At 66.0% G+C, this 55658-nt stretch carries 58 protein-coding genes, 1 tRNA gene and 1 pseudogene (2 of these 60 cut by a window edge); 30 read left to right on the top strand and 30 right to left on the bottom strand.

The features are described 5' to 3' along the window. Together AC1D2L_RS19895 and AC1D2L_RS19890 are read left to right on the top strand one after the other, a co-directional pair. Positions 1–286 carry the 3' portion of an RBBP9/YdeN family alpha/beta hydrolase gene (locus AC1D2L_RS19895; protein ID WP_476847631.1) on the top strand. Its footprint begins 269 nt before the window's first position, so only the last 286 of its 555 coding nucleotides appear in the window; the start codon falls outside the window, past its left edge; it ends in the stop codon at positions 284–286. Between the two features lie 68 nt (positions 287–354). Continuing rightward, positions 355–1071 (top strand): carbonic anhydrase, encoded by a 717-nt coding sequence (locus AC1D2L_RS19890; RefSeq protein WP_476847630.1) that lies wholly within the window; start codon positions 355–357, stop codon positions 1069–1071. An 89-nt stretch (positions 1072–1160) separates the two neighbouring features. Here AC1D2L_RS19890 and AC1D2L_RS19885 read toward each other — a convergent pair whose 3' ends face one another. The 8 genes and pseudogenes from AC1D2L_RS19885 to AC1D2L_RS19850 all read right to left on the bottom strand — a co-directional run bounded on the left by AC1D2L_RS19885 (position 1161) and on the right by AC1D2L_RS19850 (position 9408). Further along, a complete protein-coding gene (locus AC1D2L_RS19885; RefSeq protein ID WP_476847629.1) occupies positions 1161–2276 on the bottom strand; it encodes a branched-chain amino acid ABC transporter substrate-binding protein in 1116 nt (371 codons plus the stop codon). Positions 2277–2405: 129 nt separating this feature from the next. Further along, positions 2406–2780: a DUF6867 family protein gene (locus AC1D2L_RS19880; protein ID WP_476847628.1), complete on the bottom strand. Its 375-nt coding sequence runs from the start codon at positions 2778–2780 to the stop codon at positions 2406–2408. 1 nt (position 2781) lies between these two features. Further along, positions 2782–3513, bottom strand: coding sequence for an ABC transporter ATP-binding protein (locus AC1D2L_RS19875; RefSeq protein WP_476847627.1), 732 nt, complete (start codon positions 3511–3513; stop codon positions 2782–2784). Between the two features lie 26 nt (positions 3514–3539). After that, a pseudogene (locus AC1D2L_RS19870) lies at positions 3540–4364 on the bottom strand (ABC transporter ATP-binding protein); the annotation flags it as partial. Beyond that, positions 4364–5746, bottom strand: a complete 1383-nt coding sequence (livM, locus tag AC1D2L_RS19865) for a high-affinity branched-chain amino acid ABC transporter permease LivM (protein ID WP_476847626.1) — start codon at positions 5744–5746, stop codon at positions 4364–4366. The pseudogene AC1D2L_RS19870 and the gene livM, both read right to left, overlap by 1 nt. Positions 5747–5750: 4 nt before the next feature. Beyond that, a complete protein-coding gene (locus AC1D2L_RS19860) occupies positions 5751–6668 on the bottom strand; it encodes a branched-chain amino acid ABC transporter permease (RefSeq protein ID WP_476847625.1) in 918 nt (305 codons plus the stop codon). Between the two features lie 437 nt (positions 6669–7105). Beyond that, on the bottom strand, positions 7106–8116 hold the full coding sequence (locus AC1D2L_RS19855; RefSeq protein ID WP_476847624.1) for a 4-hydroxyproline epimerase: 1011 nt from the start codon (positions 8114–8116) through the stop codon (positions 7106–7108). A gap of 59 nt (positions 8117–8175) precedes the next feature. Then, positions 8176–9408, bottom strand: coding sequence for an NAD(P)/FAD-dependent oxidoreductase (locus AC1D2L_RS19850; protein ID WP_476847623.1), 1233 nt, complete (start codon positions 9406–9408; stop codon positions 8176–8178). A 364-nt stretch (positions 9409–9772) separates the two neighbouring features. On the opposite strand from AC1D2L_RS19850, the gene AC1D2L_RS19845 reads away from it, so the two are divergent. Together AC1D2L_RS19845 and AC1D2L_RS19840 are read left to right on the top strand one after the other, a co-directional pair. Next, on the top strand, positions 9773–10477 hold the full coding sequence (locus AC1D2L_RS19845; protein ID WP_476847622.1) for a GntR family transcriptional regulator: 705 nt from the start codon (positions 9773–9775) through the stop codon (positions 10475–10477). Between the two features lie 184 nt (positions 10478–10661). Then, the gene (locus AC1D2L_RS19840) at positions 10662–11180 is read left to right on the top strand and encodes a flavin reductase family protein (RefSeq protein WP_476847621.1); all 519 of its coding nucleotides are present in this window, start codon (positions 10662–10664) and stop codon (positions 11178–11180) included. Between the two features lie 5 nt (positions 11181–11185). On the opposite strand, the gene pcaC is transcribed toward AC1D2L_RS19840, so the two are convergent. Genes pcaC through pcaB form a run of 5 tightly spaced genes read right to left on the bottom strand, consistent with a single transcriptional unit; the run spans position 11186 to position 15424 of the window. Then, on the bottom strand, positions 11186–11584 hold the full coding sequence (pcaC, locus tag AC1D2L_RS19835) for a 4-carboxymuconolactone decarboxylase (RefSeq protein WP_476847620.1): 399 nt from the start codon (positions 11582–11584) through the stop codon (positions 11186–11188). Positions 11585–11596: 12 nt separating this feature from the next. Continuing rightward, positions 11597–12376, bottom strand: a complete 780-nt coding sequence (gene pcaD, locus AC1D2L_RS19830) for a 3-oxoadipate enol-lactonase (protein ID WP_476847619.1) — start codon at positions 12374–12376, stop codon at positions 11597–11599. Positions 12377–12394: 18 nt separating this feature from the next. Continuing rightward, on the bottom strand, positions 12395–12808 hold the full coding sequence (locus tag AC1D2L_RS19825; protein ID WP_476847618.1) for an aconitase X swivel domain-containing protein: 414 nt from the start codon (positions 12806–12808) through the stop codon (positions 12395–12397). After that, complete coding sequence (locus AC1D2L_RS19820; RefSeq protein ID WP_476847617.1) at positions 12799–14058, bottom strand: aconitase X; 1260 nt, start codon at positions 14056–14058, stop codon at positions 12799–12801. The genes AC1D2L_RS19825 and AC1D2L_RS19820 overlap by 10 nt, the downstream gene beginning before the upstream one ends. After that, positions 14051–15424, bottom strand: coding sequence for a 3-carboxy-cis,cis-muconate cycloisomerase (pcaB, locus tag AC1D2L_RS19815; RefSeq protein ID WP_476847616.1), 1374 nt, complete (start codon positions 15422–15424; stop codon positions 14051–14053). The genes AC1D2L_RS19820 and pcaB overlap by 8 nt, the downstream gene beginning before the upstream one ends. 176 nt (positions 15425–15600) lie before the next feature. Between pcaB and AC1D2L_RS19810 the strand changes: the two genes are divergently transcribed. Next, positions 15601–16053, top strand: coding sequence for an SRPBCC family protein (locus tag AC1D2L_RS19810; RefSeq protein ID WP_476847615.1), 453 nt, complete (start codon positions 15601–15603; stop codon positions 16051–16053). A 12-nt stretch (positions 16054–16065) separates the two neighbouring features. On the opposite strand, the gene AC1D2L_RS19805 is transcribed toward AC1D2L_RS19810, so the two are convergent. After that, positions 16066–17421 carry a methyl-accepting chemotaxis protein gene (locus tag AC1D2L_RS19805; protein WP_476847614.1) on the bottom strand — a complete coding sequence of 452 codons (1356 nt, stop codon included), beginning with the start codon at positions 17419–17421 and terminating at the stop codon, positions 16066–16068. Between the two features lie 338 nt (positions 17422–17759). On the opposite strand from AC1D2L_RS19805, the gene AC1D2L_RS19800 reads away from it, so the two are divergent. The 10 genes from AC1D2L_RS19800 (at position 17760) to AC1D2L_RS19755 (ending at position 28077) form a co-directional block, all read left to right on the top strand. Continuing rightward, positions 17760–18272 (top strand): (2Fe-2S)-binding protein, encoded by a 513-nt coding sequence (locus AC1D2L_RS19800; RefSeq protein WP_476847613.1) that lies wholly within the window; start codon positions 17760–17762, stop codon positions 18270–18272. An 85-nt stretch (positions 18273–18357) separates the two neighbouring features. Next, a complete protein-coding gene (locus tag AC1D2L_RS19795; protein WP_476847612.1) occupies positions 18358–20721 on the top strand; it encodes a xanthine dehydrogenase family protein molybdopterin-binding subunit in 2364 nt (787 codons plus the stop codon). Between the two features lie 130 nt (positions 20722–20851). Beyond that, positions 20852–21655 carry an FAD binding domain-containing protein gene (locus tag AC1D2L_RS19790; RefSeq protein ID WP_476847611.1) on the top strand — a complete coding sequence of 268 codons (804 nt, stop codon included), beginning with the start codon at positions 20852–20854 and terminating at the stop codon, positions 21653–21655. Positions 21656–21747: 92 nt separating this feature from the next. Beyond that, positions 21748–22677 (top strand): AAA family ATPase, encoded by a 930-nt coding sequence (locus AC1D2L_RS19785; protein ID WP_476847610.1) that lies wholly within the window; start codon positions 21748–21750, stop codon positions 22675–22677. A 110-nt stretch (positions 22678–22787) separates the two neighbouring features. Beyond that, positions 22788–23165 carry a nuclear transport factor 2 family protein gene (locus AC1D2L_RS19780; RefSeq protein ID WP_476847609.1) on the top strand — a complete coding sequence of 126 codons (378 nt, stop codon included), beginning with the start codon at positions 22788–22790 and terminating at the stop codon, positions 23163–23165. Positions 23166–23462: 297 nt separating this feature from the next. Then, positions 23463–24656 carry a vWA domain-containing protein gene (locus AC1D2L_RS19775; protein WP_476847608.1) on the top strand — a complete coding sequence of 398 codons (1194 nt, stop codon included), beginning with the start codon at positions 23463–23465 and terminating at the stop codon, positions 24654–24656. A gap of 160 nt (positions 24657–24816) precedes the next feature. After that, a complete protein-coding gene (locus AC1D2L_RS19770; protein ID WP_476847607.1) occupies positions 24817–25140 on the top strand; it encodes an XdhC family protein in 324 nt (107 codons plus the stop codon). After that, on the top strand, positions 25140–25769 hold the full coding sequence (locus AC1D2L_RS19765; protein ID WP_476847606.1) for a LysE family translocator: 630 nt from the start codon (positions 25140–25142) through the stop codon (positions 25767–25769). The genes AC1D2L_RS19770 and AC1D2L_RS19765 overlap by 1 nt, the downstream gene beginning before the upstream one ends. 4 nt (positions 25770–25773) lie before the next feature. After that, entirely contained in the window at positions 25774–26466 is a 693-nt protein-coding gene (locus AC1D2L_RS19760) for an XdhC family protein (RefSeq protein WP_476847605.1), read from the top strand. A gap of 9 nt (positions 26467–26475) precedes the next feature. Continuing rightward, the gene (locus tag AC1D2L_RS19755; RefSeq protein ID WP_476847604.1) at positions 26476–28077 is read left to right on the top strand and encodes an NTP transferase domain-containing protein; all 1602 of its coding nucleotides are present in this window, start codon (positions 26476–26478) and stop codon (positions 28075–28077) included. Positions 28078–28086: 9 nt separating this feature from the next. On the opposite strand, the gene bcsS is transcribed toward AC1D2L_RS19755, so the two are convergent. Beyond that, a complete protein-coding gene (bcsS, locus tag AC1D2L_RS19750) occupies positions 28087–28833 on the bottom strand; it encodes a cellulose biosynthesis protein BcsS (RefSeq protein ID WP_476847603.1) in 747 nt (248 codons plus the stop codon). A 159-nt stretch (positions 28834–28992) separates the two neighbouring features. Between bcsS and AC1D2L_RS19745 the strand changes: the two genes are divergently transcribed. After that, complete coding sequence (locus AC1D2L_RS19745) at positions 28993–29262, top strand: usg protein (RefSeq protein ID WP_476847602.1); 270 nt, start codon at positions 28993–28995, stop codon at positions 29260–29262. Positions 29263–29377: 115 nt separating this feature from the next. After that, on the top strand, positions 29378–29974 hold the full coding sequence (locus tag AC1D2L_RS19740) for an exopolysaccharide biosynthesis protein (RefSeq protein ID WP_476847601.1): 597 nt from the start codon (positions 29378–29380) through the stop codon (positions 29972–29974). A 9-nt stretch (positions 29975–29983) separates the two neighbouring features. Here the strand turns inward: AC1D2L_RS19740 and AC1D2L_RS19735 are convergent, their stop codons facing one another. The 7 genes from AC1D2L_RS19735 to map form a co-directional block, all read right to left on the bottom strand. After that, the gene (locus tag AC1D2L_RS19735) at positions 29984–32125 is read right to left on the bottom strand and encodes a putative bifunctional diguanylate cyclase/phosphodiesterase (protein ID WP_476847600.1); all 2142 of its coding nucleotides are present in this window, start codon (positions 32123–32125) and stop codon (positions 29984–29986) included. A 152-nt stretch (positions 32126–32277) separates the two neighbouring features. After that, entirely contained in the window at positions 32278–33024 is a 747-nt protein-coding gene (locus tag AC1D2L_RS19730) for a proteasome-type protease (protein WP_476847599.1), read from the bottom strand. Between the two features lie 45 nt (positions 33025–33069). Beyond that, positions 33070–33897, bottom strand: a complete 828-nt coding sequence (locus AC1D2L_RS19725) for a transglutaminase family protein (RefSeq protein ID WP_476847598.1) — start codon at positions 33895–33897, stop codon at positions 33070–33072. An 82-nt stretch (positions 33898–33979) separates the two neighbouring features. Continuing rightward, positions 33980–34921, bottom strand: a complete 942-nt coding sequence (locus AC1D2L_RS19720) for an alpha-E domain-containing protein (protein ID WP_476847680.1) — start codon at positions 34919–34921, stop codon at positions 33980–33982. Positions 34922–35012: 91 nt separating this feature from the next. Further along, entirely contained in the window at positions 35013–36428 is a 1416-nt protein-coding gene (locus AC1D2L_RS19715) for a circularly permuted type 2 ATP-grasp protein (protein WP_476847597.1), read from the bottom strand. Between the two features lie 120 nt (positions 36429–36548). Beyond that, the gene (radC, locus tag AC1D2L_RS19710; protein ID WP_476847596.1) at positions 36549–37313 is read right to left on the bottom strand and encodes a RadC family protein; all 765 of its coding nucleotides are present in this window, start codon (positions 37311–37313) and stop codon (positions 36549–36551) included. Then, positions 37310–38134 (bottom strand): type I methionyl aminopeptidase, encoded by an 825-nt coding sequence (map, locus tag AC1D2L_RS19705; protein WP_476847595.1) that lies wholly within the window; start codon positions 38132–38134, stop codon positions 37310–37312. The genes radC and map overlap by 4 nt, the downstream gene beginning before the upstream one ends. 125 nt (positions 38135–38259) lie before the next feature. Here map and AC1D2L_RS19700 point away from each other — a divergent pair, with 125 nt between their 5' ends. The 5 genes from AC1D2L_RS19700 to gpt all read left to right on the top strand — a co-directional run bounded on the left by AC1D2L_RS19700 (position 38260) and on the right by gpt (position 43237). Continuing rightward, positions 38260–38736, top strand: coding sequence for a CinA family protein (locus AC1D2L_RS19700; RefSeq protein ID WP_476847594.1), 477 nt, complete (start codon positions 38260–38262; stop codon positions 38734–38736). A 68-nt stretch (positions 38737–38804) separates the two neighbouring features. Beyond that, positions 38805–39656: an FkbM family methyltransferase gene (locus AC1D2L_RS19695; protein ID WP_476847593.1), complete on the top strand. Its 852-nt coding sequence runs from the start codon at positions 38805–38807 to the stop codon at positions 39654–39656. A gap of 127 nt (positions 39657–39783) precedes the next feature. Then, positions 39784–40545 (top strand): competence/damage-inducible protein A, encoded by a 762-nt coding sequence (locus AC1D2L_RS19690; protein ID WP_476847592.1) that lies wholly within the window; start codon positions 39784–39786, stop codon positions 40543–40545. Positions 40546–40772: 227 nt separating this feature from the next. Beyond that, the gene (locus AC1D2L_RS19685) at positions 40773–42596 is read left to right on the top strand and encodes a methyl-accepting chemotaxis protein (RefSeq protein WP_476847591.1); all 1824 of its coding nucleotides are present in this window, start codon (positions 40773–40775) and stop codon (positions 42594–42596) included. A gap of 134 nt (positions 42597–42730) precedes the next feature. Then, positions 42731–43237, top strand: a complete 507-nt coding sequence (gpt, locus tag AC1D2L_RS19680; protein ID WP_476847590.1) for a xanthine phosphoribosyltransferase — start codon at positions 42731–42733, stop codon at positions 43235–43237. A gap of 6 nt (positions 43238–43243) precedes the next feature. On the opposite strand, the gene AC1D2L_RS19675 is transcribed toward gpt, so the two are convergent. Further along, positions 43244–44188, bottom strand: a complete 945-nt coding sequence (locus AC1D2L_RS19675) for a DMT family transporter (RefSeq protein WP_476847589.1) — start codon at positions 44186–44188, stop codon at positions 43244–43246. 316 nt (positions 44189–44504) lie between these two features. On the opposite strand from AC1D2L_RS19675, the gene AC1D2L_RS19670 reads away from it, so the two are divergent. The 7 genes from AC1D2L_RS19670 (at position 44505) to AC1D2L_RS19640 (ending at position 49972) form a co-directional block, all read left to right on the top strand. Further along, on the top strand, positions 44505–45209 hold the full coding sequence (locus tag AC1D2L_RS19670) for a glutathione S-transferase N-terminal domain-containing protein (RefSeq protein ID WP_476847588.1): 705 nt from the start codon (positions 44505–44507) through the stop codon (positions 45207–45209). Between the two features lie 165 nt (positions 45210–45374). Beyond that, entirely contained in the window at positions 45375–46955 is a 1581-nt protein-coding gene (locus AC1D2L_RS19665) for an AMP-binding protein (protein WP_476847587.1), read from the top strand. A gap of 10 nt (positions 46956–46965) precedes the next feature. After that, positions 46966–47646, top strand: a complete 681-nt coding sequence (locus AC1D2L_RS19660; RefSeq protein WP_476847586.1) for a DUF1190 domain-containing protein — start codon at positions 46966–46968, stop codon at positions 47644–47646. 58 nt (positions 47647–47704) lie between these two features. After that, positions 47705–47792: transfer RNA gene (locus AC1D2L_RS19655), tRNA-Leu, on the top strand. Positions 47793–47911: 119 nt separating this feature from the next. Further along, positions 47912–49384, top strand: coding sequence for a S1C family serine protease (locus AC1D2L_RS19650; RefSeq protein WP_476847585.1), 1473 nt, complete (start codon positions 47912–47914; stop codon positions 49382–49384). A 109-nt stretch (positions 49385–49493) separates the two neighbouring features. Continuing rightward, a complete protein-coding gene (locus AC1D2L_RS19645) occupies positions 49494–49820 on the top strand; it encodes a hypothetical protein (RefSeq protein ID WP_476847584.1) in 327 nt (108 codons plus the stop codon). Beyond that, positions 49817–49972: a hypothetical protein gene (locus tag AC1D2L_RS19640; protein ID WP_476847583.1), complete on the top strand. Its 156-nt coding sequence runs from the start codon at positions 49817–49819 to the stop codon at positions 49970–49972. Before AC1D2L_RS19645 ends, AC1D2L_RS19640 begins: the two co-directional genes overlap by 4 nt. 10 nt (positions 49973–49982) lie before the next feature. Here the strand turns inward: AC1D2L_RS19640 and AC1D2L_RS19635 are convergent, their stop codons facing one another. Both AC1D2L_RS19635 and AC1D2L_RS19630 read right to left on the bottom strand, forming a co-directional pair. Continuing rightward, positions 49983–50657: a DUF2161 domain-containing phosphodiesterase gene (locus AC1D2L_RS19635; RefSeq protein ID WP_476847582.1), complete on the bottom strand. Its 675-nt coding sequence runs from the start codon at positions 50655–50657 to the stop codon at positions 49983–49985. A 111-nt stretch (positions 50658–50768) separates the two neighbouring features. Then, positions 50769–51437, bottom strand: a complete 669-nt coding sequence (locus tag AC1D2L_RS19630) for a DUF938 domain-containing protein (protein WP_476847581.1) — start codon at positions 51435–51437, stop codon at positions 50769–50771. Between the two features lie 139 nt (positions 51438–51576). Between AC1D2L_RS19630 and AC1D2L_RS19625 the strand changes: the two genes are divergently transcribed. Continuing rightward, positions 51577–52839, top strand: coding sequence for a hemolysin family protein (locus AC1D2L_RS19625; protein WP_476847580.1), 1263 nt, complete (start codon positions 51577–51579; stop codon positions 52837–52839). Between the two features lie 33 nt (positions 52840–52872). Here the strand turns inward: AC1D2L_RS19625 and AC1D2L_RS19620 are convergent, their stop codons facing one another. The 5 genes from AC1D2L_RS19620 to AC1D2L_RS19600 all read right to left on the bottom strand — a co-directional run. Further along, on the bottom strand, positions 52873–53187 hold the full coding sequence (locus AC1D2L_RS19620) for a hypothetical protein (protein ID WP_476847579.1): 315 nt from the start codon (positions 53185–53187) through the stop codon (positions 52873–52875). 91 nt (positions 53188–53278) lie between these two features. Next, the gene (locus tag AC1D2L_RS19615; RefSeq protein ID WP_476847578.1) at positions 53279–54460 is read right to left on the bottom strand and encodes an FAD-dependent monooxygenase; all 1182 of its coding nucleotides are present in this window, start codon (positions 54458–54460) and stop codon (positions 53279–53281) included. A 43-nt stretch (positions 54461–54503) separates the two neighbouring features. Next, positions 54504–54698, bottom strand: a complete 195-nt coding sequence (locus tag AC1D2L_RS19610; protein ID WP_476847577.1) for a hypothetical protein — start codon at positions 54696–54698, stop codon at positions 54504–54506. After that, on the bottom strand, positions 54695–54943 hold the full coding sequence (locus tag AC1D2L_RS19605) for a zinc-finger domain-containing protein (RefSeq protein WP_476847576.1): 249 nt from the start codon (positions 54941–54943) through the stop codon (positions 54695–54697). The genes AC1D2L_RS19610 and AC1D2L_RS19605 overlap by 4 nt, the downstream gene beginning before the upstream one ends. A gap of 75 nt (positions 54944–55018) precedes the next feature. Then, positions 55019–55658, bottom strand: the 3' portion of a protein-coding gene (locus AC1D2L_RS19600) for a heparan-alpha-glucosaminide N-acetyltransferase (protein WP_476847575.1). The gene runs 344 nt beyond the window's last position; the window shows 640 of its 984 coding nt (coding positions 345–984); its start codon lies beyond the right edge, outside the window; it ends in the stop codon at positions 55019–55021.

Below are 55658 nucleotides of genomic sequence, written 5' to 3'. Positions count from 1 at the left end.
CGCCTTTCTCGTCGCTCCGGCATCGGAGACCGCCAAGCGGGCGATCCCCGGCATGGAGGAGGACTTCACCGTCCATCGCCGGGAGAAGCTGCCATTCCCGGCGGTCCTGATTTCGAGCGCGACGGATCCCTACTGCACGCAGGACGAGGCGAGGACGCTGGCCGAAGTCTGGGGCGCCGACTTCGTCGATGCCGGCGACAGCGGACATCTCAACAGCGAATCCGGCCATGGTCCCTGGCCCGACGGGTTGCTGCAGTTCGCGGGCTTTTTGCGGAAGCTTCCCTAAGGTTACTGCGGTAAAGTCGCCTGCCGCGGCGTACGGGCGGTCGGGCGACTGGCGCGGGGGGCTATAGGATGCTTTCGAGACGGATGTTTTGCGGCTGCCTGTCGGCAGCCGCCGGATTTGCCGCGACCAATGCTTTCGCACAGATGGCGCCCGGAAGCGCCTGCGAGGTGTTCTCCCGGGAACGGCAGGAAGCAAAGACGCCGGAGGCAGCGCTGGAGCGACTGCGCGAGGGGCAGGAGCGCTTCCTCGCCGGGAAAACCATCAACTGCGACCTGATGAGCCAGGTCAGGGCCACGACAGCGGCTCAGGCGCCGATTGCCGCGGTCGTGGGCTGCATCGATTCCCGCGTGCCCGTGGAACTCGTGTTCGATCAGCGGATCGGTGATCTCTTTGTCGCGCGCATTGCCGGCAATTTCGTCAACACCGACATCATCGGCAGTCTCGAATTCGCCACCAGGGTTTCGGGCGCCAAGCTTATCGTCATCCTCGGACATAGTGATTGCGGTGCGATCAAGGGGGCAGTCGACAATGTCCGCATCGGCAATCTCGGCGCGACGCTCGCCAACATCACTCCCGCCGTGCTGGCCGTGTCCGATGTCGGGGGGCCGCGCTCATCGAGCAACGCCAGGTTGGTGCAGGCTGCGGCGGAGATGAATGTTCGCATTGCCGCGCAGGCATTGATGGAGCGCAGCGTGATCCTGCGCGAGATGGTCGCGGCGAAGGATATCTCGATCGCGGCGGCGATGCATGACCTCGCCACGGGCAAGGTCACCTACCTCGCCTGAGCCGACCACAGGTATCGAGACATGAAAAAACCGCCCTGGAGCAAGCCGGGGCGGTTCCTAGTTCCTAGAGGCTGCGAGCGGCCCCGGGATCAATTCTCGACATAGGTGATCTTGCCGTCGGCGCCCTTCTTCCAGGTGTAGACGGTGTAGTCGGGACGGGTGATGTCGCCCTTCTTGTCGAAGGAGATATCGCCGATCACGGTCTTCACGGCCTGGCCGCCCTGGAGAGCGGTCGCGATCTTCTTGGGATCGACCGAATTGGCGCGCTTGGCGCCCTCAGCCATGATCTGCACGGCGGCGTAGCTGTACAGGGTGTAGGCTTCGGGCTTGAACTTGCGGGCTTCGAACTTCGCAAGCACGGCAGCGGCTTCCGGGCGCTTCTGCGGGTCCGGCGGGAAGGTCATCAGGGTGCCTTCGACGCCGGGGCCGCCGATCGTGGCGAACTCGTCGGTGGTGATGCCGTCGCCGGAAACCAGCACGGTCTTCAGGCCCTGGTCGCGCATCTGGCGCACGATCAGGCCGCCTTCGGTGTGCAGGCCACCCCAGTACAGATAGTCGGCACCGGCTGCCTTGATCTTGGAGACGAGCGCCGAGAAGTCCTTCTCGCCGGCATTGACGCCTTCATAAAGCACTTCCTTGACGCCGCCGGCGTTCAAGCCCTTCTTGGTCTCGTCGGCGAGGCCCTGGCCATAGGTCGTCTTGTCGTGGACGACGGCGATCTTCTTGTCCTTGAAGTTCTTGATCAGGTAGGCCGAGGCGACCCCGCCCTGCTGGTCGTCGCGACCGCAGGTCCGGAAGGTGTTCCAGAGACCGCGCTCGGTGACCTTCGGGTTGGTGGCCGAGGGCGAGATCATCAGGATGCCGTTCTCGGCATAGACCTCGGAAGCCGGCATGGTGACGCCGGAGTTGAAGTGGCCGAGCACCCATTTGACGCCGTCGCCGACGAACTTGTTGGCGACCGAGACGCCCTGCTTGGGATCAGAGACGTCGTCACCGAGCGAGATCGTGATCTTCTGCCCGAGGACGCCGCCAGCCGCGTTGATGTCCTCGACAGCCTGCTCCGCGCCGTTCTTGAGCTGTGCGCCGAAGGCAGCGTTGGGGCCGGTCAGCGGGCCGCCCACGCCAAGCTTTATCTGAGCATTGGCCACGCCGGAAAAGGCGAGGACCGCGCCGAGCGCGATGCTGCTCAACAGCAGTTTCTTCATGAGATGAGACTCCCCTGCATTGTCATATGAACGGGCTGGAAGGTCCGCCCGTCTCGGCGCGTGGTGCCACCGTGAAACGCAGTCTTGCGCTTTTTCAGGAGTCTGTCACGCGTCAAGCTTGATGCCTTTTCAGGCTAGTTTCGGCGAAATTCGAGCACCTTCGCGCGGCTTCCAACTGAATGGGCCGGTGCGCTCGAACAGCCAGCGATACTGCGTCGTCATCTGCCTGGCGCGGTTGTAGCGCCAGCCGGCAAAGCCGAAGGCCATGAGCACGACGGTATCGATGACGTAGTAGTGCAGTGTCAGCAGGGTCGCCTGGAACAGGGCGAAATGGATGAACCGCACGAAGAGCCCCAGGGCGAGCATGTAGAGCACGAGCTGGAAGTTCGGGCGCCAGGTCAGTGCGATCGCGCGGCCGGCCATCCATGCCAGCCAGCCGCCCATCACGACGGTGACGAGCAGGAAGAGCCAGACCGTCGGTTCCTCGTAAAGGATGCCTTGCATGTCAGTGCCTCCCGCCTTCGAGATAGGCTGCCCGCACCTGCGGATTGGCCAGGAGTTCCTGGCCGCTGCCGCTCATCGTGACGAGGCCGTTGACCATGACGTAGCCGCGATGGGCGAGCTTGAGCGCATGGAAGGCGTTCTGCTCGACGAGGAAGACGGTGAGGCCCTCGCTACGGTTGAGTTCGCGGATCGCCTCGAAGATCTGCTTCACGATCAGCGGCGCGAGACCCAGCGACGGCTCGTCGAGCAGGAGCAGCCTGGGGCGCGCCATCAGGGCGCGCGCGATCGCCACCATCTGCTGCTCGCCGCCCGAGAGCGTGCCGCCTCGCTGCTGCAGGCGCTCCTTGATGCGCGGGAACAGCACGCAGATCTTCTCGAGGTCCTGGTCGAAATGGGCGAGGTCGCCGACAGCGGCGCCCATCTGCAGGTTCTCGAACACGGTCATGCGCGGGAAGATGCGGCGCCCCTCCGGGGACTGCGCGATGCCGAGCCTTGCGATCTCGTGGCTCGGCATCTTCGTGATGTCACGACCCTCATAGGTGATGGTGCCTTCTCGCGCCTGCGGGTTGCCGAAGATCGTCATCATCAGGGTCGATTTGCCGGCGCCGTTGGCGCCGATCATGGTCACTATCTCGCCCTGCCGGACGTCGATATCGACCCCCTTCAGCGCAATGATCTTGCCGTAATAGGTTTTGACGCCGCGAACGGCGAGGAGAGGGGCTGCTTCGGTCACGCGATTCCGACCTCCGCTTCGACTGCCGCGACCTCTTCGTCGTCGACGCCGAGATAGGCTGCGATCACACGCGGGTCTGCCTGGACTTCGGTCGGCGTGCCGTCGGCGATCTTGGTGCCGTAGTCGAGCACCACGACATGATCCGAAATTTCCATCACCACCGACATGTCGTGCTCGATCAGCAGAAGCGCAGTGCCGATATCCGCCCTGATCGAGAGCAGCAGCGTGTTGAGGTCATGGCTTTCGCGCGGGTTGAGGCCGGCGGCCGGCTCGTCGAGGCAGAGCAGGACCGGGTCGGTGCACATCGCCCGCGCGATCTCCAGCCGTCGCTGGTCGCCATAGGGCAGGTCCGCAGCGGGGTCGTCGGCGCGGTCGATCAGGCCGATCTTGTCGAGCCAGAACTTGGCCTTCTCGATGGCCTCCTTCTCGCGGGCCCGGTAGCCGCCGATGCCGAGCACGCCGAGGAAGGTGAAGCCCGAGGCGATCATCAGCGGGTTGTGCTGCGCGACCAGGAGGTTCTCCAGCACGGTCATGCCGCCGAAGAGCCGGATGTTCTGGAAAGTGCGCGCCACGCGGGCCTTCCAGGAAATGCGGAAGTCCGGCATGCGTTCGAGCAGGTAGCTGTCGCCGCTGTCCTGGGTCAGCGTCATCATGCCTTCGGTCGGCTTGTAGAAGCCGGTGATGCAGTTGAACACGGTGGTCTTGCCGGCGCCGTTGGGCCCGATCAGCGCCGTGATGTCGCCCTTGCGCGCCTCGAAGGAGAGGTCGTTGACGGCGGTCAGCCCGCCGAAGCGCATGGTGACATGCTCGACCTGGAGGAGGGTCGGCGTCTCTGGAAGAGCTTGCGTCATCAGCCGTGACCCTCCTGGACCATGTCGGCCGAAATTGTCTTCTTCTCCTTCAGGAAGGCGGTCGGTTCGCGCGTCGAGATCAGGCCGCGCGGCTTCCAGATCATGATCACAACCATGGCCAGGCCGAAGATCAGCATGCGGTACTTCGTGGGATCGAAGTCGTTGCCGAAGACCGCCTTGAGCCATTCGAGTTCGCGCAGCAACTCGGTGCCGCCGATCATGGCGATCGCTGCAATGGCGCAGCCCCAGAGCGAGCCCATGCCGCCGAGAACGACGATGGCCAGGATGATCGCCGATTCCATGAAGACGAAGGATTCCGGCGAAATGAAGCCCTGCCGCGCCGAGAAGAAGGCGCCGGCGAACCCGCCGAACATGGCGCCGATGGAAAAGGCGGTGAGCTTGGTGTTGGTGGTATTGATGCCCAGCGAGCGGCAGGCGATCTCGTCCTCGCGCAGCGCTTCCCAGGCACGCCCGACCGGCAGGCGTCGCAGCCGCAGCGTGACGAAGGCGGTCAGAAGGGCCAGGCACAGGATCAGGTAGTAGAGGAAGATCGTGCGGTAGAGGGGCGAGAACTCCAGCCCGAACACAGCCGCGAACCCGTTGTCGCTGGCGTTGAAGGGAATGCCGAAGAAGCTCGGGCGCGGAATGCCGGAGATGCCGGCATAGCCGTTCGAGAACTCGACCCAGTTGATCAGCACGAGGCGGATGATCTCGCCGAAGGCCAGCGTCACGATGGCGAGGTAGTCGCCGCGCAGCCGCAAGACCGGGAAGCCGAGCAGCATGCCCCAGAACGCCGCCAGAATGCCCGAGAGCGGGAGCAGCACCCAGAAGGACAGCCCGAAATTCTTGGCCAGAAGCGCGTAGGAATAGGCGCCGACCGCGTAGAAGGCGACATAGCCGAGGTCCAGCAGGCCGGCGAGCCCGACGACGATGTTCAGCCCCCAGCCGAGCATGACGTAGATCAGGATCTGGACGCCGAAATTATCGATCCATTTCAGCGCGCCGCCCCAGCCCGCGAGATTGATCGCGATGATCGGGAAGGTGACGAGGAAGCCGAGCCCGACGAGCGAGAAGGTCCGCGAATGGCGCTGGAAGAAGGCGAAGGTGCCGTGCGGCAGGAAGCGCACGAGCGATTTGCGGTTCGCAGCGCCCTGCTGGCGCAGGGCCACCAGGAAGCGCCCGACGAAGACGATGGCCACGGCCCAGGCTACGGCGTCCCAGCGCTGGTCGAGCACCAGGACATTGTCCATGTTCTGGCGCGTGCCCCAGGCGATGATTGGGATGCACAGCCCGAAGGTGACGAGCGCTGCGAAGGCGGCTTCCTTGAGCGCGGCCTTGAGGTCGCGTTCGCGGGCGGCGGGAGGCGAGATCGACGCTGCCATCGGCTCAGACCTTCTCGACTTCCGGGCGGCCCAGAATGCCCGAGGGCATGAAGACCAGCACGATCGCCAGGATGCAGAAGGCTGCGACGTCCTTGTAGTCGATGGTGAAATAGGCCGACCACATCACCTCGATCAGGCCGATCAGGAGGCCGCCTATCACGGCGCCAGGCAGAGAGCCGATGCCCCCCAGGACCGCGGCGGTGAAGGCCTTCACGCCGGGGATGAAGCCGTCATTGAAGGAGACCACGCCGTAGAGCACCAGGTACATGACGCCAGCGACGGCCGCGAGCGCCGCACCCATGACGAAGGTGATCGAGATCGTGCGGTCGACGTCGATGCCGAGCAGGGCGGCCATCTTGCGATCCTGCTCGCAGGCGCGCTGGGCGCGGCCAAGCGGCGTCTTCTGGACGATGTACCAGAACGCTGCCAGCAGCACGGCGGTCGTCGCGATGATGACGATCTGCTTGTAGGAGATCTGGACGGAGTAGGTCGCGCTCTCGATCAGCGTGATCGACTTGTTGAGCATCGGGGGGGTCGACTTGTTGCGGGGGCCCTGCACGACCTGCACGAAGTTCGACAGGAAGATCGACATGCCGATGGCGGAAATCAGCGGCGCGAGGCGAAACGAACCGCGCAGCGGCCGGTAGGCCACGCGCTCGATCGCCCAGTTCCACAACGAGGTGAACAGCATCGCCAGCACAAGCACCACGATCAGCGCGACCACGATCAGCCCCGCCCCGAACCAGGAGGCGATCAGCATGAAGAAGATCAGAGCGATGAAGGCGGAGAGCATGAAGATGTCGCCGTGAGCGAAATTCACCATCCCGATGATGCCGAAGACCATCGTGTATCCGATGGCGATGAGGCCGTAGATCGACCCCAGTGTCAGCCCGTTGATGAGCTGCTGAAGGAATACTTCCATTGACGACGCCTGACCCCTCGAACCCGCTCCCATTCTCTCCGCTGGCATGACGTCAGCGCATGCGGGATGCGATCTCTGTGCAGAGCTTACAACGGCTCGCTGCTTGGACAATCGCCCCGAGCCATCTTTCTGTCAAAAGCAATCTGTGGTGTCTTGCTAAAGGATTAGGCAGTGGAGTTTGTCGCCGCGAAGCGATTTCGCGCAATGAGATTGTTCGATGAGCAGCGCAGCAATCCTGGGACTGGCACCGATTGCTGCCCGCCTGCGCCACGGATGCTCCCGAATTAAGCCGGCGCGCAGGCGGGCGAGGCCTTCCAGGCGACCCAAGGGAGCCCGCAAGGCGATTCGCCCTGGATCTGCGTCTTCACACGCCTGGCGCCCGGGTTTGACAGAATGTGACCGAGCGTCGTCACAGGCGACGACAGTAACGAGGCTGCTCAGCTCCGGTCGGAGACCTGGAAGCCATGGGCCAGCGGATCGCGGTCGTCGATGAAGATCGTGTTGTAGCCGGTCATGCGGGCCCAGCCCTCGATCGAGGGGATGATCGCGTCATGTGTCCCGACCTTCGTGGCGGCTTCGACGCGCCCCTTGAACAAGGTCCCGATGATGCTCTCATGCACGAAGTCGTCGCCGACCTTGAGCTTGCCCTGGGCGGCCCACTGCGCCATCCGCGAGGAGGTTCCGGTGCCACAGGGCGAACGGTCGAGCGCCTTGTCGCCGTAGAACACCGCGTTGCGGGCATGAGCCTCGGGCTTTGTCGGGGCGCCTGTCCAGAGCGCGTGGCTCAGGCCGTTGATGGCCGGGTTTTCCGGATGCACGAACTTGTACTTCGCGTTGAGGGCAGCGCGCAGCTTCGGGCTCCAGCGCAGCAGGTCGGACGGATTGACGTCGGCAATGTCCTTGAAGGCACTCTGCGGATCGACGATCGCATAGAAATTGCCGCCATAGGCCACGTCGACCGTGACCTCGCCAAGGCCCTCGACGTCAGCCGTCAGGCCGGTGGCGTGCAGATAGGACGCGATGTTGGTGATGCGGACGCTGTCGACATGAGCGCCGTTGCGGACATAGGTCGCGGTGACGAGGCCGGCGGGGGTGTCAATCTTGAGGACGCCCTCCTGGCGCGGCGTCACCAGCCCGCGCTCGAGCGCCATGGTGACGGTTCCGATGGTGCCATGGCCGCACATCGGCAGGCAGCCCGAGGTCTCGATGAAGAGGAAGGCGATGTCGGCGTCGTCGCGCGTCGGCGGATAGAGGATCGCGCCCGACATCATGTCGTGGCCGCGGGGCTCGAACATCAGCCCTGTGCGGATCCAGTCGAACTCGGCCAGGAAATGCGCGCGCTTCTCGACCATGTTGTCGCCCTTGAGGGCGGGGCCGCCGCCGGCAACGAGGCGCACCGGGTTTCCGCAGGTGTGGCCGTCTACGCAGAAGAAGGTGTGTGTGCTCATGGGCTTGGCTCTGCTGGCTGAGGATCTGATTCAAATACCGTGCGCGCGGCGTCCCGGCTTCAGAAGCGCTGCGGGCTGAAGGGGCTGATATCGATCCGGGGCGGACGCCCGGCAACGAGGTCTGCGATGAGGTCCGCCGTCACGTTGGATTGCGTCATGCCGTAATGGCCGTGGCCAAAGGCGTAGAGCACGTTCCTGTTGCGGCTGGCCGCCCCGATGACGGGGAGGGAATCGGGCATCGACGGACGGAAGCCCATCCAGAGCGTGCCGCTCTCGAAGGGTGGAAGCCCGTCGACCAAAGTCGAGGCCTTGTCGTAGAGCACTTTCGTCCGGGCATGGTTGGGCGGCGCATGCAGGCCGCCGAACTCGACGGCTCCGCCGATGCGCAGCCCCGACTCCAGCGGCGTCATGACGAAGCCGTGGCCCTCGAAGCTGACGGGCCTCGAGGTCAGGCCGGTCATGCCGGGGAAACTGACATTGTAGCCGCGCTCGGTGTCGAGCGGCACCCGGTCCCCCATCGCCGAAGCCAGCGGTTTGGACCAGGCTCCTGCGGCGACGATGGCGCGGTCGACCACGCGCTGCCAGCCATCGCGGCCCACGAGGGCAGGGCGCTCGCCCATCGAGATGGCCTGGACCTCGGCCTTCTCGAAGCGCGCCCCGCGAGCGAGCGCCGCGTCGAACAGCGCGAGGGTTAATTCGAGGGGGTCGCTGATATGGGCGGTGTCGGGGTGCCAGGCCGCGCCGACGAAGCGCTGCTTCAGCGCCGGCTCGAACTGGTGGAGATCCTCGGGACCGATCATCTCGACCCGGATGCCAAACTCCGCCTGGCGCCGCGCGATGAGCTTCGCCTGGGCGAAGGCTCCTGCGTCGTCGAAGACGTAGAGCCCGCCCTTGCGATGGATGTGATGCATCAACCTGGCGGACTGCGCGCGCGCAAGCCAGGCCGGCAATGCGCGCTGCTGCAAGGCGCCGAGGCCACGGATCGAGCGCTCATAGGCCTGCGGACGCGCAGCGAGTGCAAAGCGAGCGAGCCAGGGCAGGAGCTTTGGCAGGTAGGCCGGGCGGATCGACAGCGGCCCGAGCGGGTCCATCAAGAATTTCGGCACCTGCCGCATGATCTTGGGGCTGGCGATCGGCAGGATATCGGTATGGGCAATCCAACCGGCATTGCCGCGCGAGGGACCGAACGCCGGTCCCTCCTTGTCGATGATCAGGACGTCGTGCCCCTCGTCGAGCAGGGCGTGCGCGATCGCCGATCCGACGATGCCTGCACCGACCACGGCAATCTTCATGTCTGAGCCATTTCGTTACGGGTTGCGGGACGCCCGGCAGGGATCGCGAATAGGGCGACCGTCGGAATGGTGAAGGTGAGGGCCATCTCGTCTCCCGTCACAGAACCCGCTCGCTCAGCCTCAATGCGACGTGCGTCCGGGCGCCGCCTGAGGTTGTTTCCGGCCACGCCATCCGCCGTTTTGCGCCAGCCCGCCGACGCCGTCGAGACCGAATGGCGGACTGCCGCTCCTGTCACAATCTGCCTTGCGGGCGATCCGTTTCACTTGCAGATTGAACGAGCGTGTCCGCAGACCGATCCAGCGAGATTGATATATCTATGGCGAGAAATGCGTCAATCCAGATCTGCCGGCCTGGGATGGCGGGATGAGCTTGCGCGCCCCGACCGACAGCGATCCCGAACCCGACGTACCCCCGCGCACCCAGCCCTCAGCCGCGCCCAGCCTGTCGGAGACAGCCTATCGCCGCCTCGAGGAGGCCATCGTCACCTTGTCGTTGCGCCCGGGCGCGATCCTGACCGAGGCTCAGCTGATCGAGCTTGTCGGTGTCGGGCGCACGCCGGTGCGTGAGGCGCTGATCCGGCTCGCACAGCAAGGACTGGTCGAGATCCTACCGCGCAAGGGCGTCGTCGTGACCGGGATCAACGCCATCGACATCATGTCGGCGCTTGATGCGCGCGAGGTGCTCGAACGGCTGATCGCATCCGATGCCGCCAGGCGCGCCAGCCCCCGGGAGCGCATCTCGATCATCGAGAAGGCGCGGGCGATGCGCGCGGCGGCCGAGCAGGGCGATGCCAACGCCTATATGCGCCTCGACAAGGAACTCGACGCCACTGTGGCCTATGCAGCCCGCAGCCCCTACGCGGCGCGGGCTGTCGAGCCGCTGCAGGCGCTGATCAGGCGAGCCTGGTATCACTTCGACCGGCAGGATGACCTGCTGCCCGCTGCCAACCACCATGTCGCGTTTGCGCAGGCTCTGGCGGCCGGTGACAGCGCCGCGGCCGTGATCGCAAGCGACGCGCTTATGCTGCATCTCCGCAATGGCCTGCTCGCGACGCTCAGCCGCGACTAGGTCTCGGCGTGCGTTCCTGTGAGGAGTGATATATCTAGGTATGGGCGTGCCGACTGCCGGACCTCGCCTGCACTGGCGAGGCGTCTTGCATAGGGACCGGCGGCATTCGCAAGACGCCTGTTCTAGCCATCAGGCCGATAAGTCCTTACATGAGCCCAACGTTCCTTCCCGCAGATCGGGGCCGATGACCAAGACAATTGAATCCGTGCGGGGGCTCGCAACGGGGCCCGACGCCGCAGCGTTTCGCGACGCGATGGCGCAGGTCGCCAGCGCCGTGCATGTCGTGACCACCATGGGCGCCGCAGGGCGCGCGGGGCTGACCGCGACAGCAGTCGCGTCGGTCTCCGATTCGCCACCGATGGTCCTGGCCTGCATCGAGGCGCGGAGCCGCACGCTGGCCGCGATCAGGGCGAACGGCATCTTCTGCATCAATACCCTGTCGGGCGATGACAGCGATCTCGCGGAGATATTCGCCAGCCGTCGCGGCATCGAGGGTGAGGCCCGCTTTACTTCCGAGCGCTGGGGTACGCAGGCGACGGGGGCGCCGGTGCTGGAGGGCGCGGTTGCAGCTTTCGACTGCCGGCTCGTCGCGATCCATGAGGCGGCGAGCCATCGCATCCTGATCGGCGAAGTCGTGGGCCTCGGCGCTGGTGCGCCGGGTTCGGGGCTGATCTATCGCGGCAGGCGTTTCGAGGCGATCTGAAGGGCTCAGCCCGCAGCCGCACCTTCCGCGTCGATCTCGGCGAAGACGCTGGCTGCTTCCTTGAAGGCGTGGTTGGCAGCGGGCACGCCGGCATAGATTGCCGCCTGCATCAGCACCTCCTTGATCTCGTCGCGGGTCAGCCCGTTGTTCAGCGCGCCGCGCACATGGATGCGGAACTCGCCCCAGGCACCGAGAGCTGCCGCAATCGAGATCACGATGATCGAGCGCTCGCGCCGCGCCAGGCCCGGACGGTTCCAGATGTCGTTCCAGGCGCTGCGGGTGATGAACTCCTGAAACTCGGCGTTGAACGGCGTGACGTTGCCCACGGCCTTGTCGACATAGGCGTCGCCGAGCACCGCACGGCGGGTCTTCAGGCCTTCGGCGTAGCGGGTCTTCTCATCCATGGCATTCGTCCTTCAGGCTGTGAGGAAATCGAGCACGGCCTTGGTAAAGGCGGCTGGCTGTTCGAGATTGGAGAGATGGGCCGCTTCGAGCTCGACGAGCTTCGCGCCGGGAATCGTGTCCGCGATGAGCTTGCCGGCGGCAGGCGGCGTTGCCGGATCGAGCGTGCCAACGATGACCAACACGGGATTGGTGACGGCGCGGATGGCTTCGCGCTGGTCCATCTCGCGGATCGCCGCGCAGCAATTGGCGTAACCCAGCGGCGGCGTCGTCTCCAGCATGGCGCTGACCTTCGCCACAGTCGCGGTATCGCGCGCGACGAAGCCCGTGCTGAACCAGCGTTCGAGCACTGGCCGCACCAGCGGCGCCATGCCCTGGTTGCGCGCCGTAGCAATCCGGTCATCCCAGAGCGATGGCGGGCCCATGAAGGCTGCGGTGTTGGCGAGCACGACGCGGTCGAGGCGCTGGCTGGCATTGCAGGCGAGCCATTGCCCGACCATTCCGCCTTTGGACAACCCGCACCAATGCGCCCGCTCGATGCCGAAATGGTCGAGGATGGCGAGAGCGTCGCCCCCGAGCTGCGCGATCGTATAGGGCGTGTCCGGTGCCGTGGACCGGCCGTGGCCTCGGGAATCGTAGCGCAGCACGCGGAAGCGTTTTGACCATTCGGGGATCTGCGGATCCCACATCGAGAGATTGGTCCCGAGCGAGTTCGACAGCATCAAAACAGGGGCATCCGCCGGGCCGTCGATGCGGAGATGGAACGGCTCGCCCTTGATGGTCTCGATCGGCATTGGTGGTTCTCCCTCGTCTTAAGTCGTTGTGAGCGCGCCCTCGCGCGACAGCCGCACCGTTTGCCCATCGAACTCCTGCTGCCGGGAGGCGGCGAGGCGGAAGGCCGGCGGCGTGGTCCAGCCCATCTCTCGGGCGACGATGATGCCGAGCAGCAGGATCGCGTCCGGCTCGTCCAGCAGCAGGGCGGCGGGCGCGCGACCGGCATGGACGAGTTCGAGCAGCACGGCGGAGGCCGATGAGGAGCCGATGGTGCCCGGCAGCGCCAGCACCGTGCCGGCGATGTTGCGTCCACGCTGCGGGTGACGGGCGTCGATGATGTCGCCGGTGCGGGGATCGACGCCGCCCCAGAAGCTGATCGGCGCGGTGAGGGCCAGGCACGGACCGGCGACGGCATCGCCCGCGGGGATCAGCACCTCAATGGTCAGTGCCATCCTTGCGCCTCCCGGACGAGGCGGCCCGCGACCGCGCTCTCGACGCATTCCGAGAGCGAGCCATAGGTCACGGCATAGCCGGTATTGCCCGGGGCATAATGCGCGAACTTGCCGGAATTGGTCATCAGCACAGCGCCGTCGATCTCAGGCAGGATCGGCGTGACGACGACGCAGGTGTCGACCACGAAGAGCACGCCGGCGGCCTCCAGTGCGGCGCGGCGGCCGTTTTCGCCCAGCGGCCCAACCACATGACGCCCGGTATTGGCATAGAGCGGGACTGCGAGCCTGCGCCCCGCCAGCAGGCGCTCGACCTCCGTGATCTCGTCCAGCGAAAGATGCGGGGAGCCGATCGCGACCGCGTCGATACGGCCGCTGTCTCCGGCGGTCGATAGCCGGGCGAGCGCCGCCTGGACCTCCTGCGCGGTCAGCACGATCCGCTCCTGCGGCGGCAGGTGACCGAGTGCGGTGGCTGAATCGGGAGCTTCCGGCGTCACGCCTGCGACGTGGAATAGCCCGACACCGCCGGCAGAGGCCGCAGCCGCGCCGAGCGCCTTCAGCCGATCCTCGTTGGTGCAGCCCTGCAGGCCCTCGATAACGGCTACCGCCGTCCCGGCCGTACGGCCCAGAAAGGTGCCGAGCACGGGATAAAACACATCGGAGGCGCGCAACATTGGCGACAGGCCGCCGACATCGATGAGCAGCGTCGCGCGCCGGTTCTCCGGCCGATGCAGGCCGTAATCTGGAGCGCGGCCGCTGAGCGCACAGGCGATGTCGAGGAAATCTCCATAGCGGTTGGTGCGGGCGCCCAGCACGGAATTGCAGAAGACCACCGCGTTGGATTCGCCCCAGGCGACGTCAGTTCCCGTCGCCGGGCGGTGGCCGGCCTGATAGGGCGCGCAGGTCCATGAGGGTTCGCAGCCCATCGCCTCATAGGCACGCATCATCCGGCGCGCCATGTCGCGCTGATAGGCCGGCAGCCGGATGGCCGCGCAGCCCGCGGGCGACAATGAACCGACGTTCAAGGTCGCGCGAATCGCGACCCGGGCGCCGCCGGCAACCAGTTTCTCGGCGAAGAGCGTGCCGGAATCGCCGTGATAGAGCGCTCCGTCAATATGGGCCGACGCGACCGGGATAAGCCGTGGCGCCCCCATCAGCCGGGCCGCCTCGGCGACGATGCGCATGGCCATCGCCGCGCCTTCGCCCTGCGCGCCGGATGCGATGTCGCGTTCGTCGGCGGTCAGCTCAAGCATGGATCGTCATGTATTGCCGCTCGTCCTCATAGCGGGCGAGGGCGCGATCGATGATCGCATCGCTTGCGCCGCGGTAGGTTGCCGGATCGAAAAGGGCGTTGAGGTCGATCCGGTTCAGTGCATCCGCGAGCGCCGGCGTCTCAGACAGGACGGTCTTGAGATGGCGCCCGCTGGCGACGCATGTCCTGCTTGCTTGCTCCAGGACATGATGCGCCTGCTCGCGCCCCATGGTCTCGGCAAGTGCGAGCGAAACCCTCTCAGCCATGACGAGGCCATTGGTCAGGTCCAGATTGGCCTTCATCCGCTCGGGGAACACCTGCAGGCCCTCGATCAACGCGACGGTTTGCGCGAGAGCGCAATCCACGACGCAAAAGAGTTCGCGCAGGGTTCGCCATTCGGCGTGCCATCCACCCAGAGCGCGTTCGTGCTCCTGAGGCATGGCGGTCAGCATGGTGGACACCAGCCCCGGGGTGCGCTTGGCAGCCGAGGCTATGAGAGTGCACAGCACCGGATTGCGCTTGTGGGGCATCGCGGACGACCCGCCCTTGCCGGGCGCTTCGGGTTCCGCCAGTTCCCCGATCTCGGTCTGCGCCATCAGTCCGATGTCGAGCGCGATCTTGCCGAGGTCGCCTGCCAGAATTCCGAGCTGGGCAGCCATCAGGGCAAGGCGGTGGCGCTGCGCATGCGACGGCGTCAATGTCGCGCCGATCGAAGGCATGGTGCGGATGAAGGCGTCGAGTACAGGTACCGCTTGCTCGCCCAGCGAAGCGAGTGTTCCCGCAGCGCCGCCAAGCTGGTGGGTGGGTGTGCCCCAGATCTGGAAATGATCGTGGAAGACCACGATCGGGTCGAGCCATTGCGCGGCCTTGACGCCGAAGCTGATCGGCACTGCGTGTTGCAGGAAGGTGCGGCCGATCATCGGTGTGTGGCGATGGGCCTGCGCCAGCCGGGCGAGCGCATCAGCCAGCCTGGCTGCGCGTCCAAGGACGAGTTCCTGAGCGGCGCGATATTGCTGGGCGTGGCCGGAATCGATCACGTCCTGGCTGGTTGCGCCATAATGGACCCATTTGGCGGCCTCGGGGTCGACTGCGGCAACGCGGGCGGTCAGCGCCTTGACCAGCGGGATCGCTGGATTTCCCGCCAAGGTTGCCGCGCGCCCGATCGCTGGAATGTCGTAAAGCTCCGCCCGGCATTCGGTCTCGATCGCCGGCACTGCCTCCCCTGGGATGACGCCTGCCTCTGCCTCTGCTCGTGCCAGCGCCGCCTCGAAATCGAGCATGCCCTGGAGGCAGGTGCGGTCGTCGAAGATGGACGCCATCTCGGCATCGACAAACAGCTCGCCGAACAGGCCGTCCGAGCCGCTCATGTGCCGGAACGTCGCGACGCTGGGGCCATGTCGGGAATGCAGGTCACGTCTGGCCTCTTGTGCGGCGGATGAGTTTGCGATCATGGATAGATTGCTGCACGTCTTGGATAGACCCGAGGCGAGCCCGGCCGCAACAGCGCTGCGCGGCATCGTGCCGAGATCTATGGAGTTGAACTATGGCGATGACGATGAATGGCGAGGTCACCTTGCCGGCCTCCAGGGACGTGGTCTGGGCCAAGCTGAACGATGCCGAGGTGCTGAAGGCCTGCATTCCCGGTTGCGACGCGCTCACCAAGGACGACGACACGCATATGTCCGCCGTGGTCAAGGTCAAGCTCGGGCCGGTGAAGGCCACGTTCCGGGGCAAGGTCGAGCTCGTCGATCTCGATCCGCCGAACGGCTATCGCATCCAGGGCGAGGGCGAGGGCGGGATCGCCGGCTTCGCCAAGGGCGGTGCCAAGGTGATGCTGAGCGATGCCGAAGGCGGCCAGACCCTGCTGCGCTACGAGGTCGAGGCGCAGGTCGGCGGCAAGCTGATGCAACTCGGCGCAAGGCTGATCGATTCGGTCTCCAAGAAGCTCGCCGACGAATTTTTCGCGAATTTCGCCAAGGCGTGCAGCGAAGCCTGAGCCTGACCTCTCTCAGGACGCCTGACGGAGCGAGGCCAGCGCCGCGCTGACGGTGGCTTCTGCTGCGCCGACCTGCCGGGCGATGCCGGCGGCGGCCGCATTGGCGCGCTCCAGAACCTGCGCCGTGCGCGCAAGGCTGTCATTGACGGCGTTGGCGCTGGCAATCGCCTCGTCCGAGCTCTGGGCGACATCGGAGGCATCGCGCGCGATGGCGCTGGTGACCTGGCTCTGTTGCGAGACCGCGTCCGAGATCGCCTCGGAATCGAGCCTGATTTCACCGATCGTCGCGCCGATCGAGGCGGCGTGCTCGCTGCAGAACTGGGCACTGGCGGCGAGCTGCGCGATCTGGCTGGCGATATCCTGGGTCGCGCTGGCGGTCTGGGTCGCCAGAGACTTCACCTCTGAGGCGACCACGGCGAAGCCGCGACCGGCTTCGCCGGCCCGAGCGGCCTCGATGGTCGCGTTCAGGGCCAGCAGATTGGTCTGCGCCGCGATGCTGGCGATCATGCCCACGACGGTGCCGATGCTGTCGGTGACCGTGCGCAGGCGTGCGATCGCCTGGTTCATCTGGTCGGCGTCGAGCACCGCGCGGTTTGCGATGGTCAGGCTCTGGCGCGCACGGTGGCCGATCTCCGAGATGTTGGCGGACATCTCCTCAGTCGCTGCAGCGGTCTGGATCGAGCGCTCGCGCACGTGGACCGAGGCACGGGCGAGTGATTCGACCTTGTCCTTGATGAAGTTCGTGGCGTTGCTGGTCTCGCCTGCAGTCGCCATGAACTGCTCGACTGCGCCGCTGATGGTGGCGTCGAGCCCGCTGAGGCGGTTCTTCAGCGTGAGCGCGGCCTCATCCAGTGCAGCCTCGCGCCGCTTGGCTTCGCCGGCCTCTGCGTCCTGCGCGATCGTGATCGCGGTATTGATGTCGTAGGTCAGGATGCGCTCGATGATGTAGAGGTCGCGCGCCAGCCGGCGCGGCGACAGCAGGGAAGCCCGGCGGCTTTCGAGCAGGATCTCCTTGAACAGCGTGATCGCGATCGAGACGCGGGGACGCGAACCGACCTGCGCGACGCGTTCGACATGGGAGAGCCGTTCGGTCGAAGTGCAATAGTCGGCGTCGAAGGCGCCATCGAAAATCAGCCTGAAATGCTCGGCCTCGAGCCCGTAGAGCTCGGCTGCGACGGGTTCGACCGCGATCCGGAGCTGTGGGTGGATCGAAAAGGCGCGTTCGAAATCCTCCGCGACGATGCGCTCGATCACCCGTTCGACGAGGGGGCCATAGATCTTCAGGCGCAGTCGCTGGCTGGGGCCATAGCCGATCGCCTTGAGGCGGCGCTGGATCTGTTCGTCAATCGACAGCACGAGATCACCCATGATCGCGGCCAGGTGCGACCTGGGCGGATCTGCAGCATGGCTACGGCTTGTTAAGAATCCGCCAACGCAGCCGCGACGATGCAATCCGCCCGGAGTGAGGCGGTTGGGAGCGACTTGGACGCGATACGGCGAAAACTCCGCTCAAACGGGATGAAACGCGGCTCTCCGGAAATGAGGCTGCCGCTTGACCTCGCAAAAACGCGGGTCCACATTCGATTTCGAGCTATTCCAATGAATGGCTGTTTCGCGTGACCGTGGGGCTGCGCGAAGCGGCCAACCAACGGCTACGAGATGTCTTAGCCGGGCGTCAGACCTGGGTTGCAGGGGAGGAAGTTACCATGGCCGCCGTCTCGATGACGGTGAACGGCAAAGCCGTCACCGCTACAGTCGATCCCCGCACCCTTCTGGTGCAGTTCCTTCGCGAAAACCTGCGCCTGACCGGCACGCATGTCGGCTGCGACACCAGCCAGTGCGGCGCCTGCGTCGTCCATGTCGATGGCAAGGCCATCAAGGCCTGCACCACGCTCGCCGTCTCGCTCGAGGGCGCCACCGTCACCACGATCGAGGGGCTTGCGACCAACGGCACGCTGCACCCGATGCAGGAAGCCTTCCGTGAGCATCACGGCCTTCAGTGCGGCTTCTGCACGCCGGGCATGATCATGTCCGCCGTCGATATCGTGAACCGGCGCGGCAACGTGCTCGACGAGCACACGATCCGCGAGGACCTCGACGGCAACATCTGCCGCTGCACCGGCTACCACAACATCGTGAAGGCGATCGCCGCCGGCGCCGAGGCGATGGGTGGTGCCGCGATGGATCGCAAGGATCCGCCTCGCCAGGCCGCCGAGTGACGCATTCAGCCCGCGCCATACCGCGCGGGCTTTTTCTCATGTCATGACGCGCCCGCCAGAGGCGCCGTGCGAGGAGGGGAACACGATGTCCGCTACCGGGATCGGTGCAAGTCCGCGCCGCAAGGAAGACCACCGCTTCATCACTGGGCAAGGCCGCTACACCGACGACATCAACCGCCCAGGCCAGGCTCATGCCTATTTCCTGCGCTCGCCGCATGCCCATGCCAATATCAAGTCGATCGACTACACGGCTGCGACCCAGATGCCCGGCGTTCTCGGCGTCTTCACGGGTGACGACCTCGCTGCCGACAAGATCGGCGGGTTGATCTGCGGCTGGATGATCCACAACAAGGATGGTTCGCCAATGCGCGCCGGTGCCCATCCGGCGCTGGCGCAGGGCAAGGTGCGCTATGTCGGCGACCATGTCTGCGTGATCGTGGCCGAGACGCTGGCTCAGGCGCGCGACGCCTCCGAAGCGATCGTGGTCGACTATGAGGTCCTGACAGCTGTCGTCGACACCGGCAGCGCCGCCAAGGCCAAGACCGTCGTACATGCCGAGGCGCCCGACAACACCGTGTTCAACTGGCATCTCGGCAACAAGGACGAGACCGAGAAGGCCTTCGCGGCCGCCAAGCACGTCACCAAGCTCGACATCGTCAACAACCGGCTGGTGCCCAACCCGATGGAGCCGCGGGCTGCCGTCGGCGACTACGACCAGGGCGAGGGAGCCTATACGCTCTACACGACCAGCCAGAACCCGCATGTCGCGCGCCTCGTGCTCTCGGCCTTCATCGGCATCGCGCCGGAGAACAAGCTGCGCGTGATTGCGCCCGACGTCGGCGGCGGCTTCGGCTCAAAGATCTTCATCTACGCCGAGGAGACGGTCTGCGTCTGGGTGGCCAAGAAGGTCGGCCGGCCGGTGAAGTGGAACTCGGATCGCACCGAGGCCTTCCTCTCCGACGCGCATGGCCGCGACCACGTCACCCATGCCGAACTCGCCACCGATGCCGATGGCAAGATCACCGGCCTGCGGGTGCACACGACAGCCAATCTCGGCGCCTATCTCTCGACGTTCTCGTCCTCGGTGCCGACGTATCTCTATGCGCCGCTGCTGTCAGGCTCCTACGACATCCCGGCGATCTATGCCGAGGTCGACGCCGTCTACACCAACACCGCACCGGTCGATGCCTATCGCGGCGCGGGACGCCCCGAGGCGACCTTCGTGGTCGAGCGGCTGATCGAGGTCGCGGCGCGCGAACTCGGCAAGGATCCGGCCAAATTCCGGATCCAGAACTACATCAAGAAGTTCCCGCACCAGACGCCCGTGATCATGATGTATGACACCGGCAATTACGGCGCCTCTCTGAAGAAGGCGCTGGAGATCATCGACTACAAGGGAATCGGCAAGCGCAAGCGCGACTCCGCCCGCAACGGCAAGCTGCGCGGCATCGGCTTCTCCTCCTATATCGAGGCCTGCGGCATTGCGCCGTCGGCAGCGGTGGGCTCGCTTGGCGCCGGCGTCGGCCTGTGGGAGTCGGCAGAGGTGCGGGTCAACCCGATCGGCACCGTCGAGGTCCTGACAGGCTCGCACAGCCACGGCCAGGGTCACGAGACGACGTTCGCTCAGCTCGTCAGCGACAAGCTCGGCATCCCGCTGGAGAACGTCTCGATCATCCATGGCGACACCGACAAGGTGCAGATGGGCATGGGCACCTACGGCTCGCGCTCGGGCGCGGTCGGCATGTCGGCGATCTTCAAGGCGGTCGAGAAGGTGATCGCCAAGGGCAAGAAGGTCGCGGCCTATGTGCTGGAGGCCGACGAGGCCGACATCGACTTCGTCGATGGCAATTTCAAGGTGAAGGGCACCGACAAGACGCTCGATTTCGGCTCCTGCGCCCTGCAGGCCTATGTCGCGCACAAGTTCAACGGGCAGGACCTCGAGCCCGGGCTGAAGGAGGGCGCGTTCTATGATCCGACCAACTTCACCTTCCCGGCCGGCGTCCACATCTGCGAGCTGGAGATCGACCCCGAGACCGGGATCACGAAGATCGAACGCTGGGCCGCGGTCGACGATTTCGGCAATGTCATCAACCCGATGATCGTCGAGGGGCAGGTCCATGGCGGCATCGCCCAGGGCGTCGGCCAGGCGCTGCTGGAAGGTGCGCGCTACAATGCCGACGGCCAGCTGCTGACCGCGAGCTTCATGGACTACACGATGCCGCGCGCCGACGACCTGCCGTCCTTCGACGTCGGCATGACGGTGACGGCATGTCCGTCCAACCCGCTCGGGATCAAGGGGTGCGGCGAGGCCGGGGCCATCGCCTCGCCGCCTGCCGTGATCAACGCCATCACCGACGCGCTCGGCCATGAGGATATCGCGATGCCCGCGACGCCGCAGGCCGTCTGGCGCGCGGCCCAGAAGGCCGTGAAGCGGATGGCAGCCGAGTAAGCATCAACACACACGTCATGGTCGGGCTTGATCCGACCATCTTTTTCCGGCGAGGCGGCATCAGCGCTTTCCGGACGAGATGCCCAGGGGGCCCTGAGCATGACGGTTCTGGAAACAAGCGGAGAACGACATGTACGCTTTCACCTATCACCGCCCCGCGACGGCCCGTCAGGCTGCCGGCCTCCTCGCCAAGAAGGAAGAGGCCAAGCTGCTTGCCGGCGGTCACACGCTGCTGCCGACCATGAAGCAGCGGCTTGCTTCGCCCAGCGCCCTGGTCGACCTCGCCGGCTGTGTCGAGCTCAAGGGCATCGAGCGCAAGGGCCGCAATATCGTGATCGGGGCGATGACGACCCATGCCGAGGTCGCCAATTCGGCCGAGGTGAAGGAGGCCATTCCGGCGCTCGCCTGGCTCGCCGGCAATATCGGCGACCCCCATGTGCGCCATCGCGGCACCATCGGCGGCTCGGTCGCCAACAATGACCCGGCCGCCGACTACCCGGCTGCCTGCCTGGCGCTGGGCGCTACCATCGTCACCAACAAGCGCAAGCTCACGGCCGATGACTTCTTCACCGGGCTCTACGAGACCGCGCTGGAGGAAGGCGAGATCATCACCAAAGTCAGCTTTCCCGTGGCGTCCAAGGCGGGCTATGCGAAGTTCCGGAACCCGGCCTCGCGCTATGCGCTGGTCGGTGTCTTCGTGGCCAAGCGCGGCAGCGATGTCCGCATCGCCGTGACGGGTGCAGGCGAGGGGGGCGTCTTCCGCTGGCCGGAGGGCGAGGCGGCGTTGGCGGCGCGGTTTGCACCGAAGTCGCTGCTCGGGCTCAAGCACACCGCCGAGGGCATCAACGGCGACATGCATGCCGATCCGGAATATCGCGCCCATCTGATCGGCGTGATGACCAAAGACGCAGTTGCGCGCGCAATCGGCAAATAGAAGGTCCCACGGTGGTCGGGCTTGACCCGAGCATCCCGGTCGAGACTAGCTGATCGCTCATTTTCCGAGAGATGCCCGGGTCGAGCCCGGGCATGACGCGAGTTGTCATGCCAACTGCCCTTCCAGCTTCCATCGACGCCACGCTGAGCCTGCTGCAATCGCAGGGCTATGTCGCCGACCGTTCGCTTGCGACGGTGCTGTTCCTGGCGCTGCGGATGAAGCGGCCGTTGCTGCTCGAAGGCGAGGCCGGCACGGGCAAGACCGAGATCGCCAAGGTCTTATCCGCGGCGCTCGGCCGAAAACTGATCCGGCTGCAATGCTATGAGGGGCTCGACCTCGCCTCCGCGGTCTATGAGTGGAACTATCCCGGCCAGATGATGGCGATCCGCCTGGCCGAGGCCGGCGGCGCCTCCGGCGACCGCGACCGGCTCGAGGCCGATATTTTTTCGCAGAAATACCTGGTGAAGCGTCCGCTGCTGCAGGCTCTGGAACCGCAGGATGGCGGGCCGCCGATCCTGCTGATCGACGAACTCGACCGCACCGACGAGGCGTTTGAAGCCTTCCTGCTCGAAGTGCTGGCGGATTCGCAGGTCACGATCCCCGAACTCGGTACCATCAAGGCCGCCGAGCCGCCGATCGTGATCCTGACCTCGAACCGCACCCGCGAGATCCATGACGCGCTGAAGCGGCGCTGCCTCTATCACTGGGTCGGCTATCCCGACGCCGCCCGCGAACTCGCCATCCTGAAGGCACGTGCGCCTCATGCGCCCGCAAAACTCTCCAAGCAGGTGGTCGCCTTCGTGCAGGCGATCCGCAAGGAAGAGCTCTTCAAGGCGCCCGGCGTCGCCGAGACGCTGGACTGGGCCAGTGCATTGGTCGAACTCGACGCGGTGGCGCTCGATCCCGCTCTGGTCTCCGACACGCTGGGTGCGCTGTTGAAGTATCAGGACGACATCCAGGCGATGCAGGGATCGAAGGTGCGGGAGCTGCTCGACCAGGTGAAGTCCGAGGCGCGCGCCTGACGAGCCGTCATGGGCGACGCTTGTGTCGTCCATCCGCGTCTCACTGGTATCGGCGTCGTAAGCCGCCGATCGCCGGGACAAGCCAGAGAACGACGGGGAGGAACCACACCATGAACACCGACATCAAGGCAATCGAGGCCGCGACTCGGATGTATCTCGACGGTCTCTATGAGGGCGACGCCGGCAAGCTGGAGCACGTGTTCCATACCACCAGCGCGCTGACGCACGCGCAGGAGGACGGCATGATCAAGATCGTGCCCCGGGCCGAATGGCTCGACGCCGTGCGCAATCGCCCGTCGCCCAAAGCTGCCGGGCTGGCGCGCGAGGACCATATCCTGACGATCGATCTGGTCGGGCCGACGCTGGCGCTGGTGAAGGTGAAGTGCCAGATGCCGCCGCGCTATTTCACCGACCTGCTGTCGTTCCTCAAGGTCGATAGCAAATGGCAGATCGTGCAGAAGGTCTTCATGACAGAGACGGCGGCGTGAGCCTGTCAGCCCTCATCCTGAGAGTCTGGCAGGTGATGCAGCGAGCAATGTCAGCCGGCGTTACCATGGGTTCCAACCGCGAGGTCATCCCGGGCGACCGCAGGGAGACCCGGGATCCATTCCGGAACCTGACAGGCAAGCGCTCCGGAATGGATCCCGGATCTCCGCTGCGCTGCGTCCGGGATGACCGCGCGCCTTTTGGTCGGGACCATGCCTTGGTGATGGGGCGATGATCGTCCGCGACGCATCGAGATGTGAGCATAGCTTGCTCCTCGGGCTGAGGACTCGCTCTGCCAAATGACCGGAAAACTCCCCGAAAACATCGCCTATTTCGCCCGTGCGCTGAGGATCGCCGGCCTGCCCGTCGGTCCCGGCGCGGTCGTCGAGGCCGTCGATGCGCTGGCGCAGGGTGCGCTCGGCGGGCGCGACGACATCTACTGGACGCTGCACGCGATCTTCGTGAAGAAGCATGAGGACAGCCTCGTCTACGATCAAGCCTTTCGCCTGTTCTGGCGCCGGCGCGGGCTCATCGAGAAGCTGATGGCGCAGATGTCGCCGGTCTCGCCCGGCGCCGACAGCCAGCCGCAAAAGGAGGAAGCCGGCGCATTGCGCGTGGCCGAAGCCTTCACCCCGCCGAAGGACGAGGCGCTCAGCGAGTTGACCGAGCTTTCGGCGGCGATGAGCCTGTCGGATCGCGAGACGCTGAAATCGCGCGATTTCGCTCAGATGAGCGCCGTCGAGATCGCGCGCGCCAAGCGGCTGATCTCGAGCCTGCGGCTACCTGACGACACAGTGCCGATGCGGCGATTCCAGGCTTCACATCACGGCCACCGCATCGATCCGCGCCGGACCTTTCGCCAGTCTCTGCGGGGCGGGGGTGGGTCGATCGATCTCGCCTTTCGCGAGCGCGCGCAGGTGCACCCGCCGGTGGTGGCGCTGGTCGATATCTCGGGCTCGATGGCGGAATACTCGCGCATCTTCCTGCACTTCCTGCACGCGATCACCGAGAACCGCCGACGCGTGCATTCCTTCGTCTTCGGCACGCGCCTGACCAACATCACGCGCTCCTTGCGCGCCCGCGATCCCGACGAGGCGCTGGCCTTGGCGGGGAGGGCTGCTCCCGATTGGGAGGGCGGCACGCGCATCTCGACGGCGCTGCATACGTTCAACCGGATCTGGTCGCGCCGCGTGCTGGCGGGCGGGGCGGTCGTGCTGCTGTTCACCGACGGGCTCGAACGCCATCTCGACGGCGAACTGGCGTTCGAGATGGACCGTCTGCGCCGCTCGTCGCGAAAACTGGTCTGGCTCAACCCGCTTTTGCGCTTCGACGCCTTCGAGGCGCGCGCCAGCGGCATCCGGGCGATGCTGCCCCATGTCGACTCCTTCCGGCCGATACACAACCTTGCGGCAATGTCGGAACTCTGCGCTGCCTTGTCGCCGGATGCAGACCGGAAGAGCGATCCGCGCCAGTGGTTGAAGAAGGCCGGTTGAGGCATGATGTTGATCACGTATACGACGTCGTCATTGCGAGCGCAGCGAAGCAATCCAGCGGGGTGTAGCGCTGTCCCCCTGCATTGCTTCGTCGCTGCGCTCCTCGCAATGACGGGACAGATGTCGTCTACGCCGCGTGAGTGAGCTTCGAGGTCGCACCATGATCAGCACCGACACAGACATCCTCGCCACTGCCGAGGCTTGGGCCAAGGCCGGCCGCGGCGTCGCGCTCGCCACCGTGATCGAGACCTGGGGCTCGGCCCCGCGCCCGACGGGTTCGCACCTCGTCATCGACGATCTCGGCAATTTCCAGGGCTCGGTCTCCGGCGGTTGCGTCGAGGGGGCTGTGGTCGAGGAAGCGGTCGACGTGATCGGCGACGGCCGGGCGCGCACGCTCGAATTCGGCGTCGCCGACGAGACCGCGTGGAAGGTCGGGCTGTCCTGCGGCGGTCGCATCCGCGTCTATGTCGAAAAGGTGAACTGATGGCCTCCTGGGAGACCCTCCTGGCGTTCGCGACGCTGACGCTGCTCGTGGCCTATTTTCCGGGGCCGGCGCTGCTCTACACGGCGGCGCAGACGATCTCGCATGGTCGCCGCGCCGGCTTCATGGCGATGCTCGGCATTCATCTCGGCTGCTACCTGCATGTCTTCGCGGCGGCCTTCGGGCTTTCGGCCGTGTTCAAGCATGTGCCCGAGCTCTACATGGTGGTGAAGCTCGCCGGCGCGCTCTACCTCGTCTGGCTGGGCATTGGCATGATCCGCACGAAGCTGGCGGCGGGCGACGTGGCGGCTGCGCCGGCCAAGACTGTCAAGCGGGCGCTGCTCGATTCCTTCATCGTGGAGGTGCTGAACCCGAAGGTTGCGTTGTTCTTCATCGCGCTGCTGCCGCAGTTCGTCGATCCCGCCGGCTCGCTGCCTGTCTGGGCGCAGCTGCTTATACTCGGCGTGATCGTCAATTTCGCCTTCTCCTCAGCCGATTTCTTCACGGTGCTTGGGGCGTCGGCCGTGGTGCAGACCATGAAGAAGACCAAGGCTGGCTTCGCCTTCGGGCGTTGGCTCGGCGGTTCGATGATGATCGGGCTCGGCGTCAAGCTCGCGACGGACAAGGGTTGAGACGGTGAAGCTCGAAACCCTCGCTGCCCTCAATACCGAGCGTGCCGCGCGACGCGCGACCGTGCTGGTGACCGCCATCGCCAGCGGCGAGCAGCGGCTGGTCAAGGCTGCCGACATCGTCGCCGACCCGCTGGGCGAGGTGCTCGACAAGCAGCTGCGCATGGCCAAGAGCGCCATGGTGGAGGTCGGGGGAGCCCAGTATTTCCTTACCGTTCAGGCGCCGCCTCCACGTATCGTCGTGACCGGCGCGGTTCATATCTCGCAGGCGCTGGCGCCGATGGCGAAGCAACTCGACCTCGATGTCGTGATCATCGACCCTCGTTCGGCGTTTGCGACTCCAGAACGCTTTCCCGACGTGAACCTGCTCGCGCAGTGGCCCGACGAGGCGCTGGCGGACGTGCCGCTCGATGCCTACACCGCCTTCGTGGCGCTGACGCATGATCCCAAGATCGACGATCCCGGACTGGAGGCGGCGCTGCGCTCGGACTGCTTCTATATCGGTGCGCTCGGCAGTCGGAAGACGCATGGCCGCCGTATCGAGCGCCTCTCGGACGCCGGCTTCGATGCAGCAATGACCGCGCGCATCCATGCACCGATCGGGCTCGATATCGGGGCGGTGTCTCCGGCCGAGATCGCGCTCTCGATCCTGGCAGAGATCGTCAGCACCTTGCGCGGACCGCGCCGCGCTGCGGCCTGAGTTGACCCCATGAAATTTGGTCCCGTCGCCATCTCCGAGGCCGCCGGCTGCATCGCGGCCCATAGCGTGCGCGCCGGCGACATCATCATCCGCAAGGGCGCGACCATCACGCCGGAGGATGCGACAAGGCTGGCGGGGGCCGGGGTGACCGAACTCGTGGCGGTGCGGCTCGAGACCGGCGACATCGGCGAGAACGCCGCCGCGACGCGTCTTGCCGAGGCGATGGCCGGCGCGGGCGTCGTGATCGAGGCGCCCTTCACGGGGCGGGTCAATCTCTTCGCTGAGGCTGCCGGCGTCCTCACGCTCGATACCGCGGCGCTCGACGTCATGAACCGGGTCGACGAGGCCATCACCATCGCCACACTGCCGGCTATGAAGGCCGTGGTCGCCGGCGAGATGATCGCGACCGTGAAGATCATCCCCTACGGTCTGCCGCAGGCGCTGGTCGACGAGGCGCTGGCGGCGCTGGGCGGCGTCCGGCCGGTCGCAGTCGCAGCCTATCGGCCGGCGCGTATCGGTGTCATCTCGACGTTGCTACCGGGCTTGAAGCCCTCGGTCGTCGACAAGACCCTGCGCGTGATGGAAGAGCGCTTGGCGCCGTCCGGTGCAACGCTGTCCGAGGAGGTCCGGGTTACGCACGACGCCGGCCCGCTCAGCACGGCAATCGCCGCGATCGCGGCAAGCCCAGTGGAGATCATCGTCGTCTTCGGCGCATCGGCGATCACCGACCGACGTGACGTCATTCCGCAGGCGCTGCTCGCGGCAGGCGGGCGCATCGAGCACCTCGGCATGCCCGTCGATCCCGGCAACCTGCTGTTGATCGGCGAGCTTGCCGGCAAGCCGGTAATCGGAGCGCCGGGCTGTGCGCGCTCGCCTAAGGAGAACGGATTCGACTGGGTCCTGCAACGCCAGTTGGCGGGCATTCCGGTCAGGCGCGCCGATATCCAGGCCATGGGTGTCGGCGGCTTGCTGATGGAGATCATCTCTCGTCCGCAGCCGCGTGCGCCGGGCCACGCCAAGGCAGCTCCTGTGGCCGGGCTTGTGCTGGCGGCCGGGCGCTCGACCCGCATGGGTGAGGCCAACAAGCTGCTGCAGATCGTTCGCGGCAAGCCGATGGTGCGTCACGCCGTCGAGGCGCAGCTTGCCTCCTGCGCGGCTCCGGTGGTCGTGGTGACAGGGCACCAGCAGGGCGAGGTCGCGGCGGCGCTGAGCGGGCTCGATGTCCGGATCGTGCATAATCCCGCCTTCGCCCTGGGGCTTGCCGGTTCGGTGAAGACGGGGCTCGCGGCGTTGCCGCCGGAGACACCGGGCGTAGTGGTTTCGCTGGGCGACATGCCCAATGTCACCCCCGGGGTCATCGACAGGCTGGCCCAGGTTTTCGCCGAGCGCGGCGAGGCGCTGGCGGTGGTTCCGACCCTGTTCGGGCAGCGCGGCAACCCGGTGCTGCTGGCGCGCGCGGCCTTCCCGGCTGTCGCGACGCTCACAGGCGATCAGGGTGCGAGGCGGCTGCTCGACGATGCCGGCGACGCCGTGATCGAGGTGCCCTTCGACGATCCCGCGATCGCGCTCGACATCGATACGCCGGAAGCGCTGAAGGCGCTGGTCGGCTGAGATGACCAGTCAGCGGCGCCAGTACAGCCCGACGGTCGCGTAGGCGTCCGAGGGCCGGTCGCTGGTGCGCTGCCACCCTCCGGCGAGCCGCCAGGTCAGCCCGAGCAGGTGCAAGCCGGAGAGGTGCAGCCCGAGGCGCAGCTTGCCATAGCTGCGCTCGCTGTAGCCCTCGAGTTCCGGGCCCATGAAAAGCGGCTGCGCCTGGAATCCCTGCGGCACGAGCCAACCCGGCGCGATCCGGCCCCAGAGGCGCCGGTCCAGCGTCGAGGCATAGGCGCTGGCCTGCAGCATCATGCCTGGCATCGGCGTGGACCACAGGTCGGCCTGTATACGCTGGCCGAAGCGGGTGGTTGTCACCACCCCGCAGGCGCATGGGCGCTGCTCGCTCTGATAGTCGGTGCCGGCATAGAGGGCTATAAAGGTGTCGCCGAGGCGCCACTCGTAGCCGATCAGCGTCTGCGCTTCGGTCTTGTAGGCAGTGCCATGCGGAGGGTTGCGGTTGGCCTGCTCGCGCGAGGCTCCGAGGTTGATGAGCGCGCGAAAGCCGCTGGTGTCGAGCCCAGCCGTGCCGAAGGCCCGCTTCATGCCGACCGATGCGAAGGTCTTCGCGGGGCCTGCTTCGAGCGAGCCGAACAGCACCATTGCGATAGACTTGCGCTCCGGCTTGTCTTCCTCGGCCCAGGCCGGCTGCGACAACAGAAGGCTGGCGAAGCCAGCGAGACGGGTCAACCCTTGTGCCACGCCACGAAACGCCACGAACGCTCCCGCGCTCTCGTCGCCGGTCAACGACCCGCGAACCCCCGGTTCTGATTGCAGCAGCTTGGCAGGAGGCTTGCAAGCCTTTGTTAACCAACGCGGAGCAGCCTAAGGTACTCGTTTCAGCTTTCATCGCGTCATGACGTAGGGGAGGTGGCAATGATTTCGGAGGAATTCACCCGTCAACTTGCGGGATATGGCCTGACGACGGCGACGATCCTGTACCGCATGCCCGACCATCCGAAATTGCTGCAGACCTATATCTGGCAGCAATATGATCTGGCGCCGCGCTTCCCGGTCCTTCATGATTTTCTCGCCTTCTGGCGGCGCGAACTGGAGGGGCCGCTGCATTCGATCACGGTCGCGCATTCGCGCCTGATCCGGCCGGCCGAGATCACCAATGTCAACGGTGTGCTGACGCTGCACTGAAGCTGGCCCGCGGGACGCTGTCATCGGTCGCGCCGGCGGGTTGCGTCTGGGGCGCTTGTTGGGGCCTATCGCCCCATGCTAGGCCGCAATCCCGTCCCGGCGCTGGCCTATCCGCTTGTCATCTCCTCTTCGCACCTCCGGACTTCTGACGGCGCTGGTCGAATTGCCCGGAGAGCGCGTCAGCGTCGGTGCGATCATGACGGCGCTGGAAGACCGGGCCTATGCGCTGCTCGTCGTTCTTCTCGGCCTGCCCAATTGCCTGCCGATGCCGCCACCGATCCCGCTGGTCTGCGGCTTCGTGCTCGGCTTCGTCGGATTGCAGATGCTGGCCGGCCGAGCGGTTCCCTGGCTGCCCCGCGCCCTGTTGAGCAAGAGTATCGGCAAACCCGAACTGAGCCGCGCCGTCTCGCGCGCGCTGCCTGTACTGATCCGCCTGGAGCGGGTGTCCCGCCCGCGGCTGACGGGGCTCGGGGGCGCCTGGGCGATACCGCTTCTGGGCGTCCTGATCCTGGCGCTGGCGCTCGGCCTCGTCGTCGCTGCGCCGTTCATCGGGCAGATCCCGCTTGGCATCGCCGTCTGTCTGGTAGGGTTAGGGCTGGTCGAGCGAGACGGCCTGTTCATCATCGCCGGCGCTGTCGTCGGGGCAGGTGGGCTGATCCTGAGCGCTGGGTTCGCCTACGCGATCTTCAGCGGTCTCTCGGAATTGTTCTGACGCAGCGGTTCAGGCCGCGGCAAGGATCGCGGCGAAGGGCGCGTCGAGCTGCAGCAGCCGATCGAGTTCGTCGGCGGGGACTGCCTTCGAGAACAGGAAGCCCTGCAATTCGTGGCAGCCGATCGCCTGCAGGAAGCGATGCTGCTCTGCCGTCTCGACGCCTTCGGCGCAGACACGCAGGCCCAGAGCGCGGCCGAGATGGGCGATCGAATGGACCAGGATCGCGGACTCGCCCGTGGTCTCCATGTATTCGAGAAACGACCTGTCGATCTTGATCTTGTCGAAGGCGAATCGTCGCAGATAGATCAGGCTGGAATAGCCCGTTCCGAAATCGTCGAGCGCCAGCCCGATGCCATGGCCGCGAAGGTCCATCATCGCCGCTTCGGCCGCGTCCGCGTCCTCGACGACGACGCCCTCGGTGAGCTCGAGTTCGAGTTGCGAGGGGTCGTAACCGGTTTCCTCGAGGATGCGCAGGACATTGGCCACGAAGTCGGTGTGCCGGAACTGGATCGGCGAGACATTGACCGAGAGGCGGATGCCCTCCCAGCGCTTGGCCTCGGTGCAGGCACGCCGCAGAACCCATTCGCTGAGCGGCACGATCAATCCGCGCTCCTCGGCGATGCCGATGAACTCGGAGGGTGGCACCATACCGTGGACGGGGTGCGGCCAGCGCACGAGCGCCTCGACACCGATGATGGTCGAGCCGTCGATGGAGACCTGGGGCTGGTAGTGCAGCTGAAGCTGGTCGTTGAGGATCGCGTTGCGCAGGTCCTCCTCCACCATGCGCTTGAGCTGTAGGGACCGGTTCATGTGCGCCTCGAAGAACGAGTAGCGATTGCGACCCTCGTTCTTCGATTGGTACAGCGCGGTATCGGCGAGCTTCATCAGGCTCACGCGATCCATGCCGTCGGTGGGCGCAAGCGCGATGCCGATCGAGCAGCCGACGGTCGTTTCGACGCCGAAGATGCTGAACGGCTTGCTCAGCGCCTGCAGGATGCGTTCGCACAGCCGGACGCAGCCCGTGGGATCGCTGATATGGGTCTGGATGATGCCGAATTCGTCGCCGCCGAGCCGCGCAACGGTGTCGCCGAGGCGCATCATGCCCGAAAGGCGCTCGGCAACCTGGCGGATCAGTTCGTCGCCGGCTGTGTGGCCGTAGGTGTCGTTGACCGCCTTGAAGCGATCGAGGTCGAGCATCAGGACGGCCAACGCGGCGCCCGTGCGGTCGAGCTGGGCCAGTTCCTGGTCGAGGCGCAGGTCGAAGGTCCGACGGTTGGGCAGGAGCGAGAGTTCGTCCTGCCCTGCGAGGCGCTGGATCTGGCGCTCTCTCGTGGCAATCTCCTGGGCGGCGATGCGCAGGCGGTAGACCACCAGGGCAAAGATTGCGGCGAAGAGCAGGCCGACGGCGGCGAGACCCCAGATGAACTGGTGAAGCACCGCGTCGCCCGGTCGATCGGGCGTCCAGCTCAGCCAGGCCATGACGGAGCCGTCGGGCGCACGGACCTCGCGGCGGGAATTGACGTCGCTCGGCGCCTTGCTGGTCAGGTGCATTTCGGAGACACGGTAGCGATTGGCCACGTCCGCGAGCATCGAGCTGGTGAGGCGCCGGTACCCGACGAGCTTCAGAGGACCCAGGACACGGGCGACGACGGGTGCTGCCGAGGCGTCGAGATCGACCACGAGCATGGCGATCGCCTCATGGCCATCGTGGACAAGCATGCTGGTCGCGGCGGCCGTACCGGTGGCTGGGGCGGGCGCATCGGATGCGCCGGGAAGCCTGCTGTTGAAGTGCTTAAGTCCCTCATAGCCGGTCTGGCCAGCTGTGGCCCCGGACTCGACCCCGGCAAGGACGCGACCGGCGCTGGTCACGATGTAGGCGCCGTCGAATTCGAGGAACCTGCTGGCCAGCCGCGTGAATGCGGACTGGAGGGCTTCAACGGGGTTGGGCGCGGTGAGTGCGAGCTGCAACTCGCCGGTCCCGTTCATGTTGTCGAGCCGCAGACGTCGCAACCTGGTCTGGCTGTCGATCGCCGCTTCTATCCGGTCGCGCTGGCGGATGGCCTCGATCAGATTCGCTTCGTTGGTGATCGAGAGCACGACGGCCGCGGCCGCCGCAAGGACCAGCAGAAAGGCGCAGCCAAGCGTCGTCACGGTGCTCCTCAGCATCCGCGCCGATGAGTCAGCGTTGGTTAACTTCGCCAAAGCAGGCGCGCGCATTAATGGTCCCAAAGGCATCACGAGCTACAGGATGCGCGGCGAACCTTGACATCCCGTTGCCAAATCCTGCGACACCTGCGGAAATCTCAGATGCCCGGTTCGTAGGGTGGACGCGGAATCGCGGTATGCGCGGCCCGTAGCGCGGCCGACCAGCGCTCCCTCAGGTCGTGGAAATACGGCTCGCCCGCGTCGATCCGGCGGTTGAGCTCGGGCGCGTCGGCGTCGCGGCGCATCACGATGAGGTCGATCGGCAGGCCGACGCCGAGATTCGAGCGCATCGTCGAATCCATCGAGATCAGGCCGACCTTGAGTGCGTCGTAGAGATGCGTGTTGTAGGTCACGGCGCGGTCAAGGATGGGCTTGCCGTATTTGTGCTCGCCGATCTGGAGGAAGGGCGCGTCCATGCCGCATTCGATGAAGTTCCCGGCGCCATAAATCATGAACAGGCGCATCGGCTGGCCCTTGATCTGCCCGCCGAACAGGATCGAGATGTCGAACTTGACGCCGGCCTCCTTCAGCGCCGTGCCATCGAGATCGCGTACGGTCCGAATAGCGCGCCCGACGAGTTGGGCCGCGCGAAACATCGACGGCGCATTGAGCAGCGTGTCCATCGCGCCGGTTTCAGCGTTGGGAAGCCCCTCATGGAGCATACTGATGACCGACTGGGTGACGGACAGGTTGCCGGCCGTCATCAACCCGAAGGTCCGGTCTCCGGGCCAGGAAAAGACGTGGAGCTTGCGAAAGGTGGAGACGTCATCGAGCCCCGCATTGGTGCGGGTGTCGGCGATCATAACGAGACCATCCTGCACAAGGATTCCGGCGCAATAGGTCAATGGGTCAGTCCTTGCATCGTCGGGCCGTACCCAAAAGTGGGCCGGCTACTGGTTGGTCTGGCGCTCGCCCGCGGCAACCGCGCTGACGCGGACGGCGAGATGCTCGTCGCTGCCGCCCTTGCGCGCGCCGCGCACGGGTGCCGCCTCATAATAGTCCAGCCCTGCCGCGATGCGGACATGGGTGTCGATCGGGCACAGGCCGTTGGCGCAGTCGAAGCCGATCCAGCCATACTCGTCCAGAAAAACCTCGGCCCAGGCGTGCGCACCGTTGTGGTGGGGCAACTGGTCGCTCTGCGCGACATAGCCTGAAACATAGCGGGCGGGATGGCCGAGCTGGCGGGCACAGGTCATGAAGACATGTGCGACGTCCTGGGCGATGCCGGCGCGGGCGGCAAAAGCCGCCGCCGCGCCGATGCCGGTACGGTCGGCTGTCTCCAGACAGGTCAAGTCCTCATGCAGCGTGTTCATCAGCGCATGAAGCGAGGAAAGCGGCGTTCCCGCGCCCGTTGTCACGTCGTGCGCGTAAGCGCGCATGGCATCGTCGGGCGTGGTCAGCAGGGTGTCGCGGCGAAAGACCTCGGGCGGAACGCGCTCGACGCCGCCATGCACGACGCCGGCGAGATCGTTGGTCTCTATCAGCCCGCTGACCTGGATGGCGATGTTGGGCACCGGGCCGTCGAGCGAGAAGGTATGGGTGATGTTGCCGTAGGGGTCCTGGCCGACGCGCATGCGTCCGTCGACCGTGGGCTCGATGCGCCACGACATGACGTGCTGGCCGTCATGGTCACGGGGCGTCAGCCGCAGGATCTGCGTGATGTGCCGGGCAGGCTCGGCATAGGCGTAGGCGATCGAGTGGGCGATCCGGATCCGCATGACGATCTCAGGCTTTCAGGCGCAGGGCGTATCGGCTGTGTTTAGCGGTCCGCCGGGCTCGAAGCGAGCCCGCAGGGCCGGTTCATTGCAGATACTGCTCGATGATCGTCCCGCCGAGCCGGTTGTTCTCGGTGATGAAGTCCGAGATGAACTCGTGCAGGCCATGCTGGAAGACATCGTCGATGCGCGTGTTCGAGAGGTTGGCGAGCGTCCTGCGGGCCTGTCGCTGCGCGGGGCCCTGTCGGCCATAAGCGTCGCCGAGCAGATCGAGAAAGCGCGATATGTTCTCGTAGCAGGCGGCCAGCGAGCGCGGCATGCGGCGGTTCAGGATCAGCAAGTCCGCGATCAGCAGGGGCTTCACGGCCTCGCGATAGACCCAGTGATACGCTGTCAGCGCCGAGACCTCGCGCAACACGGTGGTCCACTGGAAGTAGTCGAGCGAGCCGCCGACCTGCTCGTTGGCCGGCAGGAGCACATGGTACTTCACGTCCAGGATGCGGGCCGTGTTGTCGGCGCGCTCGATGTAGACACCGAGCCGCGAGAACCAGTAGCCGTCGTCGCGCAGCATGGTGCGGTAGGCCGAGCCGTCGAAGACCAGCGACACGTTCTTCACCCAGTCGAGAAAGCGAGCGAATTCCTCGCGATCCATGCGCTTCTTCTCGAAACGCTGCAATTCGAGCCAGGCGCCGTTCAGCGCATCCCACATCTCCGAGGTCAGCGCGGTGCGCACCGCGCGCGCATTCGAGCGGGCGAGCGCGAAGCAGTTGCGGATCGAGGAGGGGTTGTCCGGGTTGAAGCTCAGGAAATCGCAGACATTGCGCTCGTTCGCCTCGCCATAGGTCTTGGCGAAGGTCTCGTCGCAGCCGGCCGTGGAGACCGCGCTCTGCCATTCGGTACCGGCGCCGCCATAGGAGGAGGGCAGGTTGGTCAGCCGCATCGTCGCGTCGAGGATGCGGGCGAGGTACTCGGCCCGCTCGACATAGCGGGAGACCCAGTAGAGGCTGTCGGCAGTGCGCGAGAGCATGGTCAGATCGGGCCTTTTCGCGACGAGGCGGGACGGGTCGGAGGCTGCTGGAGAGCCCTGAAGTTGGGTGGAACCGGAACTGCCTGAGAGATCACGCATCCAGCACCCAGGTGTCCTTGGTGCCGCCGCCCTGGCTGGAGTTCACCACAAGCGAGCCTTCCTTGAGGGCGACGCGGGTGAGACCGCCCGGCACGCAGGAAATGCCGTTCGCACCGCTCAGCACATAGGGGCGCAGATCGACATGGCGGGGCGCTACGCCCGAGGCCACGAAAGTCGGGCAGGTCGAGAGCGCCAGCGTCGGCTGCGCGATGAAGCCCTCGGGCTGGGCCTTGAGCTTGCGGCGGAAGGTCTCGATCTGCGCCTTGTTGGCATGGGGGCCCACTAGCATGCCGTAGCCGCCGGAGCCGTTGACCTCCTTGACGACGAGCTTCTCCAGGTTGTCGAGCACATAGGCGTTGTGCTCGGGCTCCCGGCAGCGCCAGGTCGGGACGTTCTTCAGGATCGGCTCCTCGCCGGTGAAGAATTTCACGATCTCCGGCATGTAGCTGTAGACAGCCTTGTCGTCGGCGACGCCGGTTCCCACGGCATTGGCGAGCGTGACGTTGCCGGCCTTGTAGGCGCCGATCAGCCCGGGCACGCCCAGGACCGAATCCCCGCGGAAGACGAGCGGGTCGATGAACTCGTCATCGATCCGGCGGTAGATCACGTCGACGCGCTTGGGACCCTGCGTCGTCCGCATGTAGACGATGTCGTCCTTGACCAGCAGGTCCGACCCCTCGACGAGTTCGACGCCCAGCTTGTCGGCCAGGAACGAGTGCTCGTAGAAGGCCGAATTGAACTGGCCGGGCGTCAGCAGGCAGATCGAGGGATCGCTGGGCGCGCTGCGCGGCGCGACCGAGCGCAAAGTCGCCAGCAACTGATCGGGGTAGTTGTCCACGGGTGCGACGCGATGCGTGGCGAACAGCTCGGGGAAGAGCCGCAGCATCACCTCGCGGTTCTCCATCATGTAGGAGACGCCAGACGGGGTGCGGGCATTGTCTTCCAGCACATAGAAGGTGTCGGCATCGACACGGACCACGTCGATGCCCGCGATATGGCAATAGATGCCGTGCGGCACCTGGAAATCGACCATCTCGAGCTGGTAGCAGGCGTTGCGATAGACGAGGTCGGGCGGGATGATGCCGGCCTTGAGGCATTCCTTGGGGCCGTAGACGTCCGCCAGGAACATGTTCAGCGCGGTGACGCGCTGGCGCAGGCCCTTCTCCAGCTTTGTCCATTCCGGCTTGGTCAGGACCCGGGGAATGATGTCGAAGGGAATCAGACGTTCCGTCGATTCCTCGTCGCCATAGACGGCGAAGGTGATGCCGATCCGGCGGAAGAAGAGCTCGGCCTGGCTGCGCCGCAACGCCAGCATCTCAGGCGGAGCCTCCTTCAGCCATCGATCGAGCTCGGCATAAGCCGGTCTCAGATCAGAGCCACCCCCCAGCATTTCATCGAACGCGACCATTGCAGGCGTTTTCCCCATTTCGGGTAGCCTATGCCTAATCGCGAGCGTTCGGAAAGGGGGCTCCTGCCACGCTCTTTGGCTAAGCTGCCTAATCGTTAGGCGACTGCCAAACGGACTAGTTCAGATCAATCCAAGCCCCTTGAGGCTTTTGTGCCCGTGCCGGCCGATCACGACGTGATCATGCACCGCGATGCCCAATGGTTTCGCGATATCAACGATTTGGCGAGTCATGCTCACATCGGCGTCCGAGGGAGTAGGGTCTCCCGAGGGATGATTGTGGACAAGGATCAGTGCCGAGGCCGAAAGTTCGAGCGCGCGGCGAACGACCTCGCGCGGATAGGCCGGGGTGTGGTCGACCGTGCCGGTCTGCTGCTTCTCCGCGGTTATCACGGCGTTCTTCTTGTCGAGGAACAGGATGTGGAACTCCTCGCGCTCGCCGAAGGCGATGGTCGTGCGGCAATAGTCCAGCACGGCGGACCATGACGACAGCACCTCGCGCTTGAGCACGGAGCCCCGGGTCATGCGCCGCAGCGAGGCCTCGACGATCTTCAGGTCGGTCGCGACGCTCTCGCCGACGCCCTTGATCTCCTTCAACAGGTGCAGGGGCGCGCCGAGGACCTCCGCAAAGGAGCCGAAGCGTTTGATCAGCGTCTTGGCGAGAGCTTTGGTGTCGCGTCTGGGAATCGAGCGGAACAGCAGCAGTTCGAGCAGTTCGTCATCGCGCAGTGCGATGTCGCCTGCCGCGAGAAAACGATGACGCAGACGCTCGCGGTGGCCGAGAAAATGCGGAGGCGGCACCGCGAGCGCAGGATCGCCGTCATCGGAGGCGGCGACGGGTTCGGCTGGCGCGACAAGGAAATCTCCCTGGTCGCGCCCCCTGCTCATCGTGCGGCGAGCGGATTGTCCCGCCCGGCAGGCGAGAGCGTGAAGATCTCGCAGCCGGTGTCGGTGACGCCGACGGTGTGCTCGAACTGCGCCGAGAGCGAACGGTCTCGCGTCACGGCGGTCCAGCCGTCGGAGAGCACCTTCACGCCGGGCTTGCCGAGATTGATCATCGGCTCGATTGTGAACAGCATGCCGGGCTTCAGCTCGGGGCCTTCGCCGGGGCTGCCATAGTGCAGGATATTGGGCGCGTCGTGGAAGACCTGGCCCAGGCCATGGCCGCAGAAGTCGCGAACCACGGAGCAGCGCTCGCCCTCGGCATAGCGCTGGATGGCGAAGCCGATATCGCCCGTGGTCGCGCCGGGCCGCACGGCCTTGATGCCGCGCAGCAGGCATTCATAGGTGATCTCGATGAGGCGCTCGGCCTTGCGGGGGATCTCGCCGACGCCATACATCCGGCTGGAATCGCCATGCCAGCTGTCGACGATCAGCGTGTAGTCGATGTTGATGATGTCGCCCTCACGCAAGGGCTTGTCGTCCGGGATGCCGTGGCAGACGACATGATTGATCGAGATGCAGGTCGACTTGGTATAGCCGCGATAGTTCAGCGTCGCCGGATAGGCGCCGTTGTCCATCGCGAACTGGAAGGCGAGGTCATCGAGGCGCTGCGTTGTGACGCCGGGCTTGACGTAGTCGCCCAGCATGTCGAGACCCTCGGCCACCAGGCGGCCGGCCTTGCGCATGGCGGCGAAAGCCTCGGCGCCGTGCAGCTTGATGACCGGCTCGCGCGTGCGCGCCCGTCCCAGCGTTTCGTCGATTGTCATGGTGGTGCAGCCGCTCCTCGTAAGGTTCATATCTATTGCGTTTGTCGTATGGTGCAAGCCGAATGCGGCCGGCTCATGCCCGTGACCGCCCTTTTTGACCGGAAATCAGGAAGATTCGAACCGCCATGCAGGGATTGTTGGTGCCAGCGGGACTTCTGGGGGAACGCCTGCGGGCACGTGGCGAAACCGTCGCCATCGCTGAATCCTCGGGAGGAGGATTGATCTCGGCGTCGCTGCTGGCGCAGCCGGGCGCCTCCGCCTTCTTCCTGGGCGGCGCGGTTGTCTACACCGCGCAGGCACGCGAGGCGCTGCTCGGCATCACGGCCGACGACATGGCCGGGCTGCGTGGTGCGAGCGAGCCCTATGCCCTGCTGCTGGCGCGGCGGCTGCGGGAACGCTTCGGTGCGAGCTGGGGACTGGCGGAGACGGGCGCCGCCGGTCCTTCGGGAAATCGGTATGGCGATGCGGCCGGGCATTCGTGCTTCGCGATATCGGGACCGGTCGAGCTGACGAAAACGATCGAGACAGGATCGGTCGACAGGCAGGAGAATATGCGCATCTTTGCAGCAACCGCGATGGCGCTGCTGACGTCCGCGCTCTAGACCCGCGACGCAGTTCGCGAGCTTGGCGACTGGCGTTGCGAGCTCATGGCGTGTATCAGGCTGGCGAAATGGCCATCACTGAACAGAACCCGGCGGAAGACAGGCCCTTTGGCGCCTTTGCCCCGCAAAGCTCGCTCGCCAGGATCATCGCCTGGACACGCGGCGCCCCCGACAGCTTTTTCGGGCGCAAGATCGCCTATGCCCTGCGCCGGCTCGGCCTGCGCTCGCTGAAGGGCAAGCCGGTCGATATCGAATCGCTCGGGGCGAGGATGCGGCTCTATCCCGACGGCAATGTCTGCGAGAAGCGGGTGCTGTTCACGCCGCAATATTTCGATCCGGTGGAACGCGACCTGCTCGCCGCGCATCTGCGCGAGGGCTTCCGCTTCATCGATATCGGCGCGAATATCGGTGCCTACTCGCTGTTCGTCGCGGCGAAGGCCGGGCCGAGTGCGCGCATCCTGGCCGTCGAGCCCCAGCCGGAGGTGTTCGCGCGGCTGGCCTTCAATATTGCCCAGAACCCGTTCGGCACGGTCAAGGCGATCGCCTGTGCACTGGCCGACAAGCCTGGCGAACTCACCCTGTTCCTCGATCCCGCCAATCGCGGCGAATCGAGCGTGCGGATCCTGCGCTCCAGCACCGGCAGCACTGTCAGGGTGCCGGCAACGACGCTGCTCGCGCTCGTCCAGAGCGAGGGTTATGAGCGGCTCGATGCGATCAAGCTCGATGTCGAGGGAGCGGAGGACCTGATCCTCGAGCCCTTCCTGCGCGATGCGCCCGAGGCGTTGTGGCCCAGCCTGATCGTGATCGAGGATTCGCGCGAGCGCTGGCAGATCGATCTGCTCGATCTCCTGCGCAAGAGTGGCTACACGCTGCTGGCGCAGACTCGGCTGAACCTGGTGTTCGAGCGCAAGCAGGCCTGAGGCCGGCCGCCGCATAGCGGCTGCGTTCGTCGCGCTGCTTGAGCACGCCGTCGCGACGCCTTAGCTGTTGGTCTGCGCTAGCGGACGATCGCAATCCTTGCCGTGCGTGGCGCGCGAGGACCTGATCATGACCAGCAGTGAAGCGCTCTCCCAACCGCCGGTCACGGCTGCGATCCTGGTGATCGGCGACGAGATCCTCTCTGGACGGACCAAGGACAAGAATATCGGCTACATCGCCGAATACTTGACCAATATCGGCATCGACCTGCGTGAGGTCCGCGTCGTACCCGACGTGACCGAGGAGATCGTCTCGGCGCTGAACGCATTGCGCGCGCGCTATACCTACATCTTCACCACGGGCGGCATCGGCCCGACGCATGACGACATCACCGCCGATGCGGTCGCCGCTGCATTCGGCGTGACGATCGACCATGACCAGCGCGCCGTGGACATGCTGCTCGAACGTTTCCCGCCGGACCAACTCAACGAAGCCCGCATGCGCATGGCCCGGATCCCCGCCGGCGCCGACCTGATCGCGAACTCTGTCTCGAAGGCTCCCGGCTTCCGGATCGGCAATGTCCACGTCATGGCCGGCGTGCCGTCGATCATGCAGGCCATGCTCGATGTCGTGGCGCCCACGCTGAAGACGGGAGTCAGGATGCTCTCGCAGACCGTGCAGGCCGGGTTGCGCGAAGGCGACATCGGTACGGCACTCGGCGAGGTCGCGAAAGCGCATCCCGATGTCTCGATCGGCTCCTACCCGTTCTATTCGGATGCGGGCCCCGACACCAACGTCGTCGTACGCTCGCGCGATCCGGACAAACTGGAGGTTGCGTTCGCTGACGTGACGTCAATGCTCAAGCGCGAGCGAGCGCGGCTGATATCCTGAAAATTTCGGCACGATGACGCTTGGTAAGGCGGTTACTCGCAAATATATTGCAATTTGCATAGGCTTGATGGTCTAGTCCGACGGATTCCGTTAACTTATATAGGTGACTATTTAGCAACCCAAGGTTGCGCCCGATCGTGCTGCCTGGCGGGTGCTGCCGCCGGATCTCGGCGGCGGCTTTCCAGCAGACCGTCCGGTCCGCGGAAGGGATACCGAGGGGGAGCCATATGTCGCGTCTGTCGAACCTATTTTCGAAGTCCCATGTCGAGGGCCAGTTCGAGGCCCTCAGCCGATCGCAGGCGGTGATCGAGTTTGACCTGGACGGCAACGTGCTGACCGCCAACGAGAATTTCCTGATGACGCTCGGCTACACGCTGGCGGAGATCAAAGGCCAGCACCACAGCATGTTCGTTTCGCCGGAGGAGCGTGGCGCGCCGGCCTACAAGCAGTTCTGGGCCGACCTCGGCCGCGGCGAATTCTCGCGCGGTCAGTTCCTGCGCGTCGGCAAGGGCGGCAAGGAGGTCTGGATCCAGGCTAGCTACAACCCGGTCCTGGGCCGCGGCGGCAAGCCTCTCGGCGTAATCAAGCTCGCCACGGACATCACCGAGCTGAAGAACCATCTGGCCGATCTCGAAGGCCAGCAGCAGGCGATCAACAAGGCGCAGGCCGTGATCGAGTTCGACCTGACCGGCAAGGTTCTGACCGCGAACGAGAATTTCCTGGCGGTTCTCGGATATGCGCTGAGCGAGATCGTCGGGCGCCACCACAGCATGTTTGTCGATTCCGCCGAACGCGAAAGCGCGGCCTACAGGCAGTTCTGGGAACGGCTCGCACGCGGCGAATACGATGCCGCGCAGTATCGCCGCATCGGCAAGGGCGGCAAGGAGGTCTGGATCCAGGCCAGCTACAATCCGATCCTCGATGCGAAGGGCAAGCCCTACAAGGTCGTGAAGTTCGCGACGGACATCACGGCAAGCTTCAAGGGCCAGCAACTCGAGGCCGCGGTGCGCGAAACCCGCGACGTGATCGCCAAGGCGAAGAACCGCGACCTGACCGGACGGATCTCGCTGGACGGCAAGACGGGCGAGATCGCCGAGCTCTGCGCCGGCGTCAACGACCTCATCGACACCATGGCAGCGGTGGTCGGTTCCGTGCGCGAGATCTCCGAGCGCATCGACAGCGCCTCGCTGAAGATCTCGTCCGACAGCGCGCAACTGGCCGAGCGCACTGAATCCAATGCCGCAAGCCTGCAGCAGACGGCTGCGACGACTGAAGAGCTGGCCGCGTCCGTCAAGCACAGCGCCGGCAATTCGCGCGCCGCAGTCGAACTCGGTCACGAGGCAAGCAAGGTCGCTGCGCGCGGCGGCGAGATCGTCACCGAGGCGGTCGGCGCCATGGGGCGCATCGAGAAGGCCTCTGCCAGCATTTCCGAGATCATCGCGATGATCGACGAGATCGCCTTCCAGACCAACCTTCTTGCGCTCAATGCGGCCGTCGAGGCCGCCCGCGCCGGCGATGCCGGGCGTGGCTTTGCCGTGGTCGCCTCGGAAGTTCGGGCACTGGCCAAGCGCTGCAGCGAATCCGCCAATGGCGTGAAATCGCTGATCGCGAACTCGACGCAGCAGATCCAGAGCGGCGTCCAGTTGGTCCAGGATGCGGGTACGACCTTGCGCGAGATCGTATCGGCTGCCTCGAAGGTCGCCTCGACCGTCAGCGAGATCTCGGAGGCGACGACCGAGCAGGCCAACGGCATCGACGAGATGGCCCGCACTGTGGCGCATATGGATGAAATGACCCAGCAGAACGCCTTGCTGGCCGACCAGAGCGCGAAGGTTGCCAATGACCTCCGGCGCGACACCGAGGAGCTGAGCGAGATGGTCGCAGCCTTCACGCTGCAGGCGGGCGCGACCTTCGCAGCCAAGGTTCCTGCGGAGGTCCGGCCAGCGGTGCCTGCGCTCAAGCGCGCCGCTGCGCCGGTGCCGATGTCACGCTCGCGCCCGCGCCTGGCCGCTGGCGCTGGCAATACCGCCGAGGCCTGGGCCGAGTTCTGAGCCATCGATCCGGGGCGTCGTCGCAGCCTTTTTTGGGCTTGCGGGCGCCCCGGCTCTTGTCATGGCGGCGGGGATAGGGTTTCGGAAGGGCTCGGGCGCGGGGTGCGCCCCATCCTTAGCGCCGGAGTCCCGCAATGGCTGAGCCCTCCTCGAACAAGGCCTTCCCCGTATCCTGGGACCAGTTCCATCGCGATGCGCGTGCACTGGCTTGGCGGCTGGCGGAGAAAGGACCCTTCGAGGCCATGGTCTGCATCACGCGCGGCGGGCTCGTGCCGGCCGCGATCATCTGCCGCGAGCTGGGCCTGCGCCTGATCGAGACCGTCTGCGTCGCGAGCTACCACGACTACAAGAACCAGTCCGAGCTGAAGGTGCTGAAGGACATCGCGCCCTCGATCAGGGCAGTCGGAGATGGCCTCGGCAAGGGTGTGCTCGTCGTCGACGATCTCACCGATACCGGCAAGACCGCGCGCGTGGTGCGCGAGATGCTGCCGAATGCGCATTTCGCCACCGTCTATGCCAAGCCCGCCGGCGTCCCGACCGTGGATACCTTCGTCACCGAGGTCAGCCAGGACACCTGGATCTATTTCCCCTGGGATATGGCGCTGACCTATGTCGAGCCGATCAAGGACAAGAAGGGCTGAGGCGCCTCACAGGTCGCTGCGGGCGAGCAAGGCGATCGTCATGCCGGTGATCACCAGGCCCATGCCGGCGATCTCCAGCCCGGTCGGGAATTCGCCGAGCAGAAATGCGGCGGCGAGCACGGTGATCGCAGGATTGAGCGGCAGGAAAAGGGTCGCGCGCCCGGCTCCCAGCAGCGCGACCGTCTGGGTGTAGAGGAACAGCGCGCCGACACCGACCAGCGCGCCCTGATAGACGGCCTGCAGGGCTATCGCCGGCCAGGGCACGGAGCCGAGGTTCATCGGCATGCTCAGCATGAAGACCGGCAGGACCAGGAGCGAGAGCAGGCAGGTCGCAATGGTGACGTCGATGGCATCCGCGCGCCAGCGCCGCGCCAGGAGCCCGAACACCGTCCACATCAGCGCGTTGAGCATGAAGAGTAGGTCGCCGATCCAGACCTGACCGCCAAGTCCGGCGCCGTCGAAACCCTGCCAGGAGAACGCACCGATGCCCAGCAGCACGATGGCCAGGCCTGCGATCCGCATCGCGCCGGGGCGTTCGCCGGCAAGGGCATAGGCGAGGCCGGCCGTGAGCACCGGGATCAACCCAGGCGTGATCGCCGAGGCATGCAGCGCGGGCGCAAAGGCGGCTCCGCCGATCAGCACGAGCGCGTAGGGCGCGCCGGCGAGCAGCGTCAGGATGAGAGCCCGCCGCCAGCCGAGCCGGCCGACAGGGAAGGGGCGCATCCGCTTCAGAGCGATCGGCAGCAGGAGCAGCGCCGCGACGCAGAAGCGCAATGTCGTCACATCGGCGGCGGTGAGCCCGTCGGCGACCGACTGGCGCGAGACGACCGCCTGGACACCCCAAATAAGGCTCGTGGCAAATCCGCAGGCGATCCCTGCCAGAAGGCGGCGCCGCGAGGCTTGCGCGGCGGCGTCGTCTGCCGGGGAAATAGGTGATGGCGCTTGGGGCACGGGACAGCTTTCGGCAGGGTGCGAGCGCGTGCGCCAGTGTGGAATACGCTATGCCGGAGCCTGAGATGCACAGGCAAGAGAGGCGGGCGCGCCACGGGCTCCCGCGAAGGGCGCTCCCGCTTGGCTTTGAACCGCAGGAGCGCTCCATCGCCCTGGTATGACGCATTTTTCCATGCGAACCGGCGGCCACTTCGCATGGAAATGCTCTGTGCATGCCGGTCCTTGCAAGTCCGCAGGGTTGTTCCGCGCGCCGGAGGGCCTATCTGCCGTCGACCGCGCTGCCGCCGGCGGCGCAGCTGCATAGCGAGGTCTGCTTATGCCCGATCTTTCTGCTTTCCCGATCACGAAGCGCTGGCCGGCCCAGCATCCCGAGAGGATCCAGCTCTACTCCCTGCCGACGCCCAACGGCGTCAAGGTTTCGATCGCGCTCGAGGAGCTCGGGCTGGCCTATGAACCGCATTTCATCGATATCGGAAAAGACGAGACCTGGACGCCGGAATTCCTGTCGCTGAACCCCAATGGCAAGATCCCGGCGATCATCGACCCGGACGGCCCGGGCGGAAAGCCGCTGGCGCTCTTCGAATCCGGCGCGATCCTGGTCTACCTGGCCGAGAAGACCGGCAGGCTGATTCCGTCCGATCCCGCCCTGCGGTACGAGACCCTGCAATGGGTCTTCTTCCAGATGGCGGCGGTCGGCCCGATGTTCGGCCAGCTCGGCTTCTTCCATCGCTTCGCAGGCAAGGATTACGAGGACAAGCGCCCCCGCGACCGTTACGCGGCCGAGAGCAAGCGCCTGCTCGGCGTGCTGGAGACGAGGCTCGCCGGCCGTGACTGGATCATGGGAAGCGAATACGGCATCGCCGACATCGCCTCGCTCGGCTGGGTGCGCAATCTCGTGGGCTTCTACGATGCCGGCGAACTCGTGGACTATGCGAGCCTGAAGCACGTTCCGGCCTGGCTGGAGCGCGGCCTCGCGCGGCCCGCCGTCCAGCGCGGCCTCGACAGCCCCAAGCGCGGCTGATCCCCGGGAGGGGCGGAGGGGCAGGACGTCCTGCCCCGCCGCTCCCGCTTCTTCCGCAGGGTCGGATGTTTGCAATCGTCGCGCTGTCGAAGTAGCGCTTCGCTCCCGCTCGAATCCTGCTCTAGGTTGGAGCAGGGGAAACGCCAACCGGGAGCCGAGCCAGATATGGCCGACACCGCCTTCGATGCTTCGACCTTCAATGCAGCCGGAGCGCGCATCTCGCTGTTTCGCGCCCTGATCCAGGCCAGCGCCCGGCATGGGAAGGCGCGCATCGCACTCGAGGATCCTGAGCGAAAGCCGCTCAGCTTCGGCAACCTGATCCTTGGCGCGCTCGCGCTGGGCCGCAAGCTTGCGGCCGAAACGGGGCCCGGCGAATATGTCGGGCTGCTGCTGCCCAATGTGCAGGGCATGGCGGTGACGCTGTTTGGGCTCACTGCCTTCGGGCGGGTGCCCGCCCTGTTGAACTTCACCGCGGGGGTCAAGAACCTCAAGGCTGCGGCGGAGCTTGCCGAGCTGAAGGTGATTGTGACTTCGCGCCGCTTCGTCGACCAGGCGAAGCTCGACGACGAGCTGGCCGCGCTCGGCGAGGGCAGGCGGGTCATCTATCTCGAGGACGTTCGCAAGCAGCTCACCAGCCTCGACAAGGCCGTCGCGGCTTTGCAGAGCCTGATGCCGGGGCTGGCGCACCGCCGCCATGAGGCCGGCCCGGACGAGCCGGCTGTGGTGCTCTTCACCTCCGGCACGGAGGGCAAGCCCAAGGGTGTCGTCCTGAGCCACGCCAATCTGGTCTCGAACGCCCGGCAGATCTTCGCGCTGGCGGCTGGCATCCTGTCGGAGCGGGACATCGTGATGAACCCGCTGCCGGCCTTCCATTCCTTCGGGCTCACGGCCGGGCTGCTGATGCCGCTGCTCCAGGGCATGAAGGCCGTGCTCTACCCGAGCCCGCTGCACTACAAGCAGGTCCCGAAACTGATCGGCGAAACCGGCGCGACCTTCCTGTTCGCCACCGATACGTTCCTGCAGGGTTACGCGCGTGCCGCCGACCCCGACGATCTCAAGAGCGTGCGCTACGTCGTGGCGGGGGCCGAGCGCGTCAAGCCTGAGACGCGGTCGATGTGGGACCCCTACGGCACGACGATCCTCGAGGGCTATGGTTGCACCGAATGCTCGCCGGTGCTCGCCTGCAACACGCCGCTCGCGACGCGGGAAGGCAGCGTCGGACGGCTGCTGCCGGGTATCGACGCGCAGCTCGACCCTGTCGAGGGCATCACCGACGGCGGCAAGCTGCGCGTGCGCGGCCCCAATGTGATGCTGGGCTATCTCAGCGCCGATCAGCCCGGCCGCATCGTCCCGCCCGAAGATGGCTGGCATGACACCGGCGATATCGTCGCGATCGATGACGGGTTCGTGGTCATCAAGGGCCGCGCCAAACGCTTCGCCAAGCTCGGCGGCGAAATGATCTCGCTGGCGGCCGTCGAATCGATGATCTCGGGCCTCTGGCCCGGTCAGAACCACGTCGTCGTGGCGCTGCCCGATGCGCGCAAGGGCGAGCAGCTCGTGCTCGTCACCGAGAAACCGGACGCCGACCGCAGCGCCTTGCAGGCTGCGGCCAAGCAGCAGGGCTTCCCGGAGCTCTGGGTGCCGCGGGCAATCCTCGTGGCCAGGGCTATCCCCGTGCTCGGCAACGGCAAGATCGACTATGGCGCCACGCGCGCACTGGCCGCATCGCACCGTTCGCTGCTGTGACGCCACAATCATGGCTATGGTGCAGCGCATGATAACCGTCTCCGCATCGGCCTTTGCAGCCATCCTGCGCGTCGCCACCCTGGCACCCGCCTTGTCCTTCGCCGGTCCTGCCGAGGTCGCGGCCCAGGGCGCGGGGCCGGTCTATGAGCGTCGGGACGAGTGCGTCGACGCAGCGGTATTGACGCCGGAGCAATGCGAGTTCGCCTATCGCAATGCCCGGGCCGAGTTCGAGCAGAAGGTGCCGCGCTACGCCTCGCGGGCACTGTGCGAGCGCAGCCACAAGCGCTGCGGCGCGCAACTGGTCTCGGCCGGTGGGTGGGACAGTTTCGGCAAGGGCGGGGCGACCTATGTGCCGCGCTTCTCCGGCGTGCGGATCACGGGCGCGGGCGCCAGCCTGCGGGCGTTGCCAGTGGTCGAGGGGCGCGGGCGCACGGCCTTTGCCGCCCGCCCGGTCACCGAACTCCAGGACAAGGTTTCCGGCCGTGCGGCCGTGATAGGGCTGGCCAGTGCGCGCGGTGGCGGACGCGGTCATGCCGCAGCCACGAGTTCGGCCCCTTATGTGAAGCGCGGCGACCGAGACGACACGGTGCGCGTGCCGATGGAGCAGAAGAGCATCGGCGCCGATGTCGCACCGGGCCTCTACGTCGATCCCGATGGCGTCGAATGGTACAAGCCCGCGCGACGTCACTGAACTCGCACCTCGCTTGCCGCTTGCACGCGGGCGCGCTGCCAGCTACCCCTGCCGGCAGGCGGACGTGGCGAAACTGGTAGACGCAAGAGACTTAAAATCTCTCGGCCCGAAAGGCTGTGCGGGTTCGATCCCCGCCGTCCGCACCAACCCACCCGCAACCATCATCCTCACGCGCTCTCCCCGTTAATATCGAAGCTCGGCGACCGTTGACAGGGCGGGGCGGCTGCCTAACGTGCAGCCTCGCGGGATCGAGGCTGGGGTGAGAATGCGTTTGCGTATGTGTGCCGCCGTTTTGGCGGCAGTTGTCTGGTCGGCTCCAGCGACCGCCCAGCAGCAAGACCCATATTTCCCTGCGGCACAGCGCGTCTTCTCATCGCTCGATGTCGATACGCGCCTGCTTTTCCAGCTATTCCTGACCAGCGCGGGGCATTGGCCGGCCGTCCCCAACGTCTCCTATTCGCGCCGGCTCTTTGCGGCGACGAAGGACTTCCAGCGCGAGCGCGGCCTGGCGCCGACAGGCATGCTCTCGGCAGCCGATTTCAGGCAACTGGTCGATTCGGGGTCGCCGGCACTGAAGGGCTGGGCCTTCCGCGGTTTTCCGCACCCGACGCGCGGCCGTCAGCTCTGGCTGCCGATGGGTCTCAACCTGTCGGCCGGACGGCTCGAGCGTGGGGTCGACATCCAGGAGCCGCAGAACCGCTTCCGGCTGAAGTTCCTCTACCATCCCGAGGCAAGCGTCCTGGAGACATACGAAGCGACGCTGCGGGAAATGGTCGGGAGCGGAGACTCGATCAACTACAGGGTCGCGAAGGGCGATTTCTTCGTCATCACAGGGAACCAGGGGCGCTACAACCGCTATGTCCGCTACCACGCGGATGGAGGCGGCTTGCTCGGGTTCGACATGTCATGGTCGACCGACGATGCGCCTGTCTACGGAAGCCGGCTCGTGACCATCATTTCCGGCTCGCTCTGGGCCTCGATGTCCGGCGCGCCGTTTCCCTCGGTGAAGCGAGGCCGCTACCCCTGGGAAAATCAGGCGCCGGAGGTGGCCAGTCTGCCTGCATCCCCGCCGCCTCCGCCGGCGACGCCTTCGGCCAGCGCCGAGCCTCCCAAGAGCAGCGGATCCAGCGGGTCCGGGTTCTTCGTCTCCAGGACCGGCCACATCCTGACGAACGCCCATGTCGTGGAGAATTGCGCGACGATCACCGTGCGCCCCGACGGCGCACTGGCTGTGCCCGCCCAGCTACTCGCCCGGGACGCGGCCAACGATCTCGCAGTGCTCAAGGTTGACGGGCCCGTCGAGAAGGTCCTGGCCCTTCGTGCCAGCGTCAGGCTCGGCGAGGGCGTGGCGGCATTCGGCTTCCCGCACAGCGAGATGCTTGCGACGACGGGCAATTTCACCCTCGGCAATGTCACCGCCCTGGCCGGGCTGAGGGATGACAGCCGCTATCTGCAAATCTCCGCTCCGGTCCAGTCGGGCAATTCGGGTGGACCGCTGCTGGACAATTCGGGGATTGTGGTTGGCATCGTCTCGGCCAAGCTGAATGCGGTCAGGGTCATGGCGGCCAGCGGAGACCTGCCGCAGAACGTGAACTTCGCCGTGAAGTCTTCGCTCGCGGCGAGCTTCCTCGAGGCAAATCGTGTCGCCTACGAGACCGGGGCATCGGTCGAGAAACTCGATCCGGCCGACCTTGCGGAAAAGGCAAAAGCGGCGAGCGTGTTCGTCCGATGCTCGTGACGGCATAGGCGCCAGGCGCTTCGACGGATGCCGCGCCGCCCGCATCGAGCGCGGCGCACGTCAGCTCCGGGCATCTTGTCTTGCCCTCGCGACGGCGGCAGAGTTCGACATGGACTGCTTCAGGGCACTGACCAGGACGCAGGAAACTGCCGTCCATCTCGGCCTTCTCGCTCTCCAGACGGCCGCGGCGACGTTCCTGTTCTGGAACGTCTTCCCGCTCTTCCGGCAGATGATGGCTGCGCTTGGCAGGGTGCAGGAGCTCGCTCCGGCCACGGAGGTCGCCATCATTGCCGGCGCCCTCGTGCTGCATTGCGCTTACTGGACGCGGTGTCGCTGGATCGCGGTCCGCCCGCCCTTCCACAGCGTCTTCTTCGGACATCTCGTGCAGTTGCTGGCCGGACCAGCTTCTTCTTCGGCAGCGCCCTGTTCTCTGTGATCTTCTTCCGGCACGTGCCGGAACTCGAGGCGTTTTCCTCCTTCGGGCAGGCGACCTTCAAGGGCTTCGGCGTGATCTGGGTGCTGTTTGCGCTGTTCTGCTACACGCTCGGGCTCGACCGGCTCGGCAAGGCGATCGAGGTGGGACACTAGGCCTGTGGCGTCAGGCTGCCGGGTCCGCCGCCTGATGCTGTGCCAGATATTCGGCTACGGCGCTATGTCCCGAGGCGGTCAGCGCATAGACGCCCCGATCCGCTCGCTCGAACCAGCCATAGACATTCCGGTGCAGGATCTTCTGGGCATCAGGGCAACTCGGCTTCAGGTCTCGTGGGCGCAGGGGCGTCGCGATCATGGCGGCAGCACAGGCCAGAGCCTGCTGACGATAGGCCGTCATGACGGGCTTGCCCCGTCCGCCGCCGATCGCTGGATCGCCACGGCGGCGCTTGTGCTCCTCGACCAGCCGCGAGCGCTTGCGCGGATCCTTTCGCGGGGTCGCAGCGGCCGGGGAGATCAGCACCTCGACGCCGCCCGTCCGGGTGACGCCGAGCAGGCCGAAGCCGAGACGCCGGCAGAGATTGCGGAAGCGCGGGTCGCTTTCGCGGCCCTTGCCACGGATGGAGAGCTGCGCGGCAAGCCAGATCTCGTCGCCGACGCTCATCCGGTCGACGCCCTGCAGGACCAGCTCGAGATTGAACGTCAGCTTCAGCTCGCAGATCACCACGACGGAGGGCTCGTCCTCCCGCAGCGCGAGGAGATCGCAGTTCCCGATCTCGCCCTTCACGGAGTAGCCTAAGCTTTCGAGGAAGCGCTTGACCGGCAGATAGAGTGACGTTTCCACAGGGTGCCTCGGGTCCGGGTTGGTACCGGACATATGGATCGAGAGTGGTTTCCGACCCGCAAACACGGGCGGGCGCGTGGGGACGCTGCGGCGGCTCGCCTTTCGACGAGCTCAGGCGCCTGCGGCAGACTGCTTCCTGAACACGACGCTCAGGTTGTTGGCCGGCATTTCGGTGATCTCCGGTGCGCCGAACCCCGCCGCGCTCGCAAGCTGCGCGACCTCGTCGAGATCGCGCAGGCCCCAATCGGGGTTGCGCTCTCGCAGGCTGGCATCGAAGGCGGCGTTGCCGGGTTCGAGCGCTCGGTTAGGTCTCCTATAGGGGCCGTAGAGATAGAGCGGCGCGCCCGCCTCGAGCATCTCGCCGGCGTGCGCAAACAGCCCCTCGGTCGCGGCCCAGGGCGCGATGTGAATCATGTTGATGCAGAGGATCGCATCGGCGGCCTGGACGGGCCAGCTCCCGGCCATGGCGTCGAGCAGCAGGGGCGGCCGGACGTTCCCCGCACCGGAAGCCAGGGTCCAGGCCGCAATGCTGGCCAGGGCCTCGGGCGAGGGATCGCTCGGCTGGAAGTCCAGATGCGGCAGCGCGCCGGCAAAATGGATCGCGTGTTCTCCGGACCCGCTGGCGATCTCCAGGATCAGGCCCCGGCCTGGCAGGACGTCGCGGAGCACGGCCAGGATCGCGTCGCGATTGCGCTGGGTCGCGGGCGCATACAGGCGCTGGTCCTCGGTTCCTGGCGCTAGCGAAGACGGAACCCAGGGCTTGGCTGTTGTCTCGGGCATGGCTGCTCTATCGTCCCGTACTGGAAATCTTCGGCGGCCCCATCGCCATGGGCCCGCGATACGCTATAAGGAGATTTGAAGCGGACCGCTGACGAGTGCGGTTATCGCATGGCGCGGGCTGGTTTTGTTAACCGAGATATTGATCGTCGTGGCCCTGACCGTGATCAACGGTCTGCTCGCCATGTCCGAACTTGCCGTCGTCTCCTCCCGTCCGGCCAGACTTAAAGTTCTCAGCGATCAGGGCAACCGGGGCGCGGCTACAGCCATCCGGCTGGCCGAGAATCCCGGACGCTTCCTGTCGACGGTCCAGATCGGCATCACGCTGGTCGGCGTGCTGTCGGGTGCGTTTTCCGGGGCGACGCTCGGCGCGCGGCTCTCGACCTGGCTCGGCACGCAGGGCCTGTCGCCGGCTGTGGCTGATGGCTTCGGCGTCGGCATCGTCGTCGTCGGCATCACCTATCTCTCGCTGATCATCGGCGAGCTCGTGCCCAAGCAGATCGCGCTGCGCGACCCCGAGCGCGTCGCGGCCAAGGTCGCGCCCGCGATGTCGCTGATCGCCAAGGTCGGCGCGCCGCTGGTCTTCCTGCTCGACATTTCGGGACGCGCCGTGCTGAGCCTGCTCGGCCAACGGGGCGAGACCGAGGAAAAGGTCACGGAAGAAGAGGTTCGCACCATCATCGCCGAGGCGGAGACCGCCGGCGTGCTGGAGCGCGACGAGCGCGAGATGATCTCGGGCGTGATGCGCCTGGCGGATCGTTCGGCGCGCGCCCTGATGACGCCGCGACGCGAGGTCGAGGTCATCGATCTCTCCGACAGTGCCGACGAGATCCGCGCTCAGCTGCGTGCGACGCGTCGCTCCCGCCTGCCGGTGCAGGATGGCGAGCCCGATGCGATCATCGGCGTCTGCGTCGTCAAGGACATGATCGATAGGCTCTCGGATGGCGAGACGCATGATCTGCGCGATCTCGTCGACCATGCTCCGGTGGTGATGGATACCGCCAATGCGTTGCGGATCCTGCGCGATATCCGTGCCTCCAAGGTGCATATGGCGCTGGTCTTCGACGAATACGGCCATTTCGAGGGCCTGATCACGCCTGGCGACGTGCTCGCCGCGATCATCGGCGCCTTCCAGGAGGAAGAGGAGAGCGAGCCGCCGATCGTCACGCGCGCGGACGGCTCCTATCTCGTCGCGGGCTGGATGCAGGTCGACGAGTTCTCGCACGAGCTTGGCATCCACATTCCCCGAGACGCCGATTTCCAGACCGTGGCCGGCTTCATCCTGGCCGAGATGAACCACCTGCCTAACGTCGGCGAATGCTTCGAGAAGGGGCATTGGCGCTTCGAGGTCGTCGACCTCGACGGCCGCCGGATCGACAAGGTGCTCGTCAGCCGGATCGAGTGATCGGCAGGCTGGCGATGGCAGCCCGAGGCTATATCAGCGGCGGGGCTGCTCGCCGGGCTCGATGATCCGGTATTCGGCGTCGATCACGTCGAGACGCTCGGCCTGATCGGTTTGCTGCTGGAAGGGGCGGGGCTGGCCAAAGCCCGCTGCCTTCATCCTGGCCTTCAGTCGCCACATCGCGATGGCGCCGGCAACCAGAACGACCGGGATCAGGATCAGCGCGAGGCTCGCCGCAAGCAGGAAGAGGGTCACGCCGACAATGAGGCTCGCCGCCATGGTGAGCCAGGCAGCCCAGCGCGGCATGGCACTGGTGCGGCCGCCAAGTCGGTGAAGGTTGACGCGGATCATGTCGCTTCCGTCCGGTGGTTCGGACACCACAGATAGGTAGCGATTGCGGCGAAGGCGAGGGGGCGTGCCGCGACGTCAGGCTGCGTTGGCTTCAATCGCCGTCGCGCCAGTCGTAGAGCCAGTCATAGCGTCGCCGCATTCCCCCGGGGCCCAGCCGACGCATGACGAGATCGCGCCCTAGGCTCAGCGGCCAGCCGAGATGATAGGCGCGGGCGTTGCTGCGGCTGGTTGCCTGTACACGCGCGACGCGGTCCGCCCGGGCTTGCGCATAGCGGGCAAAAGCCGTGGGCACGCCGGCAGTGCCGTTCTCCTGCAGATGCGTCGCGAGCAGGCGCGCCAGCACGCCGGCATCCTCGATGGCCATCGCCGCGCCCTGGGCCATGAAGGGCAGCACAGGGTGTGCGGCATCACCGAGCAGGGCGATGCGGCCGCGCGCCATGGCGGCCGGCGTGCGATCGAACAGCGACCAGACCTGCCATGAGCCGGCGGCGTCGGCCAATTGGCGCAAGGCCGGCGAGGCGCCGGAGAGGTGCTTTGCCAGGAGTTGGGGATCGCCGGCGCGGGTCCAGCCCTCGCGGGCTTCCGTGGCGGCCCGCATGATCACGAGGTTGGTCTCGCGCCCTCCCGCGACGGGGTAGTGAACAGCATGGCGGGCGCCACCGAGATGCAGCGACACCTCCGCGGGTTGCTCCGGGGTAGCGGGAAGCACCGTGCGCCAGGCCTCGAAACCGGTGAAGGCAGGCGGGGTCGTATCGCCGCTGAGCTCGCGCAGCTGGGACCAGAGGCCGTCGGCCCCGACGACCGCCAGGGCACGGACGTCTTCCGTATGGCCATTTTCGCTGGCGAGTGTTGCAGTGATGCTGTCGCCGTGCTGCGCGACGGCCTGGACGCTGCGGCCCAGCACCAGCCGGATATTGGGCAGTGTGCGTGCCGCATCGAGCAGCAGCATGTGCAGGTCAGAGCGCTTGAGTGCGCGAAACGGCGTACCGCCCTCGTCTATCCCCATCGGCATGGCAGCGATCTGCCGGCCGTCTCGCCAGCGCCGGACGACGAGGCCAGTGATGCTGACGCCGGCCCGCTTCAGCTGGAGGCGCAGGTCGAGGCCCTCGAGCACATGCCCGGCATTGGGTGAAATCTGGATGCCGGCGCCGCTTTCGCCGAAGCCGGTGCGCTTTTCGACCACCGTGACAGCGATGCCGCGCCTTGCCAGCGCCACAGCGGCTGTCAGGCCGCCGATGCCGGCGCCTGCGATCAGGACATGAGGTGCTGGCACTTCGGTTCAGTCTGGCGTCGGCGTGAAAGGGCGACGTGCGGCGTCAGAGCTTGTCGCCGTCGCGATCGGGCGGTGCATCGGGACGGGGCGAGCCCGGGACGGCCCATGTCCGCGCATAGGGTTCTGCCTGGCCCCCGACCCGAGCCGAGGCGTCGAGATTGGCTGGCTGGCAACCGCAGAGCGCGCCGGCCATGACCAGCAGTACAAGCGCGGTCTTGCCTGCCGCCGTCATGGTCACGCGGCCTTGGCTTCGTGATGGGCGCATTCGGGCGGATTGCAGGCTCCGCCCTTCAGTGAGGGCTCGTATTTGAACAGCGTCGAGCAGTACGGACAGATGATCTCGTGGTCCGAGCCCATGTCGAGGAAGACATGCGGGTGGTCGAAAGGTGGCTTGGCGCCGATGCACATGAACTCATGCGCGCCAACGTGGATCACGGCGACGCCGGGGTCGTTGTGGAAATGCGGGATGCCCGTCTCGGCCATGATCGTCGCTCTGTGGCTGTGTGATTTGGCCGCAAACTACAGCGCAGTGCCCCGACGCGCCAGTGCGCGATTGCCTCAGGGGCGCGGCGTGAAGCGGATGGTGCAGGCGCGGGCGAGTTCCGACACACGCGCGCTCTCGCCCGGCGCCAGCGTATTGGCGACCGCCTTGCTCCACAGGTTGTCGCTCTTGAGGCTGTCTACGGTACAGGCGCAGAGCTTTTCGCAGGCGTCCGCGCTGACGGCGCTGGTAGCGCAACTGCGCTGGCATGAGTGCATGAAACTGCGCTCCTCGGAGGGCGGTGCGGCCAGGAGGGGCATAGCCAGCATCAGGAGGCCGATGAAGATGGGCTGGTGCAGGAGATAGACGAGAAGGCTATGCCGCCCGCCCCACGAGATAAGGCGCGAGACCGCCGAACGCGGACGCCAGGCCTGGATCCGCGAGCCCGCGAGATGCGGCAGCGCGAGACGCGCCAGCACCATGCCGGTCAGCACCCAGCCGAACCAGGGCAGAACCGGTACGAAGTCGGCGGTGTCCGGCACGTCCCGCGCGAGCCCGAGCCAGAACAGCCAAGGCTGGTCGAACACAGGGGCTGCAATGAGGTGAGGCAGCGCGAAGACGATCAGCGCCGCCCCTGCGACGAGCGCCGTCGGCAGGGCAATGAAGGGCAAAGCGAGCACGCTCGCCAGCGCCACCTGATGCAGGATGCCGAAGAAG

It is taken from the genome of Allobosea sp. P1_B10, from assembly GCF_056406735.1.
The sequence above is the reverse complement of the archived record's forward strand: the minus strand, read 5'-3'. Positions and strand labels throughout refer to the sequence as shown.

Coding starts and splice junctions, on each gene's coding strand:
- radC (WP_476847596.1), bottom strand. CDS start 37,313: ATGAGCAGGGGGCGCGACCAGGGAGATTTCCTTGTCGCGCCAGCCGAA.
- AC1D2L_RS19770 (WP_476847607.1), top strand. CDS start 24,817: ATGATCAGCACCGACACAGACATCCTCGCCACTGCCGAGGCTTGGGCC.
- AC1D2L_RS19845 (WP_476847622.1), top strand. CDS start 9,773: ATGAGCTTGCGCGCCCCGACCGACAGCGATCCCGAACCCGACGTACCC.
- AC1D2L_RS19860 (WP_476847625.1), bottom strand. CDS start 6,668: ATGGAAGTATTCCTTCAGCAGCTCATCAACGGGCTGACACTGGGGTCG.
- pcaD (WP_476847619.1), bottom strand. CDS start 12,376: ATGCCGATCGAGACCATCAAGGGCGAGCCGTTCCATCTCCGCATCGAC.
- AC1D2L_RS19790 (WP_476847611.1), top strand. CDS start 20,852: ATGTACGCTTTCACCTATCACCGCCCCGCGACGGCCCGTCAGGCTGCC.
- AC1D2L_RS19700 (WP_476847594.1), top strand. CDS start 38,260: ATGCAGGGATTGTTGGTGCCAGCGGGACTTCTGGGGGAACGCCTGCGG.
- AC1D2L_RS19825 (WP_476847618.1), bottom strand. CDS start 12,808: ATGGCACTGACCATTGAGGTGCTGATCCCCGCGGGCGATGCCGTCGCC.
- AC1D2L_RS19795 (WP_476847612.1), top strand. CDS start 18,358: ATGTCCGCTACCGGGATCGGTGCAAGTCCGCGCCGCAAGGAAGACCAC.
- AC1D2L_RS19850 (WP_476847623.1), bottom strand. CDS start 9,408: ATGAAGATTGCCGTGGTCGGTGCAGGCATCGTCGGATCGGCGATCGCG.
- AC1D2L_RS19650 (WP_476847585.1), top strand. CDS start 47,912: ATGCGTTTGCGTATGTGTGCCGCCGTTTTGGCGGCAGTTGTCTGGTCG.
- AC1D2L_RS19630 (WP_476847581.1), bottom strand. CDS start 51,437: ATGCCCGAGACAACAGCCAAGCCCTGGGTTCCGTCTTCGCTAGCGCCA.
- AC1D2L_RS19670 (WP_476847588.1), top strand. CDS start 44,505: ATGCCCGATCTTTCTGCTTTCCCGATCACGAAGCGCTGGCCGGCCCAG.
- AC1D2L_RS19690 (WP_476847592.1), top strand. CDS start 39,784: ATGACCAGCAGTGAAGCGCTCTCCCAACCGCCGGTCACGGCTGCGATC.
- AC1D2L_RS19785 (WP_476847610.1), top strand. CDS start 21,748: ATGACGCGAGTTGTCATGCCAACTGCCCTTCCAGCTTCCATCGACGCC.
- AC1D2L_RS19665 (WP_476847587.1), top strand. CDS start 45,375: ATGGCCGACACCGCCTTCGATGCTTCGACCTTCAATGCAGCCGGAGCG.
- AC1D2L_RS19855 (WP_476847624.1), bottom strand. CDS start 8,116: ATGAGCACACACACCTTCTTCTGCGTAGACGGCCACACCTGCGGAAAC.
- AC1D2L_RS19645 (WP_476847584.1), top strand. CDS start 49,494: ATGGACTGCTTCAGGGCACTGACCAGGACGCAGGAAACTGCCGTCCAT.
- map (WP_476847595.1), bottom strand. CDS start 38,134: ATGACAATCGACGAAACGCTGGGACGGGCGCGCACGCGCGAGCCGGTC.
- gpt (WP_476847590.1), top strand. CDS start 42,731: ATGGCTGAGCCCTCCTCGAACAAGGCCTTCCCCGTATCCTGGGACCAG.
- AC1D2L_RS19810 (WP_476847615.1), top strand. CDS start 15,601: ATGGCGATGACGATGAATGGCGAGGTCACCTTGCCGGCCTCCAGGGAC.
- AC1D2L_RS19780 (WP_476847609.1), top strand. CDS start 22,788: ATGAACACCGACATCAAGGCAATCGAGGCCGCGACTCGGATGTATCTC.
- AC1D2L_RS19775 (WP_476847608.1), top strand. CDS start 23,463: ATGACCGGAAAACTCCCCGAAAACATCGCCTATTTCGCCCGTGCGCTG.
- AC1D2L_RS19660 (WP_476847586.1), top strand. CDS start 46,966: ATGGCTATGGTGCAGCGCATGATAACCGTCTCCGCATCGGCCTTTGCA.
- AC1D2L_RS19890 (WP_476847630.1), top strand. CDS start 355: ATGCTTTCGAGACGGATGTTTTGCGGCTGCCTGTCGGCAGCCGCCGGA.
- AC1D2L_RS19840 (WP_476847621.1), top strand. CDS start 10,662: ATGACCAAGACAATTGAATCCGTGCGGGGGCTCGCAACGGGGCCCGAC.
- AC1D2L_RS19695 (WP_476847593.1), top strand. CDS start 38,805: ATGGCCATCACTGAACAGAACCCGGCGGAAGACAGGCCCTTTGGCGCC.
- AC1D2L_RS19685 (WP_476847591.1), top strand. CDS start 40,773: ATGTCGCGTCTGTCGAACCTATTTTCGAAGTCCCATGTCGAGGGCCAG.
- AC1D2L_RS19885 (WP_476847629.1), bottom strand. CDS start 2,276: ATGAAGAAACTGCTGTTGAGCAGCATCGCGCTCGGCGCGGTCCTCGCC.
- AC1D2L_RS19745 (WP_476847602.1), top strand. CDS start 28,993: ATGATTTCGGAGGAATTCACCCGTCAACTTGCGGGATATGGCCTGACG.
- AC1D2L_RS19800 (WP_476847613.1), top strand. CDS start 17,760: ATGGCCGCCGTCTCGATGACGGTGAACGGCAAAGCCGTCACCGCTACA.
- AC1D2L_RS19620 (WP_476847579.1), bottom strand. CDS start 53,187: ATGATCCGCGTCAACCTTCACCGACTTGGCGGCCGCACCAGTGCCATG.
- AC1D2L_RS19880 (WP_476847628.1), bottom strand. CDS start 2,780: ATGCAAGGCATCCTTTACGAGGAACCGACGGTCTGGCTCTTCCTGCTC.
- AC1D2L_RS19720 (WP_476847680.1), bottom strand. CDS start 34,921: ATGCTCTCGCGCACTGCCGACAGCCTCTACTGGGTCTCCCGCTATGTC.
- AC1D2L_RS19715 (WP_476847597.1), bottom strand. CDS start 36,428: ATGGTCGCGTTCGATGAAATGCTGGGGGGTGGCTCTGATCTGAGACCG.
- AC1D2L_RS19765 (WP_476847606.1), top strand. CDS start 25,140: ATGGCCTCCTGGGAGACCCTCCTGGCGTTCGCGACGCTGACGCTGCTC.
- livM (WP_476847626.1), bottom strand. CDS start 5,746: ATGGCAGCGTCGATCTCGCCTCCCGCCGCCCGCGAACGCGACCTCAAG.
- AC1D2L_RS19605 (WP_476847576.1), bottom strand. CDS start 54,943: ATGGCCGAGACGGGCATCCCGCATTTCCACAACGACCCCGGCGTCGCC.
- AC1D2L_RS19820 (WP_476847617.1), bottom strand. CDS start 14,058: ATGCTTGAGCTGACCGCCGACGAACGCGACATCGCATCCGGCGCGCAG.
- AC1D2L_RS19755 (WP_476847604.1), top strand. CDS start 26,476: ATGAAATTTGGTCCCGTCGCCATCTCCGAGGCCGCCGGCTGCATCGCG.
- pcaC (WP_476847620.1), bottom strand. CDS start 11,584: ATGGATGAGAAGACCCGCTACGCCGAAGGCCTGAAGACCCGCCGTGCG.
- pcaB (WP_476847616.1), bottom strand. CDS start 15,424: ATGAGCGGCTCGGACGGCCTGTTCGGCGAGCTGTTTGTCGATGCCGAG.
- AC1D2L_RS19725 (WP_476847598.1), bottom strand. CDS start 33,897: ATGCGGATCCGGATCGCCCACTCGATCGCCTACGCCTATGCCGAGCCT.
- AC1D2L_RS19805 (WP_476847614.1), bottom strand. CDS start 17,421: ATGGGTGATCTCGTGCTGTCGATTGACGAACAGATCCAGCGCCGCCTC.